This is a genomic window from Streptomyces sp. WMMC940 (assembly GCF_027460265.1).
Taxonomy (GTDB): domain Bacteria; phylum Actinomycetota; class Actinomycetes; order Streptomycetales; family Streptomycetaceae; genus Streptomyces.
Genome location: NZ_JAPZBC010000001.1, coordinates 6007255 through 6062809 on the forward strand (window position 1 = coordinate 6007255; position 55555 = coordinate 6062809).

At 72.9% G+C, this 55555-nt stretch carries 56 protein-coding genes, 2 pseudogenes and 1 riboswitch (2 of these 59 running past the window's edge); of the genes and pseudogenes, 29 read left to right on the top strand and 29 right to left on the bottom strand.

Going from position 1 to position 55555, the window contains the following annotated elements:
- On the top strand, positions 1-64 hold the 3' portion of the coding sequence (locus O7595_RS26405; protein ID WP_269731103.1) for an aminotransferase class V-fold PLP-dependent enzyme. It extends 980 nt beyond the left edge of the window; 64 of the gene's 1044 nt are visible here — the last part of the coding sequence; its start codon lies beyond the left edge, outside the window; its stop codon occupies positions 62-64.
- 233 nt (positions 65-297) lie between these two features.
- Here O7595_RS26405 and thpD read toward each other — a convergent pair whose 3' ends face one another.
- From thpD to O7595_RS26430, 5 genes and pseudogenes are all read right to left on the bottom strand, one after another.
- Complete coding sequence (gene thpD, locus O7595_RS26410; RefSeq protein ID WP_269731104.1) at positions 298-1188, bottom strand: ectoine hydroxylase; 891 nt, start codon at positions 1186-1188, stop codon at positions 298-300.
- 2 nt (positions 1189-1190) lie between these two features.
- Entirely contained in the window at positions 1191-1619 is a 429-nt protein-coding gene (locus O7595_RS26415; protein WP_269731105.1) for an ectoine synthase, read from the bottom strand.
- 58 nt (positions 1620-1677) lie between these two features.
- On the bottom strand, positions 1678-2946 hold the full coding sequence (gene ectB / locus O7595_RS26420; RefSeq protein ID WP_269731106.1) for a diaminobutyrate--2-oxoglutarate transaminase: 1269 nt from the start codon (positions 2944-2946) through the stop codon (positions 1678-1680).
- A 121-nt stretch (positions 2947-3067) separates the two neighbouring features.
- On the bottom strand, positions 3068-3562 hold the full coding sequence (gene ectA / locus O7595_RS26425; RefSeq protein WP_269731107.1) for a diaminobutyrate acetyltransferase: 495 nt from the start codon (positions 3560-3562) through the stop codon (positions 3068-3070).
- A gap of 379 nt (positions 3563-3941) precedes the next feature.
- A pseudogene (locus tag O7595_RS26430) lies at positions 3942-4142 on the bottom strand (alanine--glyoxylate aminotransferase family protein); the annotation flags it as partial.
- A gap of 79 nt (positions 4143-4221) precedes the next feature.
- Between O7595_RS26430 and O7595_RS26435 the strand changes: the two are divergent.
- Entirely contained in the window at positions 4222-5310 is a 1089-nt protein-coding gene (locus O7595_RS26435) for an amidohydrolase family protein (RefSeq protein ID WP_269731108.1), read from the top strand.
- A 331-nt stretch (positions 5311-5641) separates the two neighbouring features.
- Positions 5642-6559, top strand: coding sequence for an SCO1860 family LAETG-anchored protein (locus tag O7595_RS26440; RefSeq protein WP_269731109.1), 918 nt, complete (start codon positions 5642-5644; stop codon positions 6557-6559).
- 142 nt (positions 6560-6701) lie between these two features.
- On the opposite strand, the pseudogene cobC reads toward O7595_RS26440, so the two are convergent.
- From cobC to O7595_RS26455, 3 genes and pseudogenes are all read right to left on the bottom strand, one after another.
- Positions 6702-7733, bottom strand: a pseudogene (gene cobC, locus O7595_RS26445) (Rv2231c family pyridoxal phosphate-dependent protein CobC); the annotation flags it as partial.
- A gap of 14 nt (positions 7734-7747) precedes the next feature.
- A complete protein-coding gene (locus O7595_RS26450) occupies positions 7748-8542 on the bottom strand; it encodes a sirohydrochlorin chelatase (RefSeq protein ID WP_269731110.1) in 795 nt (264 codons plus the stop codon).
- A complete protein-coding gene (locus O7595_RS26455; protein ID WP_443071731.1) occupies positions 8539-9063 on the bottom strand; it encodes a cobalamin biosynthesis protein in 525 nt (174 codons plus the stop codon). The genes O7595_RS26450 and O7595_RS26455 overlap by 4 nt, the downstream gene beginning before the upstream one ends.
- A gap of 47 nt (positions 9064-9110) precedes the next feature.
- On the opposite strand from O7595_RS26455, the gene O7595_RS26460 reads away from it, so the two are divergent.
- Positions 9111-9854: a ZIP family metal transporter gene (locus O7595_RS26460; RefSeq protein ID WP_269731111.1), complete on the top strand. Its 744-nt coding sequence runs from the start codon at positions 9111-9113 to the stop codon at positions 9852-9854.
- Positions 9855-9937: 83 nt separating this feature from the next.
- Here O7595_RS26460 and O7595_RS26465 read toward each other — a convergent pair whose 3' ends face one another.
- The 4 genes from O7595_RS26465 to O7595_RS26480 are packed head-to-tail and all read right to left on the bottom strand — an operon-like array spanning position 9938 to position 15594.
- Complete coding sequence (locus O7595_RS26465; RefSeq protein WP_269731112.1) at positions 9938-11311, bottom strand: cobyrinate a,c-diamide synthase; 1374 nt, start codon at positions 11309-11311, stop codon at positions 9938-9940.
- Positions 11312-11330: 19 nt separating this feature from the next.
- Positions 11331-11939: a cob(I)yrinic acid a,c-diamide adenosyltransferase gene (gene cobO / locus O7595_RS26470; RefSeq protein WP_093653081.1), complete on the bottom strand. Its 609-nt coding sequence runs from the start codon at positions 11937-11939 to the stop codon at positions 11331-11333.
- Positions 11939-14002, bottom strand: coding sequence for a putative cobaltochelatase (locus O7595_RS26475; protein ID WP_269732630.1), 2064 nt, complete (start codon positions 14000-14002; stop codon positions 11939-11941). The genes cobO and O7595_RS26475 overlap by 1 nt, the downstream gene beginning before the upstream one ends.
- Before the next feature lie 38 nt (positions 14003-14040).
- On the bottom strand, positions 14041-15594 hold the full coding sequence (locus O7595_RS26480; RefSeq protein WP_269731113.1) for a cobyric acid synthase: 1554 nt from the start codon (positions 15592-15594) through the stop codon (positions 14041-14043).
- A gap of 239 nt (positions 15595-15833) precedes the next feature.
- Between O7595_RS26480 and O7595_RS26485 the strand changes: the two genes are divergently transcribed.
- Entirely contained in the window at positions 15834-17054 is a 1221-nt protein-coding gene (locus tag O7595_RS26485) for an IS110 family transposase (protein ID WP_269731114.1), read from the top strand.
- Positions 17055-17071: 17 nt separating this feature from the next.
- Here O7595_RS26485 and O7595_RS26490 read toward each other — a convergent pair whose 3' ends face one another.
- The 3 genes from O7595_RS26490 to O7595_RS26500 all read right to left on the bottom strand — a co-directional run bounded on the left by O7595_RS26490 (position 17072) and on the right by O7595_RS26500 (position 19865).
- Positions 17072-18055: a cobalamin biosynthesis protein gene (locus O7595_RS26490; protein ID WP_269731115.1), complete on the bottom strand. Its 984-nt coding sequence runs from the start codon at positions 18053-18055 to the stop codon at positions 17072-17074.
- 31 nt (positions 18056-18086) lie between these two features.
- Positions 18087-18238, bottom strand: a riboswitch (cobalamin riboswitch).
- 136 nt (positions 18239-18374) lie between these two features.
- Complete coding sequence (locus O7595_RS26495; RefSeq protein ID WP_269731116.1) at positions 18375-18596, bottom strand: hypothetical protein; 222 nt, start codon at positions 18594-18596, stop codon at positions 18375-18377.
- A 12-nt stretch (positions 18597-18608) separates the two neighbouring features.
- A complete protein-coding gene (locus tag O7595_RS26500) occupies positions 18609-19865 on the bottom strand; it encodes an inorganic phosphate transporter (RefSeq protein ID WP_269731117.1) in 1257 nt (418 codons plus the stop codon).
- Positions 19866-20262: 397 nt separating this feature from the next.
- Between O7595_RS26500 and O7595_RS26505 the strand changes: the two genes are divergently transcribed.
- The 6 genes from O7595_RS26505 (at position 20263) to O7595_RS26530 (ending at position 27656) form a co-directional block, all read left to right on the top strand.
- Positions 20263-20964 (top strand): class II aldolase/adducin family protein, encoded by a 702-nt coding sequence (locus O7595_RS26505; RefSeq protein ID WP_269731118.1) that lies wholly within the window; start codon positions 20263-20265, stop codon positions 20962-20964.
- 59 nt (positions 20965-21023) lie between these two features.
- On the top strand, positions 21024-22151 hold the full coding sequence (locus O7595_RS26510; RefSeq protein ID WP_269731119.1) for an alpha/beta hydrolase: 1128 nt from the start codon (positions 21024-21026) through the stop codon (positions 22149-22151).
- 137 nt (positions 22152-22288) lie between these two features.
- A complete protein-coding gene (locus O7595_RS26515) occupies positions 22289-23671 on the top strand; it encodes a hypothetical protein (protein ID WP_269731120.1) in 1383 nt (460 codons plus the stop codon).
- A gap of 475 nt (positions 23672-24146) precedes the next feature.
- On the top strand, positions 24147-25745 hold the full coding sequence (locus O7595_RS26520) for an ABC-F family ATP-binding cassette domain-containing protein (RefSeq protein ID WP_269731121.1): 1599 nt from the start codon (positions 24147-24149) through the stop codon (positions 25743-25745).
- Positions 25746-26503: 758 nt separating this feature from the next.
- The gene (locus O7595_RS26525; RefSeq protein WP_017948860.1) at positions 26504-26725 is read left to right on the top strand and encodes a helix-turn-helix domain-containing protein; all 222 of its coding nucleotides are present in this window, start codon (positions 26504-26506) and stop codon (positions 26723-26725) included.
- Between the two features lie 139 nt (positions 26726-26864).
- On the top strand, positions 26865-27656 hold the full coding sequence (locus O7595_RS26530) for an enoyl-CoA hydratase/isomerase family protein (RefSeq protein ID WP_269731122.1): 792 nt from the start codon (positions 26865-26867) through the stop codon (positions 27654-27656).
- A 262-nt stretch (positions 27657-27918) separates the two neighbouring features.
- On the opposite strand, the gene O7595_RS26535 is transcribed toward O7595_RS26530, so the two are convergent.
- Positions 27919-28860, bottom strand: coding sequence for a hypothetical protein (locus O7595_RS26535; protein WP_269731123.1), 942 nt, complete (start codon positions 28858-28860; stop codon positions 27919-27921).
- A gap of 119 nt (positions 28861-28979) precedes the next feature.
- Here O7595_RS26535 and O7595_RS26540 point away from each other — a divergent pair, with 119 nt between their 5' ends.
- The 6 genes from O7595_RS26540 (at position 28980) to O7595_RS26565 (ending at position 31723) form a co-directional block, all read left to right on the top strand.
- Positions 28980-29432: an Asp23/Gls24 family envelope stress response protein gene (locus tag O7595_RS26540; protein WP_269731124.1), complete on the top strand. Its 453-nt coding sequence runs from the start codon at positions 28980-28982 to the stop codon at positions 29430-29432.
- Positions 29433-29456: 24 nt separating this feature from the next.
- Positions 29457-29648, top strand: a complete 192-nt coding sequence (locus O7595_RS26545; protein ID WP_269731125.1) for a hypothetical protein — start codon at positions 29457-29459, stop codon at positions 29646-29648.
- 6 nt (positions 29649-29654) lie between these two features.
- Positions 29655-30077, top strand: coding sequence for an Asp23/Gls24 family envelope stress response protein (locus tag O7595_RS26550; RefSeq protein WP_443071733.1), 423 nt, complete (start codon positions 29655-29657; stop codon positions 30075-30077).
- Positions 30074-30745: a DUF6286 domain-containing protein gene (locus tag O7595_RS26555; protein WP_269731126.1), complete on the top strand. Its 672-nt coding sequence runs from the start codon at positions 30074-30076 to the stop codon at positions 30743-30745. The genes O7595_RS26550 and O7595_RS26555 overlap by 4 nt, the downstream gene beginning before the upstream one ends.
- A 5-nt stretch (positions 30746-30750) precedes the next feature.
- On the top strand, positions 30751-31329 hold the full coding sequence (gene amaP / locus O7595_RS26560) for an alkaline shock response membrane anchor protein AmaP (protein WP_269732632.1): 579 nt from the start codon (positions 30751-30753) through the stop codon (positions 31327-31329).
- 202 nt (positions 31330-31531) lie between these two features.
- Positions 31532-31723, top strand: a complete 192-nt coding sequence (locus O7595_RS26565; RefSeq protein WP_269731127.1) for a DUF6381 family protein — start codon at positions 31532-31534, stop codon at positions 31721-31723.
- 327 nt (positions 31724-32050) lie between these two features.
- On the opposite strand, the gene O7595_RS26570 is transcribed toward O7595_RS26565, so the two are convergent.
- The 6 genes from O7595_RS26570 to O7595_RS26595 all read right to left on the bottom strand — a co-directional run bounded on the left by O7595_RS26570 (position 32051) and on the right by O7595_RS26595 (position 38089).
- Positions 32051-32806, bottom strand: a complete 756-nt coding sequence (locus O7595_RS26570) for an SDR family oxidoreductase (protein WP_269731128.1) — start codon at positions 32804-32806, stop codon at positions 32051-32053.
- Positions 32807-32810: 4 nt separating this feature from the next.
- Positions 32811-34607 (bottom strand): glycoside hydrolase family 15 protein, encoded by a 1797-nt coding sequence (locus O7595_RS26575; RefSeq protein ID WP_269731129.1) that lies wholly within the window; start codon positions 34605-34607, stop codon positions 32811-32813.
- Positions 34608-34887: 280 nt separating this feature from the next.
- Complete coding sequence (locus tag O7595_RS26580) at positions 34888-35739, bottom strand: SURF1 family cytochrome oxidase biogenesis protein (protein WP_269731130.1); 852 nt, start codon at positions 35737-35739, stop codon at positions 34888-34890.
- A gap of 113 nt (positions 35740-35852) precedes the next feature.
- A complete protein-coding gene (locus O7595_RS26585) occupies positions 35853-36086 on the bottom strand; it encodes a hypothetical protein (protein ID WP_017948874.1) in 234 nt (77 codons plus the stop codon).
- A gap of 197 nt (positions 36087-36283) precedes the next feature.
- On the bottom strand, positions 36284-37267 hold the full coding sequence (locus O7595_RS26590; RefSeq protein ID WP_269731131.1) for a DEDDh family exonuclease: 984 nt from the start codon (positions 37265-37267) through the stop codon (positions 36284-36286).
- A gap of 195 nt (positions 37268-37462) precedes the next feature.
- Positions 37463-38089: a TetR/AcrR family transcriptional regulator gene (locus O7595_RS26595; RefSeq protein ID WP_269731132.1), complete on the bottom strand. Its 627-nt coding sequence runs from the start codon at positions 38087-38089 to the stop codon at positions 37463-37465.
- Positions 38090-38301: 212 nt separating this feature from the next.
- Between O7595_RS26595 and O7595_RS26600 the strand changes: the two genes are divergently transcribed.
- Positions 38302-38973 carry a VIT1/CCC1 transporter family protein gene (locus O7595_RS26600; protein WP_332328356.1) on the top strand — a complete coding sequence of 224 codons (672 nt, stop codon included), beginning with the start codon at positions 38302-38304 and terminating at the stop codon, positions 38971-38973.
- Between the two features lie 269 nt (positions 38974-39242).
- Here O7595_RS26600 and O7595_RS26605 read toward each other — a convergent pair whose 3' ends face one another.
- Positions 39243-40781: a S8 family peptidase gene (locus O7595_RS26605; RefSeq protein WP_269731134.1), complete on the bottom strand. Its 1539-nt coding sequence runs from the start codon at positions 40779-40781 to the stop codon at positions 39243-39245.
- A 274-nt stretch (positions 40782-41055) separates the two neighbouring features.
- Between O7595_RS26605 and O7595_RS26610 the strand changes: the two genes are divergently transcribed.
- The 3 genes from O7595_RS26610 to moaA all read left to right on the top strand — a co-directional run bounded on the left by O7595_RS26610 (position 41056) and on the right by moaA (position 44256).
- Positions 41056-41421 (top strand): DUF485 domain-containing protein, encoded by a 366-nt coding sequence (locus O7595_RS26610; protein WP_269731135.1) that lies wholly within the window; start codon positions 41056-41058, stop codon positions 41419-41421.
- Positions 41418-43052 (top strand): solute symporter family protein, encoded by a 1635-nt coding sequence (locus O7595_RS26615; RefSeq protein WP_269731136.1) that lies wholly within the window; start codon positions 41418-41420, stop codon positions 43050-43052. Before O7595_RS26610 ends, O7595_RS26615 begins: the two co-directional genes overlap by 4 nt.
- Positions 43053-43266: 214 nt before the next feature.
- Positions 43267-44256, top strand: coding sequence for a GTP 3',8-cyclase MoaA (gene moaA, locus O7595_RS26620; protein WP_269731137.1), 990 nt, complete (start codon positions 43267-43269; stop codon positions 44254-44256).
- On the opposite strand, the gene O7595_RS26625 is transcribed toward moaA, so the two are convergent.
- On the bottom strand, positions 44239-44499 hold the full coding sequence (locus O7595_RS26625; RefSeq protein ID WP_269731138.1) for a hypothetical protein: 261 nt from the start codon (positions 44497-44499) through the stop codon (positions 44239-44241). The two genes, moaA and O7595_RS26625, sit on opposite strands and share 18 nt — an antisense overlap.
- Before the next feature lie 202 nt (positions 44500-44701).
- Positions 44702-45127 carry a DUF3099 domain-containing protein gene (locus O7595_RS26630; protein WP_269731139.1) on the bottom strand — a complete coding sequence of 142 codons (426 nt, stop codon included), beginning with the start codon at positions 45125-45127 and terminating at the stop codon, positions 44702-44704.
- A 215-nt stretch (positions 45128-45342) separates the two neighbouring features.
- Here O7595_RS26630 and O7595_RS26635 point away from each other — a divergent pair, with 215 nt between their 5' ends.
- Positions 45343-45618 (top strand): GlsB/YeaQ/YmgE family stress response membrane protein, encoded by a 276-nt coding sequence (locus O7595_RS26635; protein WP_269731140.1) that lies wholly within the window; start codon positions 45343-45345, stop codon positions 45616-45618.
- Between the two features lie 146 nt (positions 45619-45764).
- On the opposite strand, the gene tyrS is transcribed toward O7595_RS26635, so the two are convergent.
- The 3 genes from tyrS to O7595_RS26650 form a co-directional block, all read right to left on the bottom strand.
- Entirely contained in the window at positions 45765-47033 is a 1269-nt protein-coding gene (gene tyrS, locus O7595_RS26640; RefSeq protein ID WP_269731141.1) for a tyrosine--tRNA ligase, read from the bottom strand.
- An 83-nt stretch (positions 47034-47116) separates the two neighbouring features.
- Entirely contained in the window at positions 47117-48508 is a 1392-nt protein-coding gene (locus tag O7595_RS26645) for a metallopeptidase TldD-related protein (protein ID WP_269731142.1), read from the bottom strand.
- Positions 48505-50028, bottom strand: a complete 1524-nt coding sequence (locus O7595_RS26650; RefSeq protein ID WP_269731143.1) for a TldD/PmbA family protein — start codon at positions 50026-50028, stop codon at positions 48505-48507. The genes O7595_RS26645 and O7595_RS26650 overlap by 4 nt, the downstream gene beginning before the upstream one ends.
- A gap of 201 nt (positions 50029-50229) precedes the next feature.
- Between O7595_RS26650 and fabG the strand changes: the two genes are divergently transcribed.
- From fabG to O7595_RS26665, 3 genes are all read left to right on the top strand, one after another.
- Positions 50230-50949 carry a 3-oxoacyl-[acyl-carrier-protein] reductase gene (gene fabG / locus O7595_RS26655; RefSeq protein WP_269731144.1) on the top strand — a complete coding sequence of 240 codons (720 nt, stop codon included), beginning with the start codon at positions 50230-50232 and terminating at the stop codon, positions 50947-50949.
- Between the two features lie 4 nt (positions 50950-50953).
- Complete coding sequence (gene fabI, locus O7595_RS26660; RefSeq protein ID WP_269731145.1) at positions 50954-51724, top strand: enoyl-ACP reductase FabI; 771 nt, start codon at positions 50954-50956, stop codon at positions 51722-51724.
- Positions 51725-51925: 201 nt separating this feature from the next.
- On the top strand, positions 51926-52264 hold the full coding sequence (locus O7595_RS26665; protein ID WP_269731146.1) for a hypothetical protein: 339 nt from the start codon (positions 51926-51928) through the stop codon (positions 52262-52264).
- Positions 52265-52445: 181 nt separating this feature from the next.
- Here the strand turns inward: O7595_RS26665 and O7595_RS26670 are convergent, their stop codons facing one another.
- Positions 52446-53120, bottom strand: a complete 675-nt coding sequence (locus tag O7595_RS26670) for a FadR/GntR family transcriptional regulator (RefSeq protein WP_269731147.1) — start codon at positions 53118-53120, stop codon at positions 52446-52448.
- 126 nt (positions 53121-53246) lie between these two features.
- Between O7595_RS26670 and O7595_RS26675 the strand changes: the two genes are divergently transcribed.
- From O7595_RS26675 to O7595_RS26690, 4 genes are all read left to right on the top strand, one after another.
- Positions 53247-54608, top strand: coding sequence for a CynX/NimT family MFS transporter (locus tag O7595_RS26675; RefSeq protein WP_269731149.1), 1362 nt, complete (start codon positions 53247-53249; stop codon positions 54606-54608).
- 4 nt (positions 54609-54612) lie between these two features.
- Entirely contained in the window at positions 54613-54729 is a 117-nt protein-coding gene (locus O7595_RS26680; protein ID WP_267905275.1) for an SGM_5486 family transporter-associated protein, read from the top strand.
- Positions 54730-54877: 148 nt separating this feature from the next.
- Positions 54878-55210 (top strand): hypothetical protein, encoded by a 333-nt coding sequence (locus O7595_RS26685; RefSeq protein WP_269731150.1) that lies wholly within the window; start codon positions 54878-54880, stop codon positions 55208-55210.
- A 109-nt stretch (positions 55211-55319) separates the two neighbouring features.
- Positions 55320-55555, top strand: partial view of a SixA phosphatase family protein gene (locus O7595_RS26690; protein WP_269731151.1) — the 5' end (the start) only. Its footprint extends 283 nt past the window's final position; only the first 236 of its 519 coding nucleotides appear in the window; the start codon lies at positions 55320-55322; its stop codon lies off the right edge, out of view.

Sequence of the window (55555 nt, forward strand, 5' to 3'; positions counted from 1 at the left end):
CTCCTTCCACCTCTACAACTCGGCGGCGGACGTCGACCGGGCGCTCGACGTGCTCTCGGGCTGAGCCGGCGGGGCCGACGACCCGGCGCTCCCGCCCCGGCCCGGCGTACCGGGTGCGCCGGCGTTCCGGACCGGTCCGAAGGTCGCTCCGGGCGGCTGACCGCGGCCCGGGCACGGGAAGGGGCCGGCCGCATGAGCGGCCGGCCCCTTGCCCGCACCTCACGGCGCCCGCACCGAGATGCGGCCACCGCGCTCCGACGCCGTGTTCCGGAGCGTCCCCCGGAACCGGCCCCGAGCTCACCTCACCGGTGTGAAGTCCCGCGCCCCGATGAAGGTCGGGCGCGGCACCGGTGCCGCGAACGGCTCCCGCGCGGCGTTCTCCACGCTGTTGAACACGATGAAGACGTTGCTGCGCGCGTACGGGGTGATGTTGTCCCCGGAACCGTGCATCGCGTTGCAGTCGAACCAGGTCGCCGAGCCGGCCCTGCCCGTGAACAGCCGGATGCCGTGCCGGTCGGCGAACGCGGTCAGCGCCTCGTCCGACGGGGTGCCGGCGTCCTGCATCTGCAGCGACTTCTTGTAGTTGTCCTTGGGCGTCTCACCGGCGCAGCCGAGGAAGGTCTTGTGCGAGCCGGGCATGATCATCAGCCCGCCGTTGGTGTCGTAGTTCTCGGTGAGGGCGATCGACACCGACACGGTCCGCATGTGCGGCAGCCCGTCCTCGGCGTGCCAGGTCTCGAAGTCCGAGTGCCAGTAGAAGCCCGAGGCCCCGAAGCCCGGCTTGACGTTGATCCGCGACTGGTGGACGTAGACGTCCGAGCCGAGGATCTGCCGGGCGCGGCCCACGACGCGCTCGTCGCGGACCAGGGCCTCGAAGATCTCGCTGATCCTGTGGACCTCGAAGACCGAACGGACCGACTGCGACTTCGGCTCGACGATCGAGCGCTCGTCGGCGCGGATCAGCGGGTCGTTGACCAGCCGGTCCAGCTCGGCGCGGTAGACGTCCACCTCGGCCGGGGTGAGCAGCTCCGGCATCGCGAGGAAGCCGTCGTGCTCGAACCCCTGGAGATCGGCCGCGGAGATCGGGCCCGGCGCGCCGGGCGGTGACCACACGACGGGGTCCCGGCGGGGGACGGCCGTCTCCGTGGCGCCGCGGGTCGGGTAGAGATCGGTGATCGCGGTGGTCATGGTCAGCCCTCCTCGGTGAGCTGGGGGTCCCCACAGGCCTCGGGCTCTGGGGGAGGGTAGACGCCGTTCTCGTCGTGGTCCTCCCGTCCGGTGACGGCCGGGTTGAAGACGCAGACGCAGCGGAAGTCCGTCTTGGGACGCAGCGTGTGGCGCTCGTGGCCGTCCAGCAGGTACATCGTGCCGGGCTCGATCCAGTGCGCCTCACCGGTCTCGTCGTTCGTCAGCTCCGCCTCGCCCTCCACGCAGAGCACGGCCTCGACGTGGTTCGCGTACCACATCGACGTCTCCGTACCCGCGTACAGCACGGTCTCGTGGAAGGAGAAGCCGACCTTCTCCTTGGCGAGCACGATGCGCTTGCTCTCCCAGGTGCCGGACTTCGACTTGACGTGCCGGTCGGTGTTCTCGATGTCCTTGAGCGATCGGACGATCACGGTGTGTTCAGAACCTTTCTTTTCCTCGCCGTACGGGTGTGCCGCCGCGGGGGCGGCGTCAGGCGGTCTCGCGGACGGCACGGGCCAGTGTGCGCAGGCCCTCGTCCAGCTCGTCGGGCGTCACGGTGAGCGGCGGCAGCAGCTTCACCACCTCGCTCTCCGGCCCCGAGGTCTCGAGCAGCAGACCGAGCTCGAACGCCCGGGCGCAGACCGCCGAAGCACGGCTCTTGTCGGTGAACTCCACACCCCAGACCAGACCGCGGCCGCGGTACCGGGCGCCGAGGGCTGAGTTCTCGTCGCAGATGCCCAGGAGGGCCTGCTCGACCTGCTCGCCGCGGGCGATGGTCTGCTTCTCCATCTGCCCGTCGGCCCAGTACGTGCCGAGCGCGGCGGCCGCCGTGACGAACGCCGGGTTGTTGCCGCGGAACGTGCCGTTGTGCTCGCCCGGCTCCCAGACGTCCAGCTCCGGGTTGAAGAGGCAGAGCGACATGGGCAGGCCGTAGCCGCTGATGGACTTCGACAGGGTGACGATGTCCGGGGTGATGCCCGCCTCCTCGAAGGAGAAGAAGGCACCGGTGCGGCCGCAGCCCATCTGGATGTCGTCGACGATGAGCAGCATGTCCTGACGTCGGCACAGATCGGCCAGCGCGCGCAGCCACTCGGCGCCGGCGACGTTGATGCCGCCCTCGCCCTGCACGGTCTCGACGATGACCGCGGCGGGCTTGTTCAGCCCCGACCCCTGGTCCTCGAGCAGCCGCTCGAACCAGAGGAAGTCCTGGACCTGGCCGTCCAGGTAGTTGTCGAACGGCATCGGGGTGCCGTGGACCAGCGGGACGCCGGCGCCGGCGCGCTTGAAGGCGTTGCCGGTCACGGCCAGGGAGCCGAGCGACATCCCGTGGAAGGCGTTGGTGAAGGAGACGATCGCCTCACGGCCCTTCACCTTCCGGGCCAGCTTCAGCGCCGCCTCGACGGCGTTGGTTCCGGTCGGGCCGGGGAACATCACCTTGTACGGCAGGTCACGCGGCCGCAGCACGACGTTCTGGAAGGTCTCCAGGAAAGCGCGCTTGGCGGTCGTCGCCATGTCCAGGCCGTGGGTGATGCCGTCGCGCTCCAGGTAGTCCAGCAGCGCGCGTTTCAGCACGGGGTTGTTGTGGCCGTAGTTGAGTGATCCTGCGCCGGCGAAGAAGTCCAGGTAGGTGTGGCCGTCCTCGTCGGTGAGGCGTGCGCCCTGCGCGCGGTCGAACACGGCGGGCCAACCGCGGCAGTAGCTGCGCACCTCCGACTCCAGGGTCTCGAAGACACTCAGGGCGGGCGGGGTGATGGTCACAGCGTTTCACTCCTGATATGGGGATCGGACGGAGCTGGGATGCGGGTCTTGCGGTCGCGCAGGGCGGGCCGGAGCCGGACCGGCGCGGAAAGTGGGTCCGGGATCGGCCGGTCCACCGGTCTCAGTCGCCGATGGGGCCGATGCGGTACAGCACCTCGGGCTCGTGTCCCCCGTCGGGGAAGAGCCCGCCGTCGAACAGGACCTCGCGGTCCAGTGACGCGCCGTGCCGGTCCGCGTACGAGGTGAAGAGGCGGTCCGAGGCGGTGTTGTCCGGAGTGACGGTCGTCTCGACCGCGCGGACGCCGCGCGGGACGACCCGGTGGGTGAGCGCGTCGAGGAGCGTGCCGGCCAGTCCCCGGCCGCGGTGCTCCCCGTCGACGGCGACCTGCCAGACCACCAGCACGTCCGGCCGCTCGGGCCGGACGTAGCCGGTGACGAAGGCGATCGGCTCACCGTCCGGGCCGCGGGCCACCACGGAGGTCGCGGCGAAATCGCGGCACCACAGCAAATAGCTGTACGAGGAGTTGAGGTCCAGGACCTCGGAGTCGCGGGCGATACGCCAGATGGCGGCTCCGTCCTCCACGCTCGGGCTGTCGATGCTCAATGCGGTGGTCATGCGGATTGAATTTACCGAGCAAATTCGTAAATTGCATCGGGGAGAGGGGTTGGCGGGGCTCGATCCGTGTGTTATCGCGCGGGCGCGCGCCCTGGCGCGAGCCCAGGGTGAACTCTCCGCATTTGCCCGGGAGTTATTGGACATAAGGATACCTGTGTGGTGTCTGTCACACGCTTGTCACGTCCGTGGAACGGTCTCGGAATCGTGGGGGAACTCATGCGTTTAGGGTCCGAAAAAGCGGGCAGACGAATCCAGGGAGCCGCCCCTGATAAAGCAGCTCCCTGCGTTCATCCAATAATGCGCTCTTTATATTTCGGTGAGATCGAGAAGAAGTCGAGGGGAATTAGTTCTGTCAGGTTTTCGTGACCGCGCGGAGGGCCCCGGCGACATCCGTGACCGCGTTCAGCGTGTCCGCCCCGGGCCCTGCCCCGGCGCGGACGCAGCCCTCCAGCGGCAGCGGCGCCTCCCCCTGGGTGATCACCACGTCCGCCTCGGTGGAGAGGGGCCCGGCGCCCCGTCGCTCGATGGCCGCGCAGTGCGCGGCGGTCAGCGGGGTGGGATCCAGGAACGGATGGGTCACGGAGGTGCCCGCTTCGCCCGGACGGATGTTCGGTGATGTCCCCGGTCGGGGGCAGGACAGGGCTCGTAGAGTGCTGGTCATGAGCGATCACGCGGTGCTGCATGTCAAGGGGCGGGTGCTCGTCGGGCCGGACGACGTACGGGACGAGCTGTGGGTGGTCGGCGGCCGCGTCACGTACCGGCGCCCGGCCGCCGGGGACGTCCGTACCGTCCGGGGCTGGGCGCTCCCCGGCCTGGTCGACGCCCACTGCCACGTCGGGCTCGACCGGCACGGCGCGGTGGACGAGGCGACCAGCGAGAAGCAGGCGCTGACCGACCGCGACGCGGGCACCCTCCTGATCCGCGACGCCGGATCCGCCGCGGACACCCGCTGGATCGACGACCGCGAGGACCTCCCGAGGATCATCCGCGCGGGCCGGCACATCGCCCGCACCCGCCGCTACATCCGCAACTACGCCCACGAGATCGAGCCCGAGGACCTCGTCGCCTATGTGGCCCGGGAGGCCCGGCGCGGCGACGGCTGGGTCAAGCTCGTCGGCGACTGGATCGACCGTGAGGTCGGCGACCTCACCGCCTGCTGGCCGCGCGGCGCCGTCGAGAAGGCCATCGCCGAGGCGCACCGCCTCGGCGCCCGGGTCACCGCGCACTGCTTCGCCGAGGACTCGCTGCGCGACCTCGTCGAGGCGGGCATCGACTGCATCGAGCACGCCACGGGACTGACCGAGGACCTGATCCCGCTCTTCGTCGAGCGCGGCGTGGCCATCGTCCCGACGCTGGTCAACATCGCCACCTTCCCGGAGCTCGCGATCGGCGGCGAGAGCAGGTTCCCGCGCTGGTCGGACCATATGCGACGGCTCCACGAGCGCCGGTACGACACCGTCCGCTCGGCCTGGGACGCGGGTATCCCCGTCTACGTCGGCACCGACGCGGGCGGCAGCCTGCCGCACGGGCTCGTCGCCGCCGAGGTCGCCGAGCTGGTCAAGGCGGGCATCCCGGCGGTGGACGCGCTTTCCGCGACCGCCTGGCGCGCACGGAGCTGGCTCGGCCGGCCGGGCCTGGAGGAAGGCGCCCCGGCGGACCTGGTCGTCTACGACGGCGACCCGAGGGCGGACGTACGGGTGCTGGCGGCGCCCCGGACGGTGGTCATGCGGGGACGCGTCGTCGGTTGACGGAGGTTGACGGAGGTTGACGGACCGTGACGCGGCCGGCGCCGGCTCGTTGACCATCCTCGGTGCCGGTCCGTCCGCGCGGTGCGCGTCATCCGCGGCCGGCCGGAGTGCGCCCGCCGCGCCCGCCCTGTGGGGGACTCGGGGGGAACGTCCGTGCCCCGGTAATCGAATGCGGGCGCGGAAACGTCACTTTGGAGTGAACTCACCCCAGGTGTCGGACGGTTCACTCTCGGTGCGTAAGTATTCCGGTGTTCCCGGTCGCCGCCGCCCCGTACGGGTCCCTGTCGCGGGCGCGCGGCGACGTCGTGTCTCCCGTGGGGGTTCCACCACCGTGAAGAGCAACACCTTCCGCATGCCCGTACGCCGCTCGACGGCCGCCGTGGCCGCCGCCGCGCTGGCCGTCGGACCCGTGGCGCTCGCCGCCCCGGCCAGGGCGACGGGCGGCGGAGACGGACGCGCGAGCGCGGTCGTCCTCCGGACCGGCCTGGACGTCTCGCTGCTCGACAAGAGCGTCCAGGTCCCGCTGAAGACGTCCCTCAACGAGGTCCAGGCGCCCGCGAGCGCCGAGAAGACCGCGCTGGCCGTCCAGCTCGAAGGCGTCCACCAGGGCAGGCCGTTCAATGTGCTGAGGGCCGAGGTGGCGAGTGCGAAGGCCACCGCGGACCGGGACGGCGCGGAGGGTCGTGTGGAACTCGCCCACGCCGAGGTGCACGTGCCGGGGCTGCCGCTGCTCTCCCTCGTCGAGGTCGGGCAGGTCACGGCCGAGGCGGTCTGCGAGGTGGGGAGGAAGCCGCTCGCCCGTTCCGATCTGCTCGGCTCCGTCACGGTCCTCGGGAAGAAGACCACGCTCACGACGGGCGGCACGACCGAGGTCGAGGTGCCCGGCGTCGGGGTCGTCACCCTCGACCTGTCCCGTACCGGCACGACCTCGCGCACTGCCGCGGCCACGGCGCTCGAACTCAAGGTCTCCGTCAACCCGTTGAAGCTCAACGTCGCCGAGGTCGACGGCACGCTGACGCTCGCGGAGGCGACCTGCGAGACCCCGTCGGGCGAGCCCGTCGACGAACCGCCCGCCACGACGGCGCCCGACGTCAGGCCCCAGACCGGCGCGGAAGCGGAGAGGCCGCCCGCGACGGACGGCCTGGCGGCGACGGGCGGGGATGCGTCGATTCCGTGGTTCGCGGTGGGCTCGGTGGTTCTCCTCGCGGTCGGCGGCGGCGCGGTCGTCCTGGCCCGCCGCCGCGCGTAGCCGTCGTGCCCTGCCGGTTGGGGCGGCGGGTCCGTGGCCCCCTCCGCGCGCCTCGGGTGGGTCCCCGGGGCGAGGCGGACGGCCTCACACGCCCTCGGCGTGGCCACCCGCCCGGACCCGCCCGCGTCCGCAGGCGCGGCGCCTACGCGCCGACGAGGGTCAGCGCCTGGTCCAGGGCCTGGAGGAAACGGTTCGTCGTGGCGCGGTCGCGGACCGCGAGGCGAAGCCAGTCACGGCCCAGCCCCGGAAACGTGTCCCCGCGCCGGGCCGCGAAGCCGAGCGCCCGCAGCCGTCCGCGTACCTCGTCCGCCCGGTCCATGCGGACGAGGACGAACGGGCCCGTCGCCCCCGGCACCGCCCGTACCTCGTCGAACTCCGCGAGACCGGCGAGCAGATGCGCCCGGTCCGCCGCGATCCGCTCCGCCGCCTCCGCCGCCTCCGCGAGTGCGTGCGGCGACATGCACGCCTCGGCGGCCGCGAGCGCGGGGGTGCCCACCGGCCAGAGCGGCTGGGCCCGTTCGAGACGGGCGACCGTCCCGGGCTCGGCGAGGACGTAGCCGATCCGCAGCCCCGCGAGCCCCCAGGTCTTGGTGAGGCTGCGCAGTACGACCAGCCCGGGTACGTCGGTCCGCGGCGCGAGGGCTTCCGGCTCGCCGGGCACCGCGTCCATGAACGCCTCGTCGACGACCAGGGTCCGCCCCGGCCGGGCGAGCCGGGCCAGCTCGCCGGCCGGATGGAGCACCGAGGTGGGGTTGGTGGGGTTGCCGACGACGACGAGGTCCGCGGACTCGGGCACGGCCGCAGGGTCCAGCCGGAAGCCGTCCTCCGCGCGCAGCACCACGCGCGCCACGTCGTGCCCGGCGTCCCGCAGGGCAGCCTCGGGCTCCGTGAACTGGGGGTGCACCACGACCGGCCGGCTCACCCGCAGGGCCCGCGCGATCAGCACGAACGCCTCCGCCGCCCCGGCCGTCAGCAGCACCCGCTCCACCGGCAGCCCGTGCCGGGCCGCGACCGCCGCCCGGGCCGCGCGGCCGTCGGGGTAGGCGGAGAGGGACGTCAGCGACGCCGCGATGCGCTCCCGCAGCCACTCCGGCGGGGTACCGGTGCGGACGTTGACCGCGAGGTCGGTCAGCCGCCCGTCGCGCACCTCCGCGTCACCGTGGTGCCGCAGATCGTGGAAGTCGCCGTTCACGGGCGTCCCGCGGGAGCCGGGACCGGCGAGGCCACGGCCTCCCGGTAGCGTTCGACGACCAGATCGGCCAACTCCTCGGCAGCGCCGATCACTCCGGCCGACCGCACCTCCGTGTCCGGGTGCGCCTCGGCCCAGCCCTCGGTGTGCAGCAGGGCCCGTTCGACCGGGCCGCCCTCGAACAGGGCGTACGGGAGCACCACGATCCGGCGTGCCCCGAGCCGTACGCAGCGGTCGAGCCCCGTCGGCACGTCGGGCGCGGCCGTCGAGACGAACGCAGTCTCCACCCCGGCGTACCCCCGGCCCTCCCAGAGCAGCCGCGCCGCCCGGTGCACCTCGGCGTTGGCCTGCGGGTCGGCCGAGCCCGGCGCGACCAGCAGCACCGTCACGTCGGCGCGGTCCCGCGGCGAGCGCGCACCGCCGCCCAGCGCCTCGTCGAGCCGCCGCTCCAGCAGCGCGAGCACCACCGGGTCGGGGCCGAGGGCGCGGCTCAGGGACACCGTGAGCCCCGGCTGTTCCTCGCGGACCGCGTCCAGCGCCGTGGACAGGGCGCCCTCGCTCCACCGGTCCGGTACCAGCGAGAGGGGGACGGCGGCCAGCCGGTCGGTCCCCGCGGCCACGAGTTCGCCGACGGCCTCTTCGACCGGCCACCGGCCGGAGCCGAGGAGGCCGGCCGCGACGGGGATTCCGGGATGGCGGCTGCCCAGGTGTTCCACGAGGTCCAGCAGTGCCGCGGCTCCGGCGTCGTTCCGGACGCCGTCCGCGGCGATGAGCAGGGCGGGCGGGGAAGTCACAGGTTCTCCTTGCGGTGGTGGCGATGCCGCCGGTGCCGGCCGACCGGTCCGCCGTCGTTCACGTCCGAGATCATGTCCGGCGCCACCGGTTCCACGCACGGCGGGACCGGACCCGGACTCGAAGTATCCGCAAGCCGCACGATGGCACAGGTCACCGCGCCGGGTCGCCCCCGACCTCCGGATTTCCGTTTGCCCACCACGAGTTCTCCCCCGTCCGCGAGGGCCGCGGCCTCCGCCACCGAAGGGGTGCCCACCGCGACCGCCGCCGCGGACGGGTTCGGCACCGGTACCCGGGCGAGCTCCGCGGCGGCGTACGTCCGCAACGGGACGCCGAGCGCGGCCGCCGCGGCCGCGATGCCCGGTTCGCGCGCCTTGGCCGTCACCGTCGCGACCGCCACGACGGAACCCGCCGGAGCCCGCGCCTCCCGCAGCGCCTCCCGGACGAGAGCGAGCACCTCGTCCGCGGACGCGCCCCTGCGTGCCCCGACACCGACGACGAACCGGCCCGCGCGGCCGGTCATGGCGTGGCACCCGGCAGGGTGGCGGTGGGATCGGCTAGCAAGAACCCATGGCGGTGTTCGTCGCGCTCGGCGCGTTCCTGATGACGCTGTTCGGCGGCTGGGCGGCGCAGCGCGTCACCGACCGACGGCACCTCGTGCTCGGCCTCGCCGGGGGGTTGATGCTGGGTGTCGCCGGACTCGATCTGCTGCCGGAGGCGATGGCGGCCGCGGGCGAGGAGGTCTTCGGCGTACCGCGGGCCGTGCTGCTGTTCGTCGGCGGCTTTCTGCTGGCCCACGTGGTGGAGCGGTTGCTCGCCGGCCGGCAGGCCGCGCACGGGGCGTACAACGGCGGCCGGCGCGCCCACGACCACCGCGTACCGCAGGTCGGCATGACCGCCGCCGCCTCCATGGTGCTGCACAGCCTGATGGACGGCATCGCCATCGGCGCGGCCTTCCAGGCGGGCGGTGGGATGGGGCTCACCGTCGCGCTCGCGGTCATCACCCACGACTTCGCCGACGGGTTCAACACGTACACCGTCACCAGCCTGTACGGGAACGAGCGCCGCAAGGCCGTCGCCATGCTCTTCGCCGCTGCCCTCGCCCCGGTGGTCGGCGCGGCCTCGACCCTGCTGTTCACCATGCCGCCCGAGGCGCTCGGCAGCTATCTCGGCTTCTTCGGCGGCGCGTTGCTCTATCTCGCCGCCGCGGAGATCCTCCCGGAGGCCCACCACGCGCACCCGGCCCGGTCGACCCTGCTGTGCACGGTCTCGGGCGCGGCGTTCATCTGGCTGGTGACGGGCCTGGCGGAGTGACGCGCCGGAGCCCAGGGCGGGTTTCGGGAGTCCCGTCGGGTCGGGGGCGGACGACGCTGCTCTCGAAACACGCCCCAGGGCGCCTATGCCGTCGCGTCCCACGCCGCGCACCTCTCCGCGAACCGCCGTGCCGCGCCCGGCGCGCCCGCCCAGTGCGTGTGCACATAGCTCGCGTGCACCCCGCCCCGGACGAAGCCCTCCACCCGGGGCTCCGGCTGCCGGAGCCCCCAGGCCGGATCCGCCCCCGCGCCCGGCTCCGTGACGGTGCGGTGGAACTCGTGGCCGCGCATCCGGGTCCCTGCCGGGGCCAGGACGCTGTCGCTCACCGCCACGGCGTCCCGGTAGCCCAGTGTCAGCCGGTCCGACATCCGCGCGTCGGCGTCCAGCACCCCGCACATGGGCCGGCCGTCCAGGGAGCGCGCGAGGTACAGCAGCCCGGCGCACTCGGCGGCGACGGGCGCCCCCGAGCGGGCCAGCTCCGCTACCGCCTTGCGCAGACGGGAGTTGGCGGACAGCTCCGGCGCGTACACCTCGGGGAAGCCGCCGCCGATGACCAGGCCGGCCGTCCCGGCGGGCAGATCCTCGTCGTGCAGCGGGTCGAAGGCGACGACCTCCGCGCCGGCAGCCGTCAGCAGCTCCGTGTGCTCGGCGTACGAGAAGGTGAACGCGGCGCCCCCGGCCACGGCGACGAGGGGCCGCCGGTCCCGCGCCCGGACCGCGGGGGAACCCAGTGCCGTCCCGGGCTCCCAGGGGCCCCCGGTGAGCGGCGGCGCGCTGCGCGCCAGGGCCAGCAGCGCTTCCAGGTCGCAGCCCGCGCGTACCTGCTCGGCCTGCGCCGCGACCGCGTCGACCGCCTCGCTCCGCCGCTCGGCGACCGGCACGAGTCCCAGGTGCCGCGACGGCGTCGCCACCGCGGGCGCCCGGCGCAGCACACCGAGCACCGGCACCCCGGACTCCTCCAGGGCCTCCCGCAGCAGGGCCTCGTGGCGATCGGTGGCGACCTTGTTGAGGATCACCCCGCCGAGCCGCACCCCGGGGTCCCAGGACGCGAATCCGTGCACCAGCGCCGCCACCGACCGCGACTGCGAGGACGCGTCGACGACCAGCACCACCGGCGCTCCGAGCAGCTTGGCGACCTGGGCCGTGGAGGCCAGCTCGCCGGCCCCCGCGGCCCCGTCGTACAGCCCCATCACGCCCTCGACGACGGCCAGGTCGCAGCCGTGCGCGCCGTGCGAGAACAGCGGGGCGACCAGCTCCGTGCCGCACATGTACGCGTCGAGGTTGCGGCCCGGTCGCCCGGTGGCGAGCGCGTGGTAGCCGGGGTCGATGTAGTCGGGACCCACCTTGTGCGGGGAGACGGCGAGTCCGGCGGCCGTGAAGGCCGCCATCAGACCCGTCGCGACGGTGGTCTTGCCGCTGCCGGAGGCCGGGGCCGCGACGACCAGACGTGCTACCACGTTCTGCCTGCCGATCGCTCTACCACTCGATGCCCCGCTGGCCCTTCTGGCCCGCGTCCATCGGATGCCTGACCTTGGACATGTCGGTCACGAGGTCGGCGAACTCCTGCAGCTCCCGCGGGGCGTTGCGGCCGGTGATCACGACGTGCTGGGTGCCGGGCCGGTCGCGCAGCACCTCGATCACCTCGGCCGTGTCGATCCAGCCCCAGTGCAGCAGATACGCGAACTCGTCGAGCACGTAGAACTTGTACGTCCCGGCGGCCAGATCGCGCTTCACCTGCTCCCAGCCCTCGCGCGCCTTGTCCTCGTGGGACTGCTCGCCCTCGGCCGTCGGGCGCTGGATCCAGGACCAGCCCTCGCCCATCTTGTGCCAGTGGACGGTGCCGCCCTCGCCGCTCGCGCCGAGGACCTTGAGGGCGTTCTCCTCGCCGACCTTCCACTTCGCCGACTTGACGAACTGGAACACCCCGACCGGCCAGCCCTGGTTCCAGGCGCGCAGCGCCATCCCGAAGGCGGCCGTGGACTTCCCCTTGCCGATTCCCGTGTGCACCATCACCAGCGGTCGGTTGCGGCGCTGGCGGGTGGTGAGACCGTCGTCCGGAACCACGTCCGGCTTTCCCTGCGGCACTACGCTGCCCTCCTGTTGCGGACCGTGCTGTCGGTTCCCGTCGTCGCCGCCCGTACGTCCCGGACCAGCCCGGCGATGCTGTCGGCGCGCAGCTCGTCCAGGGTGACGGCGGTGCCGCCGAGGTCACGGGCGAGGTTCCCGGCCAGGCCGAGTCGCACCGGGCCCGCCTCGCAGTCCACGACCACCGAGGCCGTGCCCTCGGCGGAGTGCAGCCGGGCCGCGCGCCCCGCGAGCGCCAGGGCGTCGCCACCGCGCGCACCGGTCGCCCGTCCGTCGGTCACGACCACCAGCAGCGGCCGCCGCGAGGGGTCGCGCAGCCGCTCCACCCGCAGGACGTCATGGGCCTTCAGCAGCCCGGCGGCCAGCGGTGTCCGGCCGCCCGTCGGCAGCTCCTCCAGCCGTGCGGCGGCGGCGTCCACGGACGAGGTCGGCGGCAGCGCCACCTCGGCGCCGGTGCCCCGGAAGGTGACCAGTCCGACCTTGTCCCGGCGCTGGTAGGCGTCCAGCAGCAGCGACAGCACCGCGCCCTTCACGGAACTCATGCGCCTGCGGGCCGCCATGGAGCCGGAGGCGTCCACGACGAAGAGCACGAGATTGCCCTCGCGGCCCTCGCGGGCGGCCTGCCGCAGATCGTCCCGGCGGACCACGAGGCCCGGTCCGGAGCGGCCTCGGGCCCGCTGGTGCGGCGCCGCCGCCCGCACCGTCGCCGCCAGGTGCAGCTTGGTCAGCGTCCCCCGCGGTCGGCGCGCTCCGGTGGTCCTGCCGTGCTCGGTACGGGCCCGGGAGCGGCGCCCCGCGGCGCCCTCGCCGAGGCCGGGCACGCTGAGCACCTTCGTACGGAACGGCTCCGCGGCCCGCTCGGCGGCCCGCTCGCCCGCGCCGGTGCTCGCGGCGGGCGGTCCGGCGGGTTCGGACGGCTCCGGCTGCCCGGCGGGCGACTCGGACGGCTCGGGCTGCCCGGCGGGCGGGGCGGAGTCGGGCCCCTGGCCCTGCGGCGGGACCCCTCCGCCGCCGGGGCCGCCGTCCGGGCCGGACGGATCCGTGTCGGGGTCCGGATCGGGGTCGGTGTCCGGGTCCGGCCGGTCGTCCCCGCCGAACTGCTCCAGCGTCTCGTCGAGTTTGTCCTCGTCGAGGCCGGGCGCGTCGAACGGGTTGCGCCGGCGCCGGTGGGGGAGTGCGAGGAGCGCGGCCTGCCGCACGTCCTCCTCGCGCACGGCCGTACGACCCGCCCACGCGGCCAGCGCCGTCGCGGTGCGGGCCATCACGATGTCGGCGCGCATGCCGTCCACCTCGAACGCCGCGCAGGTGGCGGCGATCTGCCGTAGCGCCGCGTCCCCGAGCTCCACCCGGGGCAGCAGGATCCGCGCGGTCACGATGCGCTCCCGCAGTGCCGCTTCCTCGTCCGCCCAGCGGGCCGCGAAGGCCGCGGGGTCGTCGTCGTGGGCGAGCCTGCGCCGGACGACCTCCACCCGCTGCTCCGGATCCCGCGACGCGGCGACCTCCACGGTCAGCCCGAAGCGGTCGAGCAACTGGGGCCGCAGCTCCCCCTCTTCGGGATTCATCGTGCCGACGAGCAGGAACCGCGCGGCGTGCCGTACGGACACACCCTCGCGCTCGACGTAGGAGGCGCCCATCGCGGCCGCGTCCAGCAGCAGGTCGACCAGATGGTCGTGGAGCAGATTGACCTCGTCGACGTACAGCACGCCCCGGTGGGCGTCGGCGAGCAGACCGGGCTCGAACGCCTTCACCCCGTCCGCGAGGGCCCGCTCGATGTCGAGCGCGCCGACGAGCCGGTCCTCCGAGGCACCGACGGGCAGTTCGACCATCCTGGCCGGGCGTGCCGCGGCGGGCGCGGCCTCGTGCGGCCCGTCCGGGCAGCCCGGGTCCGGCGCCCCGGGCGAGCAGGAGAACCGGCAGCCCGCGACCACGTCGACATCGGGCATCAGCGCGGCGAGGGCGCGCACGGCCGTCGACTTGGCGGTGCCCTTCTCCCCGCGTACGAGCACTCCGCCGACGGCGGGGCTGACCGCGTTCAGCAGCAGGGCCAGCCGCAGGTCGTCCATGCCGACGACCGCCGTGAAGGGGTAGTGGGGTGCGTTGCTCACTGTGCGGCTCCAGGGGTTCCGGCGGCGGGCGCACCGGGGAGGTCGGGGGCGCCCGGCGGGATGAACGGCAGACCCGAGGGCGCGCCGCCCTCGATGAGACGGAGGAGCGCGTCCGTGTCCGCGTGCTCCTCGACGAGGTCGCCGAGGCGGTCGAGCTGTGCCTCGCGCAGGTCGGCGAAGGAGGTGTCCGGGGCGGGGACGAAGCGGCGGCCCGACGCCGCGGCGACGGCGCGCAGGAACGCCCGGCGGAATCCGTCGCTCTCCAGCGATCCGTGCCAGTGGGTGCCCCACACCTCACCGACCCGGCAGCCGTCGAGGAACGGCTCGCCGTCGAGCACCTCGGCGACGCCGTGATGGATCTCGTAGCCCTCGACCGGCTGCCCCAGCGCCTCACCGGACGGGCGGGCGAGCGTCTTCTCCACGGCGAAGCGCACCCGGACCGGCAGCAGTCCGAGGCCCGGCACGGCTCCGGCCCGCGACTCGACCTCGTCGTCGATGTGCTCGCCGAGCACCTGGAAGCCGCCGCAGATGCCGAGCACGGGCCGGCCCTCCGTCGCCCGCCGGGCGAGCGCGCCGGCGAGACCGCGCTCGCGCAGCCATTCCAGGGCGCGCACGGTGCCGCGGGTACCGGGCACGATCACCAGGTCGGCATCGGCCAGTTCCTCGGGGCGGTCGACGAAGCGCACGACCACTCCCGGCTCGGCGGCCAGCGCGTCCACGTCGGTGAAGTTGGACATCAGCGGCACGGCGCACACGGCCACGCGCAGCACGTCCTCGCCGACCGGCGGCGCCACCACCGACTCGCGCACGGTGCCGCGCAGCGACACCCGCAGTCCGTCCTCCTCGTCGATACCGAGCCCGTGCGCGTACGGCAGCACGCCGAAGGTGCGCCGCCCGGTGAGTCCGTGGAGCATCTCCAGCCCCGGCTCGAGCAGCGTGACGTCGCCGCGGAACTTGTTGACGAGGTATCCGGCGATCAGCTCCTGGTCCTCCGGGGTCAGCAGCGCGGTCGTGCCGAAGAACTGGGCGAAGACCCCACCCCGGTCGATGTCTCCCACGACCAGCACCGGGAGGCGCGCGGCGCGGGCGATGCCCATGTTGACGATGTCCGTGCGTCGGAGATTGATCTCCGCGGGGCTGCCCGCGCCCTCGCAGATCACCGCGTCGTACGTGCTCCGCAACTCGTCCAGGCAGTCCATCACCGGCTCGAACAGCGCCTTCTGGCGCCCTCCGTGGTAGCCGCGAGCGCTCAGCTCGCCCACGGGCCGGCCCATCAGCACGACCTGGCTGGACCGGTCGCCGCCGGGCTTCAACAGCACCGGGTTCATCAGGGCCGTGGGTTCCACCCGTGCGGCCTGCGCCTGCATGGCCTGCGCCCGGCCGATCTCGGCGCCCTCGCGGGTGACGAAGGAGTTGAGGGACATGTTCTGCCCCTTGAAGGGCGCGACCTTCACGCCCCGGCGCACCAGCCAACGGCAGATCCCCGCCGTGACGACGCTCTTTCCGGCGTCCGAGGTGGTGCCGGCGACCAGCAGCCCGCCCCCGCTCATTAGAGGACCATCCTTTCTGCAGCCCTCTTCGGTAGGGTTGTGACCTCTCGGTCCCGGTGGGTGCATGGCCAGTGTCGCGAGCTGCTCGACGGCCAACATGAGTTACGCCAGCCCCGCCGGGCCGAGGCCGTCTGATCGGCTTCAGGGACACGCCCCGCAGAGGGCCGATTAATGAGCTCCCGGCAGACGACCTCATCACCGGGCAGGTGCTCCGTCACAGGCACAGGAGTACGACCTTCGTGTTCATCGGGTGGGACTGGGCGACCGAGACCCATGACGTGACCGTCATGGACGACGCCGGAAAACGCATCGACCGGTGGGAACTCGCCCACACCGAGGAGGGGTTCACCAAGACTCTGGCGAGGCTGCGCAAACACGGTGCTCCGGCAGACCTGCCCGTAGCGATCGAGACCACCCGCGGCCTGGCCGTCGACCGCCTCCTTGCCGCCGGACACCCCATCGTGCCGGTGCACCCCAACGCCTTCCACGCCATGCGGGCACGCTGGGGCGCCTCCAAGGCCAAGACCGACGCCGGCGACAGCATGAAACTCGCCGACTACCTGCGCACCGACGGGCACATGCTGCCCAGACTGGAACCCACCGAGCAGGCCACCCTCGACCTCCAGGCCCTCACCCGGCAGCGTGCCGACCACATCGAGGCCAAGGTCGCCGCCGTCAACCAGCTCGCCGCCCTGCTGGACGAGCACTGGCCCGGGGGCAAGGCCGTCTTCTACGAACTCGACAGCGACATCGCCATGGCCTTCCTGGAGCGCTACCCCACCCCGGCCTCCGCCGCCAGGCTCACCGCCGGACGTCTCGAAGCCTGGTGCAAGCGCCACGGATACTCCGGGAAGAAGCCCGGCAGCGTCCTGATCGAACGCCTGCGCTTGGCCCCGAAGGCCGCCTCCCGCCTCAGCGAACAGGTCGCCGGACAGCTCGTCCGAGTCCAGGTGCAGCTGGTGCAGGGCATACGCGCGACGATCCGTGTCTTGGACAAGTCCATCGCCGAAGCAGCCGCAACCCATCCCTACGCACCGCTTTTCGCCACCATGCCGCGCATCGGCAAGGTCAGCCTCGGGCAGATCATCGGCGAGATCGGCCCGATCCTGGAACGCGCCCAGACCTGCGAACAACTCGTCGCCGAAGCTGGCGTCGTCCCGGTCACCCGGGCCTCGGGCAAGGCCCGCACACTCTCCTTCCGCTTCGCGACCAACCGAAGAGCTCGACTCGCGCTGACGACCTTCGCCGACAACAGCCGCCACGGCAGCGACTGGGCCGCCAAGATCTACAACGACGCCAGGGCGCGCAAGAAGCGACACCCCCACGCGATCCGCATCCTGGCCCGAGCATGGCTCCGCGTGATGTGGGCCTGCTGGCGCGACGGCACCTGCTATGACCCCGTGATCCACCAATCCAACAGCAAGATCAACACGACCGCGGAGACGCGGATGGCGGCATAGAGGTTGACTCAGGAAACTCATGTGCGCCTCCGCCCCAGGGCCCCGGCCGCGAGGCGCCCGCCCGCGCACACCGCGAGCGCCAGCACCCCCACGCGCCGCGAGAGCCGTACCGCCCGTTCGATGTCCGCGACCTCGACGGCCCGGCCGCCGGCGCCGTTGAGCACGGGCCGGTGCTCGACCCGGCCGCCGTACGAGAGCGTCCCGCCGAGCCGTACGCCGAGGGCTCCGGCGAACGCGGCCTCCACGGGACCGGCGTTGGGGCTCGGGTGCTTCGCGGCGTCCCGGCGCCAGGCGCGGGCGGCGCCGCGCGGGTCGCCGCCCGCGGCGGTCGCCAGCGCCGCGGTGAGCCGGGCCCCGGGCCAGCCCGCGAGGTCGTCGAGCCGGGCGGAGGCCCAGCCGTACCGCCGGTAGCGCGGGGACTTGTGGCCGACCATCGCGTCCAGGGTGTTGACGGCGCGGAACCCGACGAGGCCCGGCACCCCGCCGACCGCGCCCCAGACGAGCGCGCCCACGACGGCGTCCGAGGTGTTCTCGGCGACGGACTCCACGACGGCGCGGGCGATGCCGGCGCCGTCCAGCGCCTGCGGGTCGCGCCCGCACAGACGCGGCAGCCGCTCCCTGGCGACCTCGATGTCCCCGGCCGCCAGCGCCCCGCCGATCGCCCGCGCCTCCAGGCCCAGCGAGGTGCCGCCGACGACGGCCCAGGTGGCGGCCGCGGTCAGGGCGACGGCGGCGCCGCGCGACCGGCGTGCGGAGGCGGCGGCCAGCGCGCCCGCGGCGATCGCGCCCCCGGCGCACACCGCGGTGTGCAGGGCGCCCCAGCCGCGGTGGTCGCGCCAGAGTCTCCGTTCGAGAGCGGCGGCGGCCCGGCCGAAGGCGGCGACCGGGTGCCCGCGGCGTGGATCGCCGAGGAGCAGGTCGCCGGCCAGCCCGGCCGCGGCGCCGTACGCGAACGTGATGTCCGGGCGCGGCGCGCCCGGCCCCCCCGGTTCGGCAGGCATGTTCGTCCTCACTCAGGGTCCGCGCCCTGGCTCGACGTGACCGGCGGGAGAGAGTTCCTGGCTCCGGGACGCTCCGTGAGGGGGAGCGCACCCGTGACAGTGGCGGGACCGCGCCGGATTCGCACCGGCTTCCTCTTCTGCCGCCGTAAATGGCCCCGGAAGTCCACCACGGTCCCCGAACGCCCGTCAACTCGCCCTTGACCTGCGACGGGACAGTGTGCCGAGGCCCACATGGGGCGGGTGCGGGCGCGCACACGACAGGGGCCGGGCCCACCCGGAGGTGCGCCCGGCCCCTGTGCGAGGAGGTGCCGTACGGCGGTCAGACCACGATCAGATAGATCCCGAAGGCCACCGCCGCCGCGCAGAGCGCGAAGCAGGTGTACGCACCCGTGCGGGCGAGGCCGGCGGAGCCTCCCTGCGCTGCCGCGGCCTCCTGCTTGGAGAGACCCGCGACGCCCAGGGTGAACAGGCCCACCAGGGCGACGGTCACGACGAGGCTCACGCCGAAGACGGAGCCCAGAGCTGCCCAGTCGATCTTCATGCTGTTCTTTCCTTACACCGTGGCGGCGGGTGCCGGAGCGGACTCGGAGGTCTGGGCCGGGATGGTGGCCTTCGGCGCCTCGGGCTCGGTCACCGAGTTCCCTACGACACCGGCCGGGGGCGGGGTGACGGCCGCGATGGCGGTGGTGACGACTCCCGCGGGCTCGATCTCGTCGTCCGTGACGTTGGTGTGGTCGACCGGCTTGCGGCGCGAGATCACCCAGATGGCCCCGGAGCCGGCGACGAGCAGCACGGCCACGGCGGCGATGCCCCAGGTGCCCTGCTTGGTCAGGAACTCCGCGGCCGCGGCGACCAGGCCGGCGGCGGGCAGGGTCAGACCCCAGGCGACGAACATCCGGGTCGCGGTGGACCAGCGGACCACACCGCCCCTGCGGCCGAGACCCGCGCCCATCACGGCACCCGAGCAGGACTGGGTGGTGGAGAGCGAGAAGCCGAGGTTCGAGGAGGCCAGGATGACCGTCGCGGCGCTGGTCTGGGCGGCGAAGCCCTGCTGCGGCTGGAGGTCGGTCAGGCCCTTGCCCATCGTGCGGATGATGCGCCAGCCGCCGAGGTAGGTACCGAGCGCGATCGCGACACCGGCGGAGACGATGACCCACATCGGGGGGTTCGAGCCGGGGGCGAGGACGCCTCCGGTGACCAGGGCCAGGGTGATGACGCCCATGGTCTTCTGCGCGTCGTTGGTGCCGTGGGCGAGGGACACCAGGCCGGCGGAGGCGATCTGGCCGGCGCGGTAGCCCTTGGAGGTGGCCTTGTTCTCGGTCGTGCCACCGATCCGGTACGTCAGCCTGGTGGCGACCAGGGCCGCGAGGCCGGCGACGAGAGGAGCCGCGACGGCGGGGATCAGGACCTTGGTGACGATCGTGCCGCCGTTGACGGCCGAGAAGCCGGCCGACATCACCGCGGCGCCGATGAGGCCGCCGAAGAGGGCGTGCGAGGAGCTGGACGGGAGGCCCAGCAGCCAGGTCAGCAGGTTCCAGAGGATCGCGCCGACGAGCGCGGCGAAGATCACTTCTGTGCGGATGCCCTCTTCGTTGATGATGCCGCCCGAGATCGTCTTGGCGACCTCGACGGAGAGGAACGCGCCGACCAGGTTCAGCACGGCGGACATCGCCACTGCTGCCTTCGGTCTCATCGCACCCGTCGAGATGGTCGTCGCCATGGCGTTGGCGGTGTCGTGGAAGCCGTTCGTGAAATCGAACACGAGTGCTGTCACGACGACAATCGCGAGCAGCAGGGTGATGTGCTCCATTTACCGGGTACCCAGGCAATCGTTCAGATGTCAGTGGCTCGGGCGAACGTAGGGTTGCCGGGTGAACGGAAGGTGAACTGGGGCGGGCTTCGGAGTGTCCGCAAGTGGGGTGAGGCTCCTCCGCTTGTGTCCGCGGCGGCGCCCCGGAAGTGCGCGGAGCCGGGTCGTACCGATCGGAATCAGCCAAATTTCGGGCCTCAGCCTCTCTCAGATGGTCGCACCATGGTCGCTGCGTGATCAGATTCCGTCGCCTGGATGAACACCAGAAGAGATTCCGGTCACTCCGGACTTTCCGACGCCGCGCCCGTCGCCGCGCCCGGCCATCGGGGTGCGGCGACGGGCGCCCGGCACCGGCCCGCCGTCGCCCCCACCGGTCCGGGCTGACACGATCGGCCCTATGACGGAACAGGGGCAGCCGGACGGACAGCCGGAGGGCGAGGAGCCGGAGGCGATAGCCCGGGCCTGGTCGGACCTCGTGGCCACCGCACGCAGAACCGTCACGGACGGCCTGGTCGTGGGAACCTCGGGGAACGTCTCCGTACGCGTCCCCGGCCGCGCCGGGGACATCGTGCTGGTCACCCCCAGCGGGGTGCACTACGACCGGCTCACCCCGGCGGACGCCGTCGGTGTCCGCCTCGACGGCCGACAGGTCCTCGGGGAGCTCACGCCCACCAGCGAGCTCCCGATGCATCTCGCGATCCACCGCACCACCGACGCGGTGGCCGTCGTCCACACGCACGCCGTACACGCCACCGCCGTCTCCACCCTCGTCGACGAGCTGCCGCTGATCCACTACATGGCGGCGGCCCTCGGGGGCCCCGTCCGCGTCGCCCCCTACGCCCTGTACGGCACCGGCGAGCTGGCGGCGTACATGCTCCGCGCCCTGGAGGGCCGCACCGGCTGCCTGCTCCGCAACCACGGAACGGTCACCTACGGATCCTCGCTGGACCAGGCCTTCGACCGCACCGCCCAGCTGGAGTGGATGTGCCGCCTCTGGCTCACCGCCGGCTCCGTCCCCGGTCACACCCCCACCCTGCTCTCCGAGCCGCAGCTCCGGGACGTCGCCGAGAAGCTCCGCGACTACGGCCAGTCCCGCTGACGTCACTCCCGCCGCCCGGTCCACTGGCACCCCGGCACGGACCTCACCACACTGGAACGGTGCGCCCGGCAACAGCGACGGCAGCGGCCGTCACCACCCTCATCGGTCTCGGCGCGGCCGCGTTCGCCGCGGGCCGCTACGCCAGCGACGCCGCGCTGAAGGCCCCCACGGGACGGCCCCTGCCCGGTGAAGGACGGCTCACCGTGCACGCCACCGGGCCGGGCCGGATCACCCTCACCCGCAGCCTCGTCTCCCTGCGCCCCGGCACGTACGGGCTCTGCGGGCACGACGTGCACGCCCTCGCGGGCCCCGTCCTGGACCAGGTGCCGCACGCGGCGGACACGGTCGTCCGCCGGCTGGAGCGGGTCGAGCGCGGCAGCCTCGACCCCGGCACCAAGGTGCGGCTCACCCCCCAGCTGCACGTCGGCGACCCGGACAGCGCGCTCGGCATCGACCACGAGGACGTGGACATCCCCGGCGAACTCGGGTCCCTGCCCGGCTGGTTCGTCCCCGGACCGCGCTCGACCTGGGTCATCGTGGTGCACGGCCTCGGCACCACGCGCGAACTCACGATGAACCTCATGCCGTTCCTCACCGAGCAGCGCCTGCCGGTACTGGCGCCCGCCTACCGCGGCGACCCCGGCGCTCCCGCGTCCCCCGACGGCCTCGGGCACCTCGGCGACTCCGAATGGCGCGACCTCGACGCGGCCGTGCGCTTCGCGGTCCGCGGCGGCGCCGACCGGGTCATCCTGCACGGCTGGTCCACCGGCGCGTCCATGGCCCTGCACGCCGCCGCCAACTCCGCGCTTCGCGAGCGGATCGCCGGACTCGTCCTGGACTCCCCGGTCCTGGACTGGGAGACCACGCTTCGGTCCCTCGCCGCGGCCCGCCGCATGCCGACCGCCCTGCTGCCGCTCGCGGTACGCGCGGCACAGGGGCGCACGGGACTCCACGGCGACCGGCTGAGGGCGGCCGCCGACCCGGACGCACTGCGCGTACCCACCCTGATCTTCCACGGCCCTGACGACACCATCGCCCCGTGGGGCCCGTCCCGGGAACTGGCGGCCCGACGGCCCGATCTGGTCAGTCTGCAGACCGTGGCGCACGCCCCGCACGCGGCCATGTGGAACGCCGACCCGGCCCGCTACGAGGAAGCCCTCCGGCGCTTCCTCACCCCGCTGATCTAGTGCTGTGACCGGCCGGCCCCGTCCGGGACCCGCGGGGGGCCCGCGACCGCCGCTCGACAGGCCCCCTGACGCCCCCTCGGCACGTGTTCCCCCCTTCCGATTGGGCTTTCGGGCCGACAGCGGGGAGACTGCTCCCCGTGACGTCCCGTAACCTGCGCGACTCCAGGCTCCGTCTTGTCCGCCCACGGCCCACCACCACGGCCCGCCGCGCCGTGACGAACAGGCGCACGCGACCCGCTCCGCGCCCGCCCGAGGGCACGCCGCCGACCGCGGAGCTGGCCGGCCAGGCACGCGGGGTCCTCTCCGACGCGGTGCGCATCGCCCGCTGGGCGGCAGCCCACCACGCCGAGGGCAGCGCCGCCGAGCGGGAACGGGCCGCCGCGGACCTGCGGCTGACACCGGGACAGGTCCACGCGGGCTGGGACCGCGCCCGGCTCGCCGGGCTCGTGGAACTGCACGGCGGCACGGCACGCCCCGGCTGGCGGCTGAACGCCTGGGACCGCGACGACACCGCCGTCCTGCGCGGCTGGGTCGCCCTGTTCGACGCCTGGCCCCTCGTCCACCCCGCCCCCGACGACACGGCGCCCGCCGCCGTCGCCGAGGTGGTGGAGGCCGTCCCCCAGGTCCTCTCCCTCCTCCAGCTCTCCGCCGGGCCCGTGCTCCTGCCGGCCCTGCTCGACCTGCTCCAGCAGCGGGTGGCGGAACTGCGCGAGGAGCGCTGCGAGGTGCCCTACGGGCCCGATCCCGAGCCCGCCCCCGCCGCCGCGGCGGCCCCGGCCCTCGCCGAACCGCCGGAGGCCGTTCTCCCCGCACTGCTCGACTGGGCCCTGGAGGGCCTGGCGGCCGTCGGCGCACTGACCCTCGGCGACGGCCACGCCACCCTCACCCCGCTCGGCAACTGGGCGGTGTGGGTCAAGCTCGAGCAGATCTGCGTCGCCGCGCAGAGCCCGGCGGGCCACATCGAGCAGTCCGCCGAGGAGATGCTCCGGGGCTGCGCCCGCCTCAGCCCCGGGCCCGCCCGCGCCGAGTACCGGGCCTGGCTCGCCGCCCGTACCGTCTCCAGCGCGGTCACCGAACTCGTCGCCGCCGCCCGTGGCGAGGACGCCCTGTTGCGCGGACTGGCGTTCGAAGCCCTGCGCGTCGTCGGTGCGGCCGCCGAGGCCGATGTCCGAGCCGCGGCCGAGGAGCCCTCACTGCGCCCGTACGCCCTGCTGTGGCTCGCCGAGTACGAGGGCGGCGACCCCGAGGACGCCGCCGAGGTGCTCACGCGCGAGGAGGCGACCTGGCTCTGGGTGGACACCGCCGCCGCTGTCGCGGACCACGGCGAGAGCGCCCTGCTGGTACGCCATCTGGACTCGGCGGTGCAGGGCACCGTCCCCGCCCTGCTCGACGAGATCCGGGCCGTGGGCCATCCGCGCACCGTGCAGGTCCTGGTCGCCCTCGCGGCCGCGCACCCGGACCCGGCCCTGGCGAAGGCCGTGCGGCGGGCGGCCTTCCAGGTGCACACCGGGGGCGCCTGACCTGGCGGGACCGGGGCGCACCCCCGGGGCGCGGCACCCCGGGGACGGACGCGGCCCGCGGCGGGCCTCAGCACCTCCCGGCCCCGGCCGGTAGGTGCCGAAGCTCCGGACGCTGCCCTCCGGATCACGGGCCATTGGTTCTGGATGTGGTGGGACCGTACTCGTGCGCCACGACGCACGCCGGGGCGAACGGCACGCCGATCGCCCCGAACCGGGTGCGCCGTCCGTCCCGGCGTTCACCACGGGGGCCGTCCCGCCCGTTCCGACAACGGCGGCCCGCCCGTCCCGCCCCGGTCGGGCACTCGCCGCCGCGCCCGCCCCGGGTGCCCCCGGAGCCGTGGCGGGCGCCACGGAAATCCGGTTGCCCGGTCCCGGTAGACTGGCCCGCATGGCAATTCTCCTCATGGATCAGACGGCGTAGAAGCCTTCGCGCGCCCGTCGTCCTTCCGCCGTCCATCCGTCCTGGAGTCTTCCCGTGATCACCGCTTCCGGCGTCGAGCTGCGCGCCGGCGCCCGCGTCCTCATCGAGTCCGCCACCTTCCGCATCGCCAAGGGCGACCGCATCGGCCTGGTCGGCCGCAACGGGGCGGGCAAGACGACCCTCACCAAGTGCCTCGCCGGCGAGGGAATCCCCGCCGCAGGCCAGATCGCCCGTTCGGGCCAGGTCGGCTATCTGCCCCAGGACCCGCGCACCGGCGACCTGGAGGTGTTCGCCCGGGACCGCATCCTCTCCGCCCGCGGCCTCGACGTCCTGATCCGAAAGATGCGCGAGAACGAGCACCGCATCGCCACGGGCAAGGGCACCACCCGCGAGAAGGCGCTCAAGCAGTACGAGCGCCAGGAGACCGAGTTCCTGACCAAGGGGGGGTACGCCGCCGAGTCCGAGGCCGCCACCATCGCCGCCGCGCTCAACCTGCCCGACCGGGTCCTCGGCCAACCGCTGCACACCCTCTCCGGCGGCCAGCGCCGCCGCGTCGAGCTCGCCCGGATCCTGTTCTCGGACGCCGACACGCTCCTGCTCGACGAGCCGACGAACCACCTCGACGCCGACTCGGTCGTGTGGCTGCGCGAGTACCTGAAGACCTACCGCGGCGGCTTCGTGGTCATCTCCCACGACGTCGACCTCGTGGAGACCGTCGTCAACAAGGTCTTCTACCTGGACGCCAACCGCTCCTCGATCGACATCTACAACATGGGCTGGAGGCTCTACCAGCAGCAGCGCGAGGCCGACGAGAAGCGCCGCAAGCGGGAGCGCCAGAACGCGGAGAAGAAGGCAGCCGCGCTCAACGCCCAGGCCGACAAGATGCGCGCCAAGGCCACCAAGACCGTCGCCGCGCAGAACATGGCCCGCCGCGCCGAGCGGCTGCTGGCCGGACTGGAGGACGTGCGCCTCTCCGACAAGGTCGCGAAGCTGCGCTTCCCCGAACCGGCGCCCTGCGGGAAGACCCCGCTGACGGCCGAGGGGCTGTCCAAGTCCTATGGCTCGCTGGAGATCTTCACCGATGTCGATCTGGCCATCGACAAGGGCTCCCGCGTGGTGGTCCTCGGCCTCAACGGCGCCGGCAAGACCACTCTGCTGCGGCTGCTCGGCGGCGTGGAGAAGCCCGACACCGGCGAAGTCCTGGAGGGCCACGGGCTGAAGCTGGGCTACTACGCCCAGGAGCACGAGACGCTCGACCCGGACCGCACGGTCCTGGAGAACATGCGCTCGGCCGCCCCCGATCTGGACCTCGTGGAGGTCCGCAAGGTGCTGGGATCCTTCCTGTTCTCCGGCGACGACGTCGACAAGCCGGCCGGGGTGCTCTCCGGCGGGGAGAAGACACGGCTGGCGCTGGCCACGCTGGTGGTCTCCTCGGCGAACGTCCTGCTGCTCGACGAGCCGACGAACAACCTCGACCCGGCCAGCCGCGAGGAGATCCTCGGGGCCCTGCGCACGTACAAGGGCGCCGTCGTCCTGGTGACCCACGACGAGGGCGCCGTCGAGGCCCTGCAGCCGGAGCGGATCATCCTGCTGCCGGACGGGGTCGAGGACCTGTGGGGCGCGGACTACGCGGATCTCGTCGCCCTGGCCTGAGCCCGGACCGTCACCCGTGTCCGGCGGCCGGCCGCCGGACACGGGGCCGTACGCCCGGTCGTCCCACGGCACCAGCGTGACGATGACCGCCATGGAGCCGGTGAAGCCGTCGCCGTCCCCCCCAGGCCCTCGGTCCGGCTGTCACCCGGCGCTACGGGTTCGGGTCCCGGGAACGCCCGTCGAGAAGCCCGGTCGGAGCCAGGCCCGTGAAGCCGGGCCCACGGGGCCGAGCATGTGATCGGGCCCGTGCGGCAGAGCCGCGGGGCCGGGTCCGTGAAGCCGGGTCCGAGGGACCCGGTCGCTTCCGGTCCGCGGAGCCCGTCCCGTGCGGCCGTGGGATCGCGCCGGTGCCGGCCCCACGGGGGCGGTGGCACGGTCCCGGGAGCCGGTCGGGGCCCCGACCGGGTATTCCGTCCGGAAAGATCCAACCGGACTGATCCACTCCGTATAGATCATTCGGCTCACGCGTGATCCTTCATCTGAGTGAGTGCGTCTCGTACCGCGGCGTGGCGGTCGGCCGAAACGGTCCGCCACCCGGGTGGCCCAACGGTGCCGGCGGGGATGCCCCTGACCTGGAATTTCAGCCTCCGGAGCATTGGAGGGGCCGGGGGAGCGCCGCCGGAATGTCGCATTCCGGCAGCGCTCCGGTGCGTACCCCGGTCGAAGCTCGTCGTACGGACCTTGTCGAATGGGTGGCCATGAAGCCCGGTAGGGGTGATCATGAGAGTCCAGAGCGCACTTCCCATGAGGAGGCACGGGTGGCCGAGACTCTGAAGAAGGGCAGCCGGGTGACCGGCGCCGCGCGCGACAAGCTCGCGGCAGACCTGAAGAAGAAGTACGACTCCGGTGCGAGCATCCGGGCGTTGGCCGAGGAGACCGGCCGCTCGTATGGATTCGTCCACCGGATGCTCAGCGAGTCCGGAGTCACGCTGCGTGGACGCGGCGGGGCGACGCGAGGCAAGAAGGCGGCTTCGACCTGACGCCCGAGTCCCCGAGCGTCGTCTGAGGCCTGCCGGTCTCCGGTGTCGGCCACCCGGCCGACCCCGCGGTCGGCCGGGTGGTTACTGTGCAGTCACTTGATGTTCGCTGCACTGACCGCACCGGAACCGGAGGCGCCCCATGACTTCGCTGGACTCTGTGCTCGACAAGGACGGCGTACGGCTCACCGTCGAAGACGCGGTGGCCACGGTGACACTCACCAACCCGGCCAAGCGCAATGCCCAGTCCCCCGCTCTCTGGCGGGCGTTGGCCGAGGCCGGGCGGTCGCTGCCGGGTACCGTGCGGGTGGTTGTGCTGCGCGGCGAGGGAAAGTCCTTCTCCGCGGGGCTGGACCGACAGGCCTTCACGCCGGAGGGTTTCGACGGCGAGCCGTCGTTCATCGATCTGGCACGCGGCTCGGACGCCGAGCTCGACGCCGTCATCGCCGAGTACCAGGAGGCCTTCACCTGGTGGCGCCGTAACGACATCGTGTCCATCGCCGCCGTCCAGGGGCATGCGATCGGTGCCGGATTCCAGCTCGCCCTCGCCTGCGACCTGCGGGTCGTCTCGCAGGACGTGCAGTTCGCCATGCGCGAGACCAGCCTGGGCCTGGTCCCCGATCTCACGGGGACGCACCCCCTCGTCTCGCTGGTGGGCTACGCCCGTGCGCTGGAGATCTGCGCCACGGGCCGCTTCGTCCACGCCGACGAGGCGGAGCGGATCGGACTCGCCAACCTCGCCGTGGCCGCCGAGGAACTCGACGCTTCGGTACGTGACCTGGCCGGCGCTCTGCTTGCCGCGCCGCGTGACGCGGTGATCGAGACCAAGGCGCTGCTCCGTGGGGCCCCGTCGCGCACCTACGAGGACCAGCGCACCGCCGAGCGCGCCGCGCAGGCACGCCGTCTGCGTGATCTGGCGGGCCTCGCGGACTGAACGACGCCGGCCGGTCCCGCGGGCCCGGACCGGCCCTCCTCGTGCGGGCCGATCCCGCCTGTGCCGCGCCGGGCCGGCCGGTGCCCGACTCGTACGGCGCGGGCCGCCCCGTTCGCACGCGTCCGGGCGGACCGGCCCCCGGACCCGGTGGGGCCGGGTGCGCGGCCGGCCGCGTGCGGGCTCTCGCGGGGCCTTTCGCCGTGCGCCGCGGGGGACCGTCCGCCCGCCCGCCGGAGCGTGGACGTGCACCGGCAGAGGGCGCTCACTCCCCGGGGCCGACCTCCGTGACGAGCACCGTGACGGGAAGGGGCGACGGCAGGACCGAGGTGACCGCGGCTCGGACGGCGCGGGCCACCTCCACGGGACGGTGGCCCGGCGCCGTCGCGCATTCGACCCGTACGGATGACGCGTCGGCCCGTACGGCCGCCCCGAGCGTGCCGGTGAGCCGGGCGACGCCCGGAGCGGCGGCAGCGGCGGCGGCGATGACATCCCGCGTCTCGCCGGCACCGGCCCCGCCCCGCGGTTCGCCGGCGCCGTCCGCGTCTTTCGCCCCAGCGGCGCTCGGGTGCCCCGGCTCCCGCGTCTCACCGGCGCTCTCCGCGCTCACCGTGCCCTTCGCGCTCTCCGTGCCCTTCGCGTCAGCGGCGGCCGGATGCCCCGGGCCCCGCGGGGAATCCGCGGGGCGCGCCCCGTCCGCCCTGTCCGCCCCGTCCGTCTCCGCCTCCTGCGGTCGGGCGGCGGCCGGCCGCGCGACCACGGAGGTGCCGACGGGCCCCGGCCCCGGCGCTCCGGCCGCCTCCGGCGGCGCGTCCAGCAGCGCCGTCACCCGGAGGTCGACGACCGCGACCGCCAGACCGAGGTGTTCCCGGGCGGCTGCGAACAGGGCCGCGCGCAGCAGTTCGGCCAGCTCCGGCAGGGGTACCGCGGCAGCGGCCGCGAAATCCGCCTCGATCCGCAGGGGCCCGGGAGGCAGCGCGGCCGGGGGCGGCGGGACAGTCGGCGTCCCGGCCGCGCCGGGGTCGGCGAGTCCGGCGCGGATGCCGCCCGGCACCACACCGGGCACCTTCCCGGCGGCCCGCCGCAGCACCGGCTCCGCCGCCCGTTCCGCCAGCCAGGCGCCGTCCGCCGCGGTACCGAGCGGCAGCAGTCTGCCCAGCCCCAGCCGGGCCCGTACCGCCCCGGTCCAACCCTCGGCCGTCGTCATCCGCACCGCCTCGTCATTGCTCCAGCCTGCCGCATCCACAGGCGCGGGGGCGGGCAAGCGGACTTAGTGTGGTCTGCGTAGTCGGGAGTTCACCACCGCCCGGAAAGGTACGCATGGCGATGACCGACACGGATGTCAGTGTGACCAAGGAACCGGCCGGCACGGTACGGCGAGGCGGCGGCGACCCGGCCACCCGGGGCCGTACCACCATCGCCGACGGAGTCGTCGAGAAGATCGCCGCGCTGGCGGCCCGTGACGTGGTCGGTGTCCACGCGATGGGCAGCGGCCTCTCCCGCACCTTCGGCGCGGTGCGCGACCGGGTGCCCGGGGGCAAACCGCCCGTCACCCGCGGTGTGAAGGCCGAGGTCGGCGAGAAGCAGACCGCCCTCGACCTGGAGATCGTCGTCGACTACGGCGTAGCGATCGCGGACGTGGCCCGTGCCGTGCGAGAGAACGTCGTCGCCGCGGTCGAGCGTATGACCGGCCTGGAGGTCGTCGAGGTCAACATCGCCGTCGGCGATGTGAAACTTCCGGACGAGGAAGACGAAGAGACGGAACCGCGGATCCAGTAGCGGAGCTCACGAGAGGAGCCCGTAATGAGCATGGCGGTGGCCGGTCTGCTGGCCGGAATGGCCCTCGGATTCGCCGGATACTTCGGTGGGTTCGCGGCGTTCCTGCTGGTGGCGGCGCTGGGGGCGGTCGGGTTCGTCGTCGGGCGCATCCTCGACGGCGATCTCGAACCGGGCGACTTCTTCAAGGGCCGCGAGCACGGCGACCGGCGGGGGTGACCCGGCGTGGCCGCCGAGACACCCCTGCCCCCGGTCCCGTCGGCACCGTCCGCCGGTCCGCCCGCTCCCGTGCCCCCGGGCCCCGGAGCGAAGGGAATCCGCCCAGCCGAACGGGGGGCGACCACCATCGCCGACCGGGTGGTCGCGAAGATCGCCGCCCAGGCGGCCCGTGAGGCACTCACCCATGTGCCGGAAGGCGGGTCCGCACCCCATGCGACGGTCTCCGTGCACCACGACCACGCCCGGGTACGGATCAGCCTCGAACTCGACTACCCGTGCGACATCGGAGGCCAGTGCCGCGACGTGCGTCGTCATGTCGCGGAGCGGGTAGAGGCGTTGGCGGGAATGGCGGTGCCGGAGGTCGCCGTACAGGTCGAGCGGCTGCACTCCGTCCACACGCGCCGGGCTGCCCAGGGGAGGCTCCGATGAGCGAACCGGTGAAGGGATCCGCACGGGGGAGCGAACCGGCCGGAGGCTCCGTACGGGAGCTGGACCAGTCGGCCTCCGCCGCCGCGTACCGGCCGCTGCCCGCGGCCGAGGACGACGGCGGCGCCCGCCGCTTCTGGTCGCGGCGGCGGATTCCCGCCGCGCTGCTCGCGCTGGTCGTGACGGCCGGGGCGGGACTGCTGCTGTTCGACGTCGTCTCCGTACGGGCCGAGCGGCCCGGGATGCGCTGGCGGCGGTCGCTCGCCGACGAACTGGCGAGCAGACCGGTGGACGACACCTGGGTGCTGGCGGGCGCGGGGGCGGCCGTCGCGGTCGGAGCGTGGCTGTTGGCGCTCGCCGTGACACCGGGGTTGCGGAATCTGCTGCCCATGCGCCGCCGGGCGGGCGACGAGGACGTAAGGGCCGGACTCGACCGGGATGCCGCGGAACTGGTGCTGCGCGACCGGGCGATGGAAGTCTCGGGAGTGCAGTCCGTACGGGTGCGGGTGAGGCGGTCCCGGGTCGGGGTGCGGGCGGTGTCCCACTTCCGTGAGCTCGACGAGGTCCGGTCCGACCTGGACACCGTGCTGGGCGACGGCATCCGCGAACTCGGACTGGTGCGGCGGCCGGCCCTGTCCGTGCAGGTGCGCCGCCCGGCGAAGAAGGGGTGAGCGGGATGCTCCGGGTCGTCAACCGCGTACTGATCGGGCTGGCCGGTCTGGTGCTCGTCCTGCTGGGGGGAGCGGTCCTGGCAGCGGGGCTCGGGCTGCCGGTCCCGTCCTGGTGGCCGTGGCGGGGAGCCGGGACCGTACTGCTGGGCGAGAGCCGCCGGCAGCGGTGGGAGGACCACGGCTGGTGGTGGCCTTTGGTGATCGTGGCGCTGGCGGTCGTCGTCCTCCTCGCGCTCTGGTGGCTGCTGGCGCAGTTCCGCCGCTCGCGGCTGGCCGAGGTGCTGGTGGACAGCGGGGACGGGGAGGGGGCCCTGCTGCGGGGCCGCGCCATGGAGGCCGTGCTCGCGCGGGAGGCCGAGGACCTGGACGGCGTGTCCCGGACCCAGGTCGTACTGCACGGCCGCCGCACCGCCCCCGCGGCCCGTGTGCGCCTCCTCCTCGAGCCCTTCGCGTCACCGGGCGAGACGCTGCACCGTCTCTCGGCCGAGGCCCTGGCGCACGCGCGCGACTCGGCGGGGCTGACGTCGCTGCCCGCGGAGGTGCGGTTGCGGGCCCAGAAGCACCGGGCGAAACGTGTGACGTGAGCGGGGCCGACGGGTCGGGGGCGGTCGCGGGCGGGGCGCGCTCGGCATGTCGTAGCCGTCGGGGGCGCCACGCCGGATGCTCCCCGGGCGTTCCGGATGCGTCCCCATGCGTGTTCCGGGTGAGGGCGGCGTTCGGGATGCGAGCGGGCAGGCGCCCTGGTTCGCTGAGAGGGGTCCGCTGAAAGCGACGTTCGAGGAGGCCATGAGCATGTCAGACGAAGTCGGCGGCCGGGTCCGGCAGATGCGGCGGAAGGCCGAGGAGCTGAAGCAGGCCGCGGATCGCGTGAGCGATCCCGAGGAGAGCCGGCGGCTCAAGGAGAAGGCGCGCAGGCTCCAGGAACAGAGTGAGCAGGAGAGCACGATGGGGTCCGGGGACATCTACCCCATGGAGTGACCCTCCGTGCCGTACGCACCGGCCGGTGACCGTCGGGCCACCGGCCGGCGTGTGCTCGGGCGACGTGCGGTCGGGCGGCGTCTGGTCGGGTGACGTGCGGTCGGGCGGTGTGTGCGTCGGTCGCGTGTGCTCGTGTGACGTGTGCTCCGGCCGGCGTGAGGTCGGGCGGCGTGTGCTCCGGCCGGCGTGGGCTTCAGCCGCGTGTGTGCTCGGGCGCCATGTGACGGGCGGGTGGGAGTCCCCGCCGTGATCTGGGTGATGTCGGCGGGGTGACCGTACGGGCATCCGCCGGTGTGCGCACGGGGCGGCGGCCCACGCCCACCCCTGTCAGAAGCCGGACCTCGCCCCGCCGTCCACCGGCAGCATCACGCCCGTGAGGTACGACGCCGCGGGCGACAGCATGAACGCCGCCGTGCGCCCGAACTCCTCCGGAGTGCCGTAGCGCCGCATCGGAATGCGGGACTCGTTGGCGGCACGGGCCGCGTCCACGTCCCCCGACAGCGCGTCGAGTTCGCGCACCCGGTCGGTGTCGATACGGGCCGGCAGCAGTCCCACGACCCGGATCCCGCGCGGGCCCAGCTCGTCCGAGAGCGATTTGGCGAAACCGGCCAGACCGGGACGCAGACCGTTCGAGATGGTCAGGCCGGGAATCGGCTCGTGGACCGAGCCGGACAGCACGAAGCCGACGACCCCGCCCTCACCCAGCGCCGCCGCCGCGCCCCGGGCCAGCCTGACCGCGCCCAGGAACACCGACTCGAACGCCGTCTGCCACTGCTCGTCCGTGTTGTCCGCGACGAAGCCCGGCGGGGGGCCGCCGACGCTGATCAGTACGCCGTCGAAGCGGCCGAAGTGCGCCCGGGCGGCGCCGATCAGCCGCTCGGGGGTAGCGGGGTCGGCGTTGTCGGCCGCGATGCCGACGGCGTCCGGGCCGATCCCGGACGCCGCGTCCGCGACGGCCTTCGCGTCCCGTCCGGTGATGATCAGCTTCGCGCCCTCGGCGGCCAGTGCCCGGGCGGCGGCGTTGCCCAGCCCGCGGGTCGCCCCGGTCACGACGTAGACGCGGTCCCTCAGTCCAAGATCCATGGCTCTATCCTGCCGCGCCGCGCGCGGCGAGGGCCAGGGCGGAGCCCACCAGTCCCACATGGCTGAACGCCTGCGGGAAGTTCCCGAGCTGCCGCCGCGCCACCGGGTCGTACTCCTCCGCCAGCAGGCCGATGTCGCTGCGCAGTTCCAGCAAACGCTCGAAGAGGTCCTTGGCCTCCTCGACCCGCCCGGTCGCACGGAGGGCGTCGACCATCCAGAACGAGCAGACGAGGAACGTTCCTTCACGGCCGGGCAGCCCGTCGACGGACGGCCCCTTGGTGCTGTAGCGGTTGATCAGCCCGTTCCGGCCCAGCCCGGCCCGCACCGCGTCGACCGTGCCCACGACCCTCGGGTCGTCCGGCGGGAGGAAGCCCACCCGGGGGATGAGCAGCGCCGAGGCGTCCAGCTCGTCCGAACCGTAGTACTGGGTGAAGGTGTTCCGTTCCGCGTCGAACCCCCTGTCGCACACCTCCCGGTGCACCGCGTCCCGCATCGCCCGCCACCGGGTCACGTCACCGGGCAACCCGGGGTCGTCCTCCAGCGTCCGTACGGCGCGGTCGGCCGCCACCCACGCCATCACCTTGGAGAACACGAAGTGGCGCCGTGGCCCGCGCACTTCCCACAGGCCCTCGTCGGGCTCCCGCCACGTCGACTCCAGGAAGCCCAGCAGACTCAGTTGGAGGTTCCAGGCGTGCGGCGGGGACTCAAGACCGGCCTCGCGACCGAGCCGCAGCGCATCCATGACCTCGCCGTAGACGTCGAGCTGGAGCTGGTCGACGGCGCCGTTGCCGATCCGTACCGGCGCGGAGCCCTCGTAACCGCGCAGCCAGGGCAGTTCCGTCTCCGGCAGCCTGCGCTCCCCTGCCACCCCGTACATGATCTGCAGCCCCGAGGGGTCACCCGCCACCGCGCGCACCAGCCAGTCCCGCCAGGCAGCGGCCTCGTCGACGTAGCCGGTGGAGAGGAGCGCGCCGAGCGTCAGGGTGGAGTCGCGCAGCCAGCAGTAGCGGTAGTCCCAGTTCCGCACGCCGCCGGGGTCCTCGGGGAGGGAGGTCGTGGGGGCGGCGACGATCCCGCCCGTCGGAGCGTACGTCAGCGCCTTCAGAGTGATCAGCGAGCGGACCACGGCCTCCCGGTACGGTCCCTCGTAGCCGCACCGCGCCGACCACTCCTGCCAGTCGTGCACGCTCGCGCTCAGCGCGTGGAAGGGATCGACGAGTCGGGGAGCGGGCTCGTGCGAGGGGTGCCAGGTGAGGACGAACGCCAGGCTCTGGCCGGCGCCGACGGTGAACGACGAGACCGTGCTGAACTGCTGGCCCCAGGTCTTCACCGGCACGGAGTCGGGGTTCTCGAGCCGCAGCCACACGGAGTCGGGGCCGGCGACCGCGACCCGGTGGTCGTTCGTCCTCCGCATCCACGGGACGACCGAGCCGTAGTCGAAGCGCAGCCGCAGGGTCGCGGCCATCTCTACGCTGCCGCTGACGCCCTCCACGATCCGGACGACGTCGGGGGCCTTGTCGCGCTGCGGCATGAAGTCGGTGACCTTGACCGTGCCGGTCCGCGTCTCCCAGAACGACTCGAGGACGAGCGTGCCCGGGACGTAGCGGCGGCGGGTGCAGTTCCCGGCGCCCTTGGGCGCGAGCCGCCAGTGGCCGTTGTCGTCGTCGCCTAGCAGTGCCGCGAAGCAGGCCCCTGAGTCGAAGCGCGGCAGGCACAGCCAGTCGACCGAGCCGTCCCTGCCCACCAGCCCCGCGGTCTGCAGATCGCCGATCAGGGCGTAGTCCTCGATGCGTTGGGTCACGACATGCCGTTTTCCCTCGCCGGCGGCCGCCTAAGCGGTTGCGTCGGCCACGCGGGAGACGACCTTCGCGGGGCGGCGAACGTCCGGGCGGCGCTCGGGGGTTCAGGGCGGTGGGCCACGACTCCGCCGCCTCGGTGCGATGGGCCGTGAGCCCTCGACCCCGGGGCCGTTGGACGGGGGCCTTCCCCGGGACGGGGCCCTGCCCGTGCCTGCCCGGCCCGTCGTCCACGCCGGTACGCTCCCGTGAGCACGGCCGCGTCACCGGGGCGGGCCCGGCCGCTCAGCTCGTCGGCGCGCCCGCCGTCGCGGGCGTTTCCTCGGCGGCCGGTCCGGTGGCCGGTTCGGTGGCCGGTTGGGCGGCCGGTTCGGTGGCCGGTTCTGCGGCAGCCGCGGACCGGTCGCGCTTCTCGCGGCGCACGAGGACCACCCAGCCCACCGGGACACCGGCCGCGAACAGCCACCACTGGACCGCGTACGCCATGTGCGCGCCGATGGAGTCGTGGTCGGGATCCGCGATCAGCTCGGGGGTGCCGCCGGCCGGCTCGGGGGCGGTCTGCTGCAGGTAGCCGCCGAGCACCGGCCGCCCCAGGCTCCTGGCCTGCTGCTCGCTGTCGATCAGCATGATCTGACGCGGCGGCAGCCCGCTGAGGTCCTTGATCCCGCTCGCGTCGGTGGTCTCGTCCGCCATGAGCCGGCCCGTGACGGTGACCTCGCCCTTCGGCGCGGGTGGGACGGCGGGGTAGGCGGTCTGGTCGGCCGCCGCGGGGACCCAGCCCCGGTTGACCAGGACGGCACGGCCGTCGGCGAGGACCAGCGGGGTGAGGACGTGCACCCCGACCCGCTCGTCGTTGTCGGTGCGGCGGCGCACGACGACCTCGTGGGCGGTGTCGTACGTGCCCGTGGCCGTGGCGTGCCGCCAGTAGTCCGCGCGCGGGACGGTGTGCCCCGGGGAGGTCAGCTCGGTGACGGGCACCGGCCGTGCGGCGAGGTTGTCCGCGATCAGCTCGTTCTGGGCGACGCGGCGCTCGTGCCGGTGCAGCTGCCAGTAGCCCAGCTCGACCATCACCGGAATGAGGACGAGGCTGACGAGGGTGAGGATCACCCACTGCCGGGACAACAGGAAGCGGTACACCCCACGACCGTACAACTCGGTCGTGGGGTGTCCGGCGGCAGGGTCCGGGCGTGGCCCGGGAACGTGCCGGCAGGGAGGAGGGGAGCGGGGCGGGCGCCGGGAAGCCGGCGGGGTCACACCTTGTCGACGATGCCCGTCCTCCCCTCGGCGCGGGCGCAGTGCCCGCCGCAGTACCAGTGGCCCTGGACCTCGACGCCCTGGCCGATGATCTGGACCCTGCAGTGCTCGCAGATGGGGGCCATCCGGTGGATGGCGCAGGAGAAGCAGTCGAAGACGTGCACCGCGCCCTGCGCGTGCACCTCGAAGGACATGCCGTAGTCGTTTCCGCAGACCTCGCAACGTGCCATGCGCCGCATGGTCCGGAGGGCGGCGGACCGGAGCAAGGTCCCTCCGGGCGGGTCGGGGCGGCTGCACCCGACCGGCGCACGCGCCGGGGCGCACCCGACCGGCGCGCGGGCCCGGACGGTGGCGGGCAGCCCGGGCCCGTGCCCATGGAGTCCGCCCGCGCGAGGGGTCCGGCGGGCCGAGGGCCGCCGGCGGGGCGTCACCCCTCGGCCGGCGCGACGTCCCTGAGGAGCTGGGTGAACGCGGCCTCGTCGATGATCGGCGTCCCGTACGACCTCGCCCGGACCGTCTTCGACGTGGGGGCCTCCGGGTCATTGGTCACCAGGAGGCTCGTCAGCCGGGAGACGCTCGTCGCGACATGGAGGCCGGCCTCGACGGCACGGTCCTCCAGCAGTTCCCGCTCGACCGAGGTGTCTCCCGAGAAGGCCACCCGCATGCCCTGTATGAGCGGTTTGTCCGCCACGTAGCGCCCCGGATTCGGGTAAGGGCACGCCGGTCGCTTGCGTGACGGGCGCCAGCCGTTCGGCCGGTACGAGGACCTCGACGCCTGACGGCCGATCCGCGGCGCGGAGGGTGCCGTGGACCACTCCGTGAGCGGACGGCACTCCAGCACCGGCAGCCGCACTCCCCGCTCGGCGGCCGTGTGCAGACTCGGCCGGAACGCCTCCGCCAGCACCCGCGCGTCGTCCAGGGCGTTGTGCGCATGGCGCTGGACGACGCCGAAATGCGCCGCGAGCGACTCCAGCTTGTGGTTGGGCAGGGGCAGTGACAGTTCCTTGGACAGCGCGATCGTGCACAGCCGCTGGCGCACGGGTGCGACGTGCTCCGCCCGCGCGTACTCCCTGGCGATCATGGACCAGTCGAAGACGGCGTTGTGCGCGACGAGCACCCGGCCGTCCAGCCGGTGCGCGAATTCCTGGGCGATGTCCCCGAAGAGGGGCGCGCCCTCCAGCATGTCGCTCGTCAGTCCGTGGATCCACACCGGACCGGGATCCCGCTCGGGGTTGACCAGGGAGTACCAGTGGTCCTCGACGTTTCCCTGTGCGTCCAGGCGGTAGACGGCAGCCGACACTATCCGGTCGTCACGGGCGAGTCCGGTGGTCTCCACGTCGACGACCGCGTACCCCTGCGGATACGCGGCCGGCCACGCTGCTGCTGTCGTACGGTCGTCGAGCATGGTCACAGAGCTTACGGGCCGCCACTGACACGGAGGCTCCGGCCCGTGTGCGCCGGGGCCCGGTGACCGCCGGCGGGGCGCACGCCTGGGGCCCCGTCAGGCCCGCACGGGAGCGGTGGAATTCACCACGACCGACTGGTGCGGATCTTGCCGGATACGTCCGGAATTCCCTGACGAGGCGGTGCGCGGCCCGCTCGGGCCTCAGGTGTTCCCCTGGGCCAGCAGGGACTTGACCAGTGCCCGCAGGGACGCGGCGAACAGCCGCTCCGGGTCCGCGGGGCGCGCCAGCGCACGCGCCAGGGCCGGGTCCTTCCTCGCGCTCACGGTCTTCCCCGGCCGCCCCCGCACGGGTGTCTCCGCGGGCGCCAGCTCGCGCGCGCACTCGACCAGGACGAAGCCGACCACCTGGAACTGCACCGCGCGGACCGCCTCGGCGGCCCGCGCTCCCCGCAGTCCGGCGGTGTGCACCTCGCGGACGAGCGCGCGTTGCGCGGGCAGGAACACCCGCTCCGTCAGGCCGCGTTCATGGACCATGGCGATCAGATGGGGCCGGGCGTGCAGTTCGTCCCGCAGCCGGCGGGCGACCGAGACGATCCGGGTGGCCGGGGTGCGGCCGGTCGGCTGTATCGCCCCCATCTCCTCCACCGTCCGGTCCACGAGCGCGTCGAGCAGCGACTCGCGATTGCCGATGTGCCAGTAGATGGACGTCACGGCCGTACCGAGCCGGGCGGCGAGCCCCCGCATGGTGAGTGCGTCGGGACCGTGCTGTTTCACGAGGTCGTCCGCCGCCTCCAGCACCTGCTCGCGGGTCAGTACGGTACGTGACATGAAACCCCTATCTCCGGTCGACTCCGTTGTGGAGAAGCCTCCTTGATCTCCATCGGTACTCGGTGTAACCACGTTACAGGCGTGGCCGTGCGGCATCCCGTGCCCCGGCCCCGTCCCCGGTGCCGTGTGGCGGCTGTGTCAGCGGCCGCGCGGGTGAGACCCTCCCTGGCGTGACGCAACCGACACCCCACCACGAGCCCCACGGCACGTCCATGGGCACCCGTCTCAACTGGCTCCGCGCCGCGGTCCTCGGAGCCAACGACGGCATCGTGTCGACCGCGGGCCTCGTGGTCGGCGTGGCCGGTGCGACGAGCGCCCGCGCGGCGCTGCTGACCGCCGGACTCGCCGGACTGCTCGCCGGATCCATGTCGATGGCCGCGGGCGAGTACGTCTCGGTCTCGACCCAGCGCGACTCGGAGAAGGCGGCGCTGGCCCTAGAGAGGCTGGAGCTCAGCGAACAGCCCGCGGCCGAACTCGACGAACTGACCGCCCTGCTGGTGGCCCGCGGCCTCTCCCGCGAGGTCGCCCGCGCGGCGGCGGAGCAGCTCACCGCACGCGACGCGCTCCGCGCCCACGCCCGGGTCGAGCTCGGCATCAACCCCGACGAGCTCGCCAACCCCTGGCACGCGGCCGGCGCCAGCTTCCTGGCCTTCACCGTCGGCGCCCTGCTGCCCCTGCTGGCCATCGTCCTGCCGTCGTCCACCGCCCGGCTGCCGGTGACGGTCGTGTCGGTGCTGCTCGCCCTCGCCTTCACCGGCTGGTGGAGCGCCCGCCTCGGCGCGGCACCGGCCGGGCGGGCGATGGTGCGCAACGTGTGCGGGGGCGCGCTGGCGATGGGGGTCACGTACGCGGCGGGCTCGCTGCTGGGGGCCGCGGGGATCTGACGCCACCGTCCGGGCAGCGGAGGTGACGCCGCCGCGCCGCACGTCCGCGCGCAACCCTGAGCCGACAGGGGCCCGCGCAGGCCGCCCGGCGCCCGCCCGGGACGCTCCGGGCCGGCCCGTCCGGTGACACTGCGTCAGCCGGGTCCTGCAGCCGCCGTCCGGCCGCCCATGCCAAGGGCCCGGGCGTGATTCCCACCACGCCCGGGCCCCTCGTCCGTGCCCACGGCCGCCCGGCGGACGGCGAACCGCCTACCGGCCGACGCGACCGGCTACCAGCGCACCGCGTCCAGCGCGTCCGCCATGCCGGCTCCGTAGAAGCCGTTCTTGCTCTTGCCGCCCTCGCACACCGCGTCGACCGTGCCGTCGCCGTTGATGTCGTACGGGTTGGTGCACGGACGGTCGTCGGCCTGTGCGTACAGGAGCGCCTTCACCCCGGCCGCCGACAGCCTCGGGTGCTTCGACTTGATCAGCGCGACGACACCCGCGACGTGCGGGGACGCCATGGACGTGCCCGCCTTGTAGTTCCAGGTGTGGCCGCCCCTGAACGTGGTCGAGAGGATCAGCCCGCTGGTGGCGGGGGCCTCCGGCGGCTGGAGGGCGGTGGAGTCGCCGCCCGGTGCCGCGATGTCCACGATCCCGTTGCCGTAGTTGGAGTAGGACGACTTGAGCCCCTTGGCCCCGGTCGCCGACACCGTGACCACACCCGGCAGCATGGCCGGGATGTCCGGGCACTCGCGCGGGTTGACGACCCGTGAGACCGGCGTGGTGTCGTTCGGGCTCGTGGTGTCGGTGACCGCGTCGGAGGCGAGGTCGGTCCGCGAGTTGCCGGCCGAGGCGACGTTCACCACGCCCTTGCGCTCCGCGTACCTGGTGGCCCGGGTGAGGGTCTCGACCAGGGCCTTCTGGTCATCGTCGGCCTTGCAGTTGTAGAGCCACGGGTCGACGTAGTAGCTGTTGTTGGTCACGTCGGCACCGTGGTCCGCGGCCCACATGAAGCCGCAGAGGACCGCCTCGGTGTAGAAGAACCCGTCCGGGTTCGCCACCTTCAGGCTGGACACCTTCACGCCGGGCGCGACGCCGGTGACGCCGAAGCCGTTCTTCGCGGCGGCGATGGTGCCCGCCACGTGCATCCCGTGGTCGCTCTCGTCCGCCGCCGGACGCCATGCGTCGTTCTCCGTGACCGGTACGCCGCTCACGCAGTTCGCGGAGGCCCGGCGGTCGAAGTTCGGCGCGATGTCCGGGTGGGTGTCGTCGACACCCGAGTCCAGGACGGCGACCGTGACCTTGCTGCTGCCCAGCGAGCGCTGGTGGGCCTTGTCGGCCTTGATGGCGGGCAGGTCCCACTGCAGGGGCTCCAGCGGGTCCTGCTCGTCCGTCGCCCTGGCCGCGGCCGCCTTCGCCTGCGCGGCGGTCAGGGGCTGTTCCGCCTCGATGGCGTCGTCCCGCTGGGGGACCAGCGGGTTGGTGCGCGTGGCGCCCGCCGAGGCGACGCCCTTCACCGTGCGGATCTGCTTGGCGAAGTCAGGGTTCTGCGAATGGACGACGACGACGCCGATCCGGTCGTAGGCGATCACCACCGTGCCGCCGGCCCTCGCGATCGCCCGCTTCACCTTGGCGACGGCCGATCGGCCGCCGTCCACATTGACGACGTACGACAGCTTCGGGCCGTTGGTCGAGACGGCGGCGGGCGTGTCGTCGGCGGGGGCGGCGGTCGCCGCGCCCGCGGGCAGGAATCCGAGCGAGGCCGTGAGCGCCAGACCCGCGGGCAGTGCTATCGCGCGCGTCCGTCTGGGTCGCAGATGAGCCATGGGATCTCCACATCATCCGGTTGGCCGCCCAGACACCCCGTGCGTATGGGCGGGTACATGACGAGTGAAGCTATCGCCGATCATCCTGGCGCATCAACGACTTCGGGAACCCGGTTCCGAGAATCGGGCGGAAAAGCGAGCGCGAATGCGCCCGGAGGTGAACCGCTCCGCGGTGTGCGCCGTGCCGTTGTCAGAGGAAGGGGCGAGCCGCCCCGCTCCCCGTACCAGACCCCGTCCGTCCATGTCTGCCGCTCCCGCGGCGCGAGGAGAGTCCGTGACCACCGATGCACCGCCGCCCGCCGGGGGCCAGGACCTCGGTCCCGCCCAGCCCACGACCGAAGCGTTCGTCGAGGTGCAGGCGAGCGCGGAGTTCGCCGAACTGCGCCGCACCTACCGCTCCTTCGCCTTCCCCCTGACCGTCGCCTTCATCGCCTGGTACCTGCTGTACGTCCTGCTGTCCAACTACGCGGGCGACTTCATGGGCACCCGGCTCTTCGGCAACGTCAACGTGGCCTTCGCCCTCGGCCTCGCCCAATTCGCCACCACCTTCCTCATCGCCTGGTTCTACGCGCGGCACGCGGCCGAGAAGCTCGACCCCAGGGCGGATGCGCTCAAGTCCCGTATGGAGGCCGACGCATGAGCAGCACGACACTCCAGGCCGTCCGGCTCGCGGCGGCGAGCGACGCCGGCGAGCACCGCCCGCTGATCATCACCCTGTTCGCGGCCTTCGTCGTCGCGACGCTCTTCATCACCGTCTGGGCCGGCCGGCAGACCAAGGACGCCGCCGACTTCTACGCCGGCGGACGCCAGTTCACGGGCTTCCAGAACGGACTCGCCATCTCCGGCGACTACATGTCCGCCGCGTCCTTCCTCGGCATCGCCGGCGCCATCGCCCTCTTCGGGTACGACGGCTTCCTCTACTCCATCGGCTTCCTCGTCGCCTGGCTGGTCGCCCTGCTGCTCGTCGCCGAACCGCTGCGCAACTCGGGCCGGTTCACCATGGGCGACGTCCTCGCGTACCGGATGCGGCAGCGGCCGGTGCGCACCGCCGCCGGCACGTCCACGATCGTCGTCTCGATCTTCTACCTGCTCGCCCAGATGGCCGGCGCCGGCGTGCTCGTCTCGCTGCTGCTCGGCATCACCAGTGACGCCGGGAAGATCGCCATCGTCGGCCTCGTCGGCGTGCTGATGATCCTGTACGTCACCATCGGCGGGATGAAGGGCACCACCTGGGTGCAGATGGTCAAGGCCGTCCTGCTGATCGCGGGCACCCTGCTCATCACCTTCCTGGTGCTGTGGAAGTTCAACTTCAACATCTCCGACCTGCTCGGCACCGCGGCCGCGCAGAGCGGCAAGGGCGCGGCCTTCCTGGAGCCGGGCCTCAAGTACGGCGCCACCGGCACCTCCAAGCTGGACTTCCTGTCACTCGGCATCGCCCTGGTGCTCGGCACCGCCGGTCTGCCGCACATCCTGATCCGCTTCTACACCGTGCCCACCGCAAGGGCCGCCCGTAAGTCGGTCATCTGGGCCATCGGCATCATCGGCGCGTTCTACCTGATGACGATCGCGCTGGGCTTCGGCGCGGCCGCCCTGGTCGGCCCGGAGGAGATCACGGCCTCCAACAAGGCCGGAAACACCGCGGCACCGCTGCTCGCCCTGCACATCGGCGGCGCGGACTCCGCCGGCGGCGCGGTCCTGCTGGCCGTGATCTCGGCGGTCGCGTTCGCCACCATCCTCGCCGTCGTCGCCGGGCTCACGCTGGCCTCCTCCTCGTCGTTCGCGCACGACATCTACGCCAACGTCATCCGCAAGGGCCAGGCCACCGAGAAGGAGGAGGTCCGCGCGGCCCGCTGGGCGACCGTCCTCATCGGCGTCGTCTCCATCGGGCTGGGGGCCATGGCCCGCGATCTGAACGTCGCGGGGCTGGTGGCGCTCGCCTTCGCCGTCGCCGCATCCGCGAACCTGCCGACGATCCTCTACAGCCTGTTCTGGAAGAGGTTCACGACCTCGGGCGCCCTGTGGTCCATCTACGGCGGTCTGGTCTCGTCGGTGGTGCTCGTGCTGTTCTCCCCGGTCGTCTCCGGCAAGCCCTCGTCCATGTTCCCCTCGGTGGACTTCGCCTGGTTCCCGCTGGAGAACCCCGGACTCGTCTCCATCCCGCTGGGCTTCCTGCTCGGCTGGATCGGCTCCCTGCTGTCCGGGGAGGAGCCGGACCGGGGCAAGTACGCGGAGCTGGAGGTCAAGTCCCTCACGGGCGTCGGCGCCCACTGAGGAACCTCACGGGCGCCGGCGTCCGCCGAGGAGGAGAACGTCATGCGCCCGTACGCGGCCGCGTCGTAGGGTCCTACGACGCGGCCGCGCCGTACCTCGTGGCAAACGGCCCCTGCCGTTGTCGGAGGTCTCGCGTAGGCTCGCCCGTAGGACGAGTTCCTCACTCACGAGACGAGTGCCAGTAAGACTTCCGAACACGGGGAGGGGGCCGACAGTGCTCATCGACACCTACGGCCGTGTGGCCACCGACCTGCGGGTCTCGCTCACCGACCGGTGCAACCTCCGGTGTTCGTACTGCATGCCGGAAGAGGGCCTGCAGTGGCTGTCCAAGACCACCCTGCTCACCGACGACGAGATCGTCCGGCTCGTCCGCGTCGCCGTGACGCGGCTCGGGATCACCGAGGTCCGTTTCACCGGCGGCGAGCCGCTGCTGCGGCCCGGCCTCGTCGGGATCGTGGAGCGCTGCGCCGCGCTGGAGCCCCGCCCCAAGCTCTCGCTGACCACGAACGGCATAGGGCTGAAGCGCACCGCGACGGCCCTGAAGGCCGCCGGGCTGGACCGGGTCAACGTCTCGCTGGACACGCTCCGTCCCGACGTCTTCAAGACCCTCACCCGCCGCGACCGCCACCACGACGTCGTCGAGGGTCTGGAGGCCGCACGCGAGGCCGGACTGACCCCCGTGAAGGTCAACACGGTGCTGATGCCGGGACTCAACGACGACGAGGCCCCCGAACTGCTCGCCTGGGCCGTCGAGCACGCCTACGAGCTGCGCTTCATCGAGCAGATGCCGCTGGACGCCCAGCACGGCTGGAAGCGCGACGGGATGATCACCGCGGGTGACATCCTGCAGTCCCTGCGTACCCGTTTCGAGCTCACTCCCGAGGGCGATCAGGCCCGTGGCTCCGCGCCCGCGGAGCGCTGGCTCGTGGACGGCGGCCCGCACCGCGTCGGGGTCATCGCCTCCGTCACCCGGCCCTTCTGCAGAGCCTGCGACCGCACCCGTCTGACCGCCGACGGGCAGGTCCGCACCTGTCTGTTCGCCCGCGAGGAGACCGATCTGCGCGGCGCGCTGCGCTCCGGCGCGCCGGACGAGGAGATCGCCCGGATCTGGAAGCTCGCGATGTGGGGGAAGAAGGCGGGATCGGGCCTGGACGACCCGGAGTTCCTCCAGCCGCAGCGCCCCATGTCAGCGATCGGCGGCTGAGCCCCGTCCGTCGCCGGATGCCGGGCTCTCCCACTCGTCGAGTGTCACGACGTCCTTCAGGAAGCCACGCAACCCGAGGAAGCCGGACAGGTGCTCGCGGTGCTCCTCGCAGGCCAGCCACGTCTTGCGGCGCTCCGGAGTGTGCAGCTTCGGGTTGTTCCAGGCCAGTACCCACACCGCGGCGGCTCGGCAGCCCTTCGCGGAGCAGACGGGGACTTCGGCGCTCACCGGGTCAGTACTCACCGGATCATTCTCCACAACGAGGCGACGCCGAGCAGCCACGGGGGGAGCTGCCCGGCGTCGGTCCGTCGCTCCGACGGGGGATGCGGAGCGCACTGGCAGTATGTCACGCGGAACGGGCCGTGGTGCACCGGAACTTCATGATTGATCTGAGCTTTTCCTGAGCTTGCCGAGGCGCCTGCCGCCGGCCTCGCCGAACCGGGGTTCAGCCCTGCCGGGACTTCCGCTCCGTAGCGTCCTCCGCATGGTCTTCCGCATCGCCCTCCGCCTGCTCCGCCCACACCGCGCCCCCGGTGTGCGCCGCGTCCTCCGGCGCCGGCCGGGGCGCCGGCGTCCCGCTCTCGAGCGCGGGCCTCGTAGGTGCCGGTACGAAGGTGGCGAGCGGCTTCGGGGCGCTCTCACGGCCCGCGTTGGCGATCACCACGGCGATGTAGGGCAGGACCGCACCCAGCACCAGCGCCACGATCGCCACATGGCGCTCGACGTTCCACAGGACCGCGGCAAGGATCACCGCGAGGGTGCGGACCGACATGGAGATCACATACCGGCGCTGGCGGCCGCGCACGTCCTCGGCAAGCCCCTGACGGGCGCCGGTGATCCGGAAGACCTCGGTCTCCTTGTGCTTCCGCATGTCGTTCCGCCGCTCAGCCGCCGCACCGGGCCCTCCCCGGTGCGAACCTGTCTCCACGGTACGCCGCGGCTCTGCCGCATTCGAGACCGGGGCCCCGGTGTCGGGCCCGAGGCGGCATCGCGCACCCGGTGCACCGCTGTCCGACATGCGCTGTATGGCGGATACCTCGAAACTGTCCGTAACTGCTTACGTCGATCCGAAAGCGGGAGGCAGCGATGGGCTGGTTGTGGGCGATCATCGTCGGATTCGTGCTGGGGCTGATCGCCAAGGCGATCCTGCCGGGGAAGCAGCACAGTCCGCTCTGGCTGATCACGATCTTCGGCATCATCGGCGGCATCGTCGGCAACGCCCTCGCGGGAGCCTTCGGCATCGGGGCGACCCCGGGTATCGACTGGGGCCGTCACGCCCTGCAGATCATCGCCGCCCTGGTCGTCGTCGCCGTGGGCGACATGCTGTACATCGCCGTCCGCGGCAGGAAGAAGGTGGCCTGAGGCGCCGCCCGCGCCGCGGCCGGAATCCTGCGAGCGCGAGAGCGACGCGGACCCGGGCGGTACGGCGGCCGGGCGGGAGGGAACCCGCCCGGCCGCCGCCCTGTGCACCGCCGTGTGATGCCGTGCCCGGGGGCGCAGGCACCGGCTCAGCCGCCCGTGACCTCCACCGCGGCCAGGTTCTTCTTGCCGCGCCGGAGCACCAGCCAGCGGCCGTGCAGCAGCTCGCCCGCGGCCGGGACCGCGTCCTCCGTGGCCACCTTCACGTTGTTCACGTAGGCGCCGCCCTCCTTGATGGTGCGACGGGCGGCCGACTTGCTCGCCACCAGCCCCACCTCCGCGAAGAGGTCAGCCACCGGAGCCGGCTCCGGCACCCGGGCCTGCGGCAGCTCGGACAGCGCCGCCGCCAGGGTCGCCGCGTCCAGGTCCCCGAGCTCGCCCTGGCCGAACAGCGCCTTCGACGCGGCGATGACGGCGGCGCACTGGTCGGCGCCGTGCACCAGCGTCGTCAGCTCCTCGGCCAGCGCACGCTGCGCGGCGCGGGCCTGCGGCCGCTCCTCGGTGAGCTTCTCCAACTCCTCCAGTTCCTCACGGCTCCGGAAGCTCAGGATCCGCATGTACCCGGAGACGTCGCGGTCGTCCACGTTCAGCCAGAACTGGTAGAACGCGTACGGCGTCGTCATCTCCGGGTCGAGCCAGACCGCGCCGCCCTCGGTCTTGCCGAACTTGGTGCCGTCCGCCTTGGTCATCAGCGGTGTGGCGAGCGCGTGCACGCTCGCGTGCGGCTCCAGGCGGTGGATCAGGTCCAGACCTGCGGTCAGGTTGCCCCACTGGTCGCTGCCGCCCTGCTGCAGGGTGCAGCCGTGGCGGCGGTACAGCTCCAGGAAGTCCATGCCCTGCAGCAGCTGGTAGCTGAACTCGGTGTAGCTGATGCCCTGGTCGGACTCGAGCCGGCGGGCGACCGAGTCCTTGGTCAGCATCTTGTTGACGCGGAAGTGCTTGCCGATGTCCCGGAGGAACTCGATGGCGGACATGCCCGCCGTCCAGTCAAGGTTGTTGACCATGACCGCCGCGTTCTCGCCCTCGAACGACAGGAACGGCTCGATCTGGGCGCGGACCCGCTCCACCCAGGCCGCGACGGTCTCCGGGTCGTTCAGGGTGCGCTCGGCCGTCGGCTTGGGGTCGCCGATCTGGCCCGTCGCCCCGCCGACCAGCGCCAGCGGGCGGTGTCCCGCCTGCTGGAGCCGGCGCATGGTGAGCGCCTGCACCAGATGACCGACGTGCAGGCTGGGCGCGGTCGGGTCGAAACCGCAATAGAACGTGACGGGACCGTCCGCGAGCGCCTTGCGCAAAGCGTCCTCGTCGGTGGACAGGGCGAACAGCCCGCGCCACTTCAGCTCGTCGACGATGTCCGTCACGGTTCCGGTTCTCCTCGAACAGTGGAAAGAAGGTGATGGCCGCCCCGAGGGGCATCCAGCAGTCTATGGCTTCGCCCGAAGGCTCAGACGCCCTGGCTGACGGAGCTCATGTTGAAGTCCGGCACGCGCAGCGCCGGCATGGCCGCCCTGGTGAACCAGTCGCTCCACTCCCGCGGCAGCGTCTTCTCCGTCCGTCCGGCCTCCTGGGCCCGCGACAGCAGGTCGACCGGCGACTCGTTGAAGCGGAAGTTGTTCACCTCCCCGGTGACCTCGCCGTTCTCCACGAGATAGACGCCGTCCCTGGTCAGCCCGGTCAGCAGCAGCGTGGCCGGGTCGACCTCCCGGATGTACCACAGGCAGGTCAGCAGCAGCCCCCGCCCGGTCGACGCGACCATCTCCTCCAGCGACTTCTCGCCGCCCGCGTCCATGATCAGGTTGTCGGCGGCGGGGGAGACCGGCAGTCCGGTCAGCCCCGCACTGTGCCGGGTGGTGATCAGCCGCTCCAGCGCGCCTTGCCGCACCCACTCGGTCGAGGGCATCGCCAGGCCGTTGTCGAACACCGACGCGTCGCCGCCGGAGGAGTGCGCGATCACGAACGGAGCGCACTCGAGCCCCGGCTCGTCGGGGTCGCTGCGGAGCGTGAGCGGCAGCTCGGACAGCCGCTCGCCGATGCGGGTGCCGCCGCCGGGCTTGGAGAAGACCGTGCGGCCCTCGACGGCGTCCCGGCCCGAGGAGGACCACAGCTGGTAGATCAGGAGGTCCGCGACGGCCGTCGGCGGCAGCAGCGTCTCGTAGCGGCCCGCGGGCAGTTCGATCCGGCGCTCCGCCCAGCCCAGTCGGGTCGCCAGCTCGGCGTCCAGGGCCGCCGGGTCGACGTCCTTGAAGTCCCGGGTCGAGCGTCCCGCCCAGGCCGAGCGGCTGCGGTCCGGCGACTTGGCGTTGAGTTCCAGCGTCCCGTTGGGCTGGTCGTGACGCAGTCGCACCCCCGTCGACGTGCCGAGGTACGTCGAGGTCAGCTCGTGGTTGGCGAAGCCGTACAGCTCACGTCCGCCCGCGCGGGCGCGGGCGAAGGACTCACCCAGCGCGGGCGCGAAGTCGGCGAAGACGGCCGAGGAGGTCTCCGCCGGGGCGTCGGTGAAGTCGCCCGCCGCCGGGACGTCGCTCACCAGCGGCTGCGCGTCCTCGGCGGGACCCGCGGCCCGGGCGGCCGCCTCGGCCGCCCGCACCAGCGGCTCCAGGTCCGCGGCCGTCACGGCCGACCGGGACACCACTCCCGACGCGGTGCCCTGCGCCCCGTCGACGGTCGCGATCACGGTGAGCGTACGGCCCCGGGTCACGCCGTTCGTGGTGAGGGTGTTCCCGGCCCAGCGGAGATTGGCCGACGAGTGCTCGTCGGCGATGACGACGCAGCCGTCGGCGGTGGACAGTTCGAGGGCACGCTCGACGATCTCGTGCGGCTTGCTGACGGGGCTCATCGACCGGCCTCCTGGGTGGTGTTCAAGATGTTGACGCCGCGGAACAGCGCGGACGGGCAGCCGTGCGAGACGGCCGCGACCTGGCCCGGCTGGGCCTTGCCGCAGTTGAAGGCGCCTCCCAGGACATACGTCTGCGGGCCCCCGACCTTCTCCAGCGACCCCCAGAAATCGGTCGTCGTCGCCTGGTAGGCGACATCGCGCAGCTGCCCGGTCAGCCGGCCGTTCTCGATACGGTAGAAGCGCTGCCCGGTGAACTGGAAGTTGTACCGCTGCATGTCGATCGACCAGGACCGGTCCCCGACGACGTAGATGCCGCGCTCCACCCCGCCGATCAGGTCCTCGGTGGAGAGTCCGCCCGGTTCGGGGCGTAGGGACACGTTCGCCATCCGCTGCACCGGGACGTGCGACGGCGAGTCGGCGAAGGCACAGCCGTTGGAGCGGCCGAGGCCCGTGAGGCGGGCGATCCGGCGGTCGAGCTGGTAGCCGACGAGCGTGCCGTCCTTCACCAGGTCCCAGCTCTGCGCCTGCACGCCCTCGTCGTCGTACCCGACCGTCGCCAGCCCGTGCTCCGCGGTCCGGTCCCCGGTCACGTTCATCACCGGCGAGCCGTATCGCAGCTTCCCGAGCTTGTCGAAGGTGGCGAAGGACGTGCCCGCGTACGCGGCCTCGTAGCCCAGCGCCCGGTCCAGCTCGGTGGCGTGCCCGATCGACTCGTGGATCGTCAGCCACAGGTTCGACGGATCCACGACCAGGTCGTACGTCCCCGCCTCGACGCTGGGCGCGCGCATCTTGGCGGCCAGCAGTTCCGGGATCTCCTCCAGCTCGGAGTCCCAGTCCCAGCCGGTGCCCGTCAGGTACTCCCAGCCGCGGCCCACCGGCGGCGCGATGGTGCGCATGGAGTCGAACTCGCCGGTGGTCTCGTCCACGGCGACCGCGGTGAGCTGCGGATGCAGCCGGACCCGCTGCTGAGTGGTCACCGTGCCCGCGGTGTCCGCGTAGAACTTGTTCTCGTGCACGGTCAGGAGCGAGGCGTCCACGTGCGCCACGCCGTCCGCCCGCAGCAGCCGCGCGCTCCAGTCCGCGAGCAGCGCGGACTTGTCCTCGTCCGGGACGGCGAACGGGTCGGTCTCGTACGAGGAGATCCAGGTGCGGTCCGCGTGCACCGGCTCGTCGGCCAGCTCGACCCGCTCGTCGGAGCCGGCGGCCGCGATCACCTTCGCCGACAGCTTCGCCATCGCCACGGCCTGGCCCGCCACCCTGGCGGCACCGTCCATGGTCAGATCGACCCCGGACGCGAACCCCCAGGCCCCGCCGTGCACGACCCGCACCGCGTACCCCAGATCGGTGGTGTCGGACGAGCCCGCCGGCTTCGCGTCCCGCAGCCGCCATGCGGCACTGCGCACGCGCTCCAGCCGGAAGTCGGCGTGCGCGGCGCCGAGCGCGCGCGCCCGAGCGAGCGCCGCGTCGGCGAGCGCCCGCAGCGGCAACGCCGTGAAGGCTTCGTCGATGGAATGAGCCACGAATGTCTCCTGTCATGGTGGGACCCGTCGGCACAGGACCGGTCGCCCCGATCATGTCGCGCCCGGATGCCCCCTGCCTACCGCTTTCTGTAGGGACCCGACAGTGCATCCGTGACGCCACTGTCAGGGGTCGATCCCCTGCACAAGGGGCTGTACCGATAGGTTTTCGCAGTGTCAGACCGCTATGGAAAGGGTGATCCGTTGAGCCGCTCGGTTCTCGTCACCGGAGGAAACCGGGGCATCGGCCTCGCCATCGCCCGCGCTTTCGCCGAGGCCGGAGACAAGGTCGCGATCACGTACCGGTCGGGTGAGCCGCCGGCGGAGCTGGTGGAGCTGGGCTGCCTGCCCGTCCGCTGCGACATCACCGACGCCGAACAGGTGGAGCAGGCCTACAAGGAGATCGAGGACAAGCACGGTCCGGTGGAGGTGCTCGTCGCGAACGCCGGCGTCACCAAGGACCAGCTGCTGATGCGGATGTCCGAGGAGGACTTCGTCACCGTCCTCGACACCAACCTCACCGGCACCTTCCGCGTCGTCAAGCGCGCCAACCGCGGCATGCTCCGCGCCAAGAAGGGCCGCGTCGTCCTGATCTCGTCCGTGGTCGGCCTGCTCGGCTCGGCCGGCCAGGCCAACTACGCCGCCTCCAAGGCCGGACTGGTGGGCTTCGCCCGGTCCCTCGCCCGCGAGCTGGGTTCGCGGAACATCACCTTCAACGTCGTCGCGCCCGGCTTCGTCGACACCGACATGACCAAGGTGCTCAACGACGAGCAGCGCGCGGGCATCGTCTCGCAGGTCCCGCTCGGCCGTTACGCGCAGCCGGAGGAGATCGCCGCCGCCGTGAGGTTCCTCGCCTCCGACGACGCCTCGTACATCACTGGAGCCGTCATCCCGGTTGACGGCGGATTGGGCATGGGTCACTGATCACATGAGTGGAATCCTCGCCGGCAAGCGCATCCTCATCACCGGTGTGCTGATGGAGTCCTCCATCGCCTTCCACGCCGCGAAGCTGGCCCAGGAGCAGGGTGCGGAGATCATCCTGACGGCCTTCCCGCGGCCCACCCTGACCGAGCGCATCGCCAGGAAGCTCCCGAAGCCCACCAAGGTCATCGAGCTCGACGTCACCAACGAGGAGCACCTCGGGCGTCTGGAGCAGGTCGTGCGCGACGAGCTCGGCGGTCTGGACGGAGTCGTCCACTCCATCGGCTTCGCCCCGCAGGACGCGCTCGGCGGCAACTTCCTGAACACGCCGTTCGAGTCGGTCGCGACCGCGATGCACGTCTCGGCGTTCTCGCTGAAGTCGCTGACCATGGCCTGCCTGCCGCTCTTCCCGCAGGAGGGTGCCTCGGTGGTCGGTCTGACCTTCGACGCCCAGTTCGCGTGGCCGCAGTACGACTGGATGGGTCCGGCGAAGGCGGCGCTGGAAGCCACCTCCCGCTACGTCGCCCGCGACCTGGGCAAGCAGAACGTCCGCTGCAACCTGATCTCGGCGGGCCCGCTCGGTTCGATGGCCGCGAAGTCCATCCCGGGTTTCAGCGACCTCGCGGACGTGTGGAACCACCGCTCCCCGCTGGAGTGGGACATGTCCGACCCGGACCCCGCCGGCCGCGGCATCGTCGCCCTGCTGTCCGACTGGTTCCCGAAGACCACGGGCGAGATCATCCACGTCGACGGTGGCGTGCACATGATGGGTGCGTAACGCAGCGTCATCCACGGACGGCCGTCACCTGGTCGCCTTCGATGCCCCGGTCACCCGCTGTGCGCGGGAGGCCGGGGCGTCGCCCGTTCGGGTCAACGCAGCGGGCGGGCCTGCCTCCGGCCGGGGGACCCTGGAGTGGCAATCCCTCCCTTGTGGTGCAGCAGCGGCGCGAGTCGCAGTACGGCCGAGGAGGTCCTGGTTGTGCGTACGTCGTGGCGATCCGCGTCCGTGCTCGGGGTGCTCGGGGTCCTGGTGTGGCCCGCCTCCACGGCGGCCGTCTCCGAGCCGCCGGGGGAGCCCGCGCCCCGGCCCTTCGGGGCCGCCTGCAGCGTCTACGTCGAAGGCTCCAGGGCCACGGCCCACTGCCACAATCCGTACCTGGACACCGACCGGGTGCAACTCCACGTCGAGTGCGAACGCTGGTGGGACGTGGACGCGGACAGCGCGCCCGTCGACCTCGGCCCCACCGGCCGCGCCACACTCAGTGAACGCTGCTGGAAGGAGATCCGCAGCGTGTGGGTGAGCCATCTGCGGCGTTGACGCGTCCGGGGCGGCGGCGTCCGGTGCGTCCGAGGGCCTCCGGGTGCGTCCGAGGCGGAGGCCGACGGGCCGGGCGACCGGCTTCGCGCTCCGCTCCGGGGCCGGGCGACCGGCTTCGCGCTCCGCCGCTCGCCCGGCGAGGCCGCGGGGCGAGCGGGCCGCGCCTCCCGCCCTGCACGGTTCACGTCCCGCCGCGCAGGCACTGGAACGGATAGCCCGCGGCCTCCGCGGCCGCCGTACCGCCGTCGTGGGCGCGGATCGCCTCGAGGAGCCGGCCGTGGTCCATGTGGTTCTCGGGGCGCAGCTCCCGGCCTACGTCGTCCCGCAGCCAGTCGCGCAGCAGATCGCCCAGGTCGGCGTAGAGCGCGGTCAGCACGTCGTTGTGGGAGGCCGCGACCACGGCCAGATGGAAGGTGGCGTCGGCGGTGACGAACCGCTCGGCGTCGCCCGACTCCCACGCCTCCTCCCGCCGGGCCAGCAGCGAGTCCAGTTGCCTCAGGTCCTTCTCGGTGCGCCGCTCCGCGGCGAGCCGGGCCGCCGAGGACTCCAGCGTGGAGCGCAGCTCGGCGATGTGGCGCGGATCGGCGTCGGCGAACCTGCGGTGCATCACCCCGGCCAGCTCGCTCGTCGCCACCACGTAGGTGCCGGAGCCCTGGCGGATGTCCAGCAGCCCGTTGTGCGCCAGCGCCCGGACCGCCTCGCGGACGGTGTTCCGGGCGACGCCCAGCATCTCGACGAGTTCCGGCTCGGTCGGGATACGTGAGCCCACGGGCCACTCGCCCGAGGTGATCTGGTTCCGCAGCTCGGTGATGACCTGGTCCGAGAGGGCGGACCGCCGGGGAGAGGTCAGCGCCATGGTGCTCCTTGTCCGGGGGAGGGTCCACGTCCCGGCCGTCCCGCGACGACCTCTGCGCTCCCGCAGGGCCTCGCGCGATCGTCCGGGATTGGACAATCAATCATCCCATGATTCTATGATGGGTCCATGTCGGACGAGACCCGGATGCCGAGCCCCGCCACCACGGCGGTCCGTACCACCACCGATTCTTCCGCGTCCCCCGCCGGAAAGGCGCCGGCCTGGGTCCTCCGGCTCGTCGTCGCCGGTCTCGTGCTCTCCGCACTCAACCTCCGGCCCGCCATCACCAGCCTCGGCGCCCTCCTGGAGGAGGTCCGGAACGGGCTTCGGATGAGCGGCAGCGCGGCCGGTGTGCTCACCTCCGTGCCTCCGCTCTGCTTCGCGCTCTTCGGGCTCACCGCACCCAGGCTCGCCCGCCGCTTCGGACCCGCCGCGGTCGTCTGCGCCGGGATGGCGGCCATCACCGCGGGCCTGGCGCTGCGCTCCCTCGCCGGAGGCACCGCGGCGTTCCTCGCCGCCAGCGCGCTGGCCCTCATGGGCATCGCCGTCAGCAATGTGCTGATGCCGGTGATCGTCAAGCGCTGGTTCCCGGAGCGCATCGGCGGCGTCACCGGTCTCTACTCCATGGCGCTCTCCCTCGGCACCGCCGTCGCGGCGGCGACGACCGTACCCATGACCCAGGCGCTGGGAGGCAGTTGGCGCACGGGTCTGGCCCTCTGGGCCGCGCTCGCGGCCACCGCCGTACTGCCGTGGATCCCCCTGGTCCGCGACCGGGGTACGGGCAGCCCCGCGGCCACCGCGCCGGGCCCTCGCCCCGCCGCCGGATCGCCCGCGCCGGTGCCCGCCGGGCGCCCCGCCCGGACCGAGCCCGACCGCGCCGGAGCCGGCCGGGGGCCCGTGCCGCGCATCGCCCGCAGCCGTACCGCCTGGGCCCTCGCCTGCTTCTTCGGCCTTCAGGCCACCGGCGCGTACATCACCATGGGCTGGATGCCGCAGATCTTCCGCGACGCCGGAGTCCCGGCCGGCACCGCGGGCGTGCTGCTCGCGGTGACCATGGCCATGGGCGTTCCCCTCGCCTTCGTGATCCCCCGGCTCGCCGCCCGGCTGAGGACGCAGGGCCCGATCGTCCTCGCGCTCGGCCTGTGCGGAATGACCGGATACGCGGGCCTGTTCCTCGCCCCCGCCGCCGGTGCCTGGGCCTGGGCGCTGCTGCTCGGCATCTCCAACTGCGCCTTCCCCCTCGCGCTCACCATGATCGGCATGCGCTCCCGCACCGGCACCGGGGTCGTCCGGCTGTCGGCGTTCGCGCAGAGCACCGGCTATCTGATCTCCATTCCCGGCCCGCTGCTCGTCGGCGTCCTCCACCAGCACAGCGGTGGCTGGGGCCTGCCGCTGGCGCTGATGGCGGGGCTGATCGTGCCGCAGATGGCGGCCGGTGTCCTCGCGGGCCGGGACCGCGCGATCGAGGACGAGGCCGGGATGCGACACTGACCCCATGCCTGTGCTCGACCCGAACCCCCCGAACGGCCAGAAGAAGCTCCTGCTCGTCTTCGGCACGATGATCGGCATCACCGTGATCATCGGAATCATCGCCTCGATCGCCTCGCCCTGAGCGCGGCGACGGGGGTTCTCCCCACCGTCCCCTAGGGGGCGAGTGTCAGGGGGAAGTGGGTGGCTCACCGGATGGGCGGCCCGGTCCATGATCCGTAGGTTGGAAGCAACCCAGCAGGAGCCCAGCTTCGAACCTCACGGAGGCGGCCATGTCGGCCCGTACGCACCCCCGGCACCACGCATCGGCGCCGGCCGGCGGTGGCCATGCCCGCGCGGGGAGCGGTGGCACGGGACCGCGGGAAGCCGGAATCCGCCCGTGGGGTGGCGGCACCGGGCCGAGGACCACCTGCGGCCCGGAGCAGCGCGAGGCCGTCCGCCCGTGGGGTGCCGGCACCGGGCTCAGGTGGTGGGCCCTCGTCCTGCTGGTGATCGCCTTCTCCGCGCTCTTCCTGCTCGTGACCGGCGCGGGCCGGGCGCAGGCCGCCACCCATTCGCCGGTGGCGTTCCTCGGCTGGATCCAACTGGCGCTGACCGGTCCCTGAACCGGGCGCCACCACCGCCCCGCCTGCCGCCGCGGAGGTGTTCCCGCGTGGTGCGGTGACCCCTCAACACCCTGCGCCTGCTGGCTGATTTCATGCGAAGCTGGGGAGCATGAGCGCCGATACACCGCGAAGGATCGTCCTACTCCGCCATGCGAAGGCCGACTGGCCCCAGGTGTCCGACCACGAGCGGCCGCTCGCCGACCGGGGCCGCACCGACGCACCCGTCGCCGGCCGCAAGCTCGCCGACACCGGTATCCCCTTCGACCTGGCCCTGTGCTCGACCGCCACGAGGACCCGCGAGACCTGGAAGCTCGCCGTCCAGGAGTTGCCCGAGCGGCCCAGGAC

Bases quoted from the DNA above. Each gene is read 5' to 3' on its own strand.
- thpD (WP_269731104.1), bottom strand. From the start codon at position 1,188: ATGACCACCGCGATCACCGATCTCTACCCGACCCGCGGCGCCACGGAG.
- ectA (WP_269731107.1), bottom strand. From the start codon at position 3,562: ATGACCACCGCATTGAGCATCGACAGCCCGAGCGTGGAGGACGGAGCC.
- O7595_RS26435 (WP_269731108.1), top strand. From the start codon at position 4,222: ATGAGCGATCACGCGGTGCTGCATGTCAAGGGGCGGGTGCTCGTCGGG.
- O7595_RS26455 (WP_443071731.1), bottom strand. From the start codon at position 9,063: ATGACCGGCCGCGCGGGCCGGTTCGTCGTCGGTGTCGGGGCACGCAGG.
- O7595_RS26460 (WP_269731111.1), top strand. From the start codon at position 9,111: ATGGCGGTGTTCGTCGCGCTCGGCGCGTTCCTGATGACGCTGTTCGGC.
- O7595_RS26475 (WP_269732630.1), bottom strand. From the start codon at position 14,002: ATGGACGACCTGCGGCTGGCCCTGCTGCTGAACGCGGTCAGCCCCGCC.
- O7595_RS26480 (WP_269731113.1), bottom strand. From the start codon at position 15,594: ATGAGCGGGGGCGGGCTGCTGGTCGCCGGCACCACCTCGGACGCCGGA.
- O7595_RS26490 (WP_269731115.1), bottom strand. From the start codon at position 18,055: ATGCCTGCCGAACCGGGGGGGCCGGGCGCGCCGCGCCCGGACATCACG.
- O7595_RS26495 (WP_269731116.1), bottom strand. From the start codon at position 18,596: ATGAAGATCGACTGGGCAGCTCTGGGCTCCGTCTTCGGCGTGAGCCTC.
- O7595_RS26500 (WP_269731117.1), bottom strand. From the start codon at position 19,865: ATGGAGCACATCACCCTGCTGCTCGCGATTGTCGTCGTGACAGCACTC.
- O7595_RS26505 (WP_269731118.1), top strand. From the start codon at position 20,263: ATGACGGAACAGGGGCAGCCGGACGGACAGCCGGAGGGCGAGGAGCCG.
- O7595_RS26530 (WP_269731122.1), top strand. From the start codon at position 26,865: ATGACTTCGCTGGACTCTGTGCTCGACAAGGACGGCGTACGGCTCACC.
- O7595_RS26535 (WP_269731123.1), bottom strand. From the start codon at position 28,860: ATGACGACGGCCGAGGGTTGGACCGGGGCGGTACGGGCCCGGCTGGGG.
- O7595_RS26540 (WP_269731124.1), top strand. From the start codon at position 28,980: ATGACCGACACGGATGTCAGTGTGACCAAGGAACCGGCCGGCACGGTA.
- O7595_RS26545 (WP_269731125.1), top strand. From the start codon at position 29,457: ATGAGCATGGCGGTGGCCGGTCTGCTGGCCGGAATGGCCCTCGGATTC.
- O7595_RS26555 (WP_269731126.1), top strand. From the start codon at position 30,074: ATGAGCGAACCGGTGAAGGGATCCGCACGGGGGAGCGAACCGGCCGGA.
- amaP (WP_269732632.1), top strand. From the start codon at position 30,751: ATGCTCCGGGTCGTCAACCGCGTACTGATCGGGCTGGCCGGTCTGGTG.
- O7595_RS26565 (WP_269731127.1), top strand. From the start codon at position 31,532: ATGAGCATGTCAGACGAAGTCGGCGGCCGGGTCCGGCAGATGCGGCGG.
- O7595_RS26570 (WP_269731128.1), bottom strand. From the start codon at position 32,806: ATGGATCTTGGACTGAGGGACCGCGTCTACGTCGTGACCGGGGCGACC.
- O7595_RS26585 (WP_017948874.1), bottom strand. From the start codon at position 36,086: ATGGCACGTTGCGAGGTCTGCGGAAACGACTACGGCATGTCCTTCGAG.
- O7595_RS26595 (WP_269731132.1), bottom strand. From the start codon at position 38,089: ATGTCACGTACCGTACTGACCCGCGAGCAGGTGCTGGAGGCGGCGGAC.
- O7595_RS26600 (WP_332328356.1), top strand. From the start codon at position 38,302: ATGGGCACCCGTCTCAACTGGCTCCGCGCCGCGGTCCTCGGAGCCAAC.
- O7595_RS26605 (WP_269731134.1), bottom strand. From the start codon at position 40,781: ATGGCTCATCTGCGACCCAGACGGACGCGCGCGATAGCACTGCCCGCG.
- O7595_RS26615 (WP_269731136.1), top strand. From the start codon at position 41,418: ATGAGCAGCACGACACTCCAGGCCGTCCGGCTCGCGGCGGCGAGCGAC.
- O7595_RS26630 (WP_269731139.1), bottom strand. From the start codon at position 45,127: ATGCGGAAGCACAAGGAGACCGAGGTCTTCCGGATCACCGGCGCCCGT.
- O7595_RS26635 (WP_269731140.1), top strand. From the start codon at position 45,343: ATGGGCTGGTTGTGGGCGATCATCGTCGGATTCGTGCTGGGGCTGATC.
- O7595_RS26645 (WP_269731142.1), bottom strand. From the start codon at position 48,508: ATGAGCCCCGTCAGCAAGCCGCACGAGATCGTCGAGCGTGCCCTCGAA.
- fabI (WP_269731145.1), top strand. From the start codon at position 50,954: ATGAGTGGAATCCTCGCCGGCAAGCGCATCCTCATCACCGGTGTGCTG.
- O7595_RS26670 (WP_269731147.1), bottom strand. From the start codon at position 53,120: ATGGCGCTGACCTCTCCCCGGCGGTCCGCCCTCTCGGACCAGGTCATC.
- O7595_RS26675 (WP_269731149.1), top strand. From the start codon at position 53,247: ATGTCGGACGAGACCCGGATGCCGAGCCCCGCCACCACGGCGGTCCGT.
- O7595_RS26680 (WP_267905275.1), top strand. From the start codon at position 54,613: ATGCCTGTGCTCGACCCGAACCCCCCGAACGGCCAGAAGAAGCTCCTG.
- O7595_RS26685 (WP_269731150.1), top strand. From the start codon at position 54,878: ATGTCGGCCCGTACGCACCCCCGGCACCACGCATCGGCGCCGGCCGGC.